This is a genomic window from Burkholderia sp. A9, assembly GCF_000801975.1.
The window spans coordinates 1-54,647 of the sequence record NZ_JSZN01000017.1 but is presented as its reverse complement, the minus strand read 5'-3'; the positions used below and the strand labels follow the sequence as shown (position 1 = coordinate 54,647).

At 64.0% G+C, this 54,647-nt stretch carries 61 protein-coding genes and 3 pseudogenes (1 of these 64 running past the window's edge); 37 read left to right on the top strand and 27 right to left on the bottom strand.

Annotated features, from left to right (window positions below):
* The 4 genes and pseudogenes from PI86_RS09925 to PI86_RS09920 all read left to right on the top strand — a co-directional run.
* A protein-coding gene (locus PI86_RS09925; RefSeq protein WP_039321508.1) for a helix-turn-helix transcriptional regulator crosses the window boundary here: on the top strand, positions 1–488 show its end. The gene continues 631 nt to the left of window position 1, outside the view; the window shows 488 of its 1,119 coding nt (coding positions 632–1,119); the start codon falls outside the window, past its left edge; the stop codon is at positions 486–488.
* Positions 489–502: 14 nt separating this feature from the next.
* Positions 503–699, top strand: a pseudogene (locus tag PI86_RS16375) (H-NS family nucleoid-associated regulatory protein); the annotation flags it as partial.
* 421 nt (positions 700–1,120) lie between these two features.
* On the top strand, positions 1,121–1,276 hold the full coding sequence (locus PI86_RS17460; RefSeq protein ID WP_162835536.1) for a hypothetical protein: 156 nt from the start codon (positions 1,121–1,123) through the stop codon (positions 1,274–1,276).
* Positions 1,277–1,404: 128 nt separating this feature from the next.
* Entirely contained in the window at positions 1,405–1,653 is a 249-nt protein-coding gene (locus PI86_RS09920; protein WP_235362729.1) for a hypothetical protein, read from the top strand.
* A gap of 257 nt (positions 1,654–1,910) precedes the next feature.
* On the opposite strand, the gene PI86_RS09915 is transcribed toward PI86_RS09920, so the two are convergent.
* The 3 genes from PI86_RS09915 to PI86_RS09910 form a co-directional block, all read right to left on the bottom strand.
* Positions 1,911–2,195: a hypothetical protein gene (locus tag PI86_RS09915; RefSeq protein ID WP_014900654.1), complete on the bottom strand. Its 285-nt coding sequence runs from the start codon at positions 2,193–2,195 to the stop codon at positions 1,911–1,913.
* 73 nt (positions 2,196–2,268) lie between these two features.
* Entirely contained in the window at positions 2,269–2,538 is a 270-nt protein-coding gene (infA, locus tag PI86_RS16370; protein ID WP_442854571.1) for a translation initiation factor IF-1, read from the bottom strand.
* Between the two features lie 37 nt (positions 2,539–2,575).
* Complete coding sequence (locus PI86_RS09910) at positions 2,576–2,779, bottom strand: cold-shock protein (RefSeq protein ID WP_014900655.1); 204 nt, start codon at positions 2,777–2,779, stop codon at positions 2,576–2,578.
* Between the two features lie 596 nt (positions 2,780–3,375).
* Between PI86_RS09910 and PI86_RS17875 the strand changes: the two genes are divergently transcribed.
* A complete protein-coding gene (locus tag PI86_RS17875) occupies positions 3,376–3,501 on the top strand; it encodes a hypothetical protein (protein ID WP_268745904.1) in 126 nt (41 codons plus the stop codon).
* Between the two features lie 376 nt (positions 3,502–3,877).
* Here the strand turns inward: PI86_RS17875 and PI86_RS09900 are convergent, their stop codons facing one another.
* Both PI86_RS09900 and PI86_RS09895 read right to left on the bottom strand, forming a co-directional pair.
* Complete coding sequence (locus PI86_RS09900) at positions 3,878–4,138, bottom strand: hypothetical protein (protein ID WP_039321504.1); 261 nt, start codon at positions 4,136–4,138, stop codon at positions 3,878–3,880.
* 164 nt (positions 4,139–4,302) lie between these two features.
* A complete protein-coding gene (locus PI86_RS09895) occupies positions 4,303–4,620 on the bottom strand; it encodes a hypothetical protein (RefSeq protein ID WP_039321502.1) in 318 nt (105 codons plus the stop codon).
* 586 nt (positions 4,621–5,206) lie between these two features.
* On the opposite strand from PI86_RS09895, the gene PI86_RS09885 reads away from it, so the two are divergent.
* Both PI86_RS09885 and PI86_RS09880 read left to right on the top strand, forming a co-directional pair.
* Complete coding sequence (locus tag PI86_RS09885; protein ID WP_014900660.1) at positions 5,207–5,824, top strand: LysE family translocator; 618 nt, start codon at positions 5,207–5,209, stop codon at positions 5,822–5,824.
* Between the two features lie 107 nt (positions 5,825–5,931).
* Positions 5,932–6,180, top strand: coding sequence for a hypothetical protein (locus PI86_RS09880; protein WP_039321501.1), 249 nt, complete (start codon positions 5,932–5,934; stop codon positions 6,178–6,180).
* A 156-nt stretch (positions 6,181–6,336) separates the two neighbouring features.
* On the opposite strand, the gene PI86_RS09875 is transcribed toward PI86_RS09880, so the two are convergent.
* From PI86_RS09875 to pobA, 7 genes are all read right to left on the bottom strand, one after another.
* A complete protein-coding gene (locus tag PI86_RS09875; protein ID WP_014900662.1) occupies positions 6,337–7,695 on the bottom strand; it encodes an MFS transporter in 1,359 nt (452 codons plus the stop codon).
* Positions 7,696–7,904: 209 nt separating this feature from the next.
* Positions 7,905–8,291 (bottom strand): 4-carboxymuconolactone decarboxylase, encoded by a 387-nt coding sequence (gene pcaC / locus PI86_RS09870; RefSeq protein WP_006749282.1) that lies wholly within the window; start codon positions 8,289–8,291, stop codon positions 7,905–7,907.
* Between the two features lie 10 nt (positions 8,292–8,301).
* On the bottom strand, positions 8,302–9,087 hold the full coding sequence (gene pcaD / locus PI86_RS09865; RefSeq protein ID WP_014900663.1) for a 3-oxoadipate enol-lactonase: 786 nt from the start codon (positions 9,085–9,087) through the stop codon (positions 8,302–8,304).
* The gene (locus PI86_RS09860) at positions 9,087–10,460 is read right to left on the bottom strand and encodes a 3-carboxy-cis,cis-muconate cycloisomerase (protein ID WP_039321493.1); all 1,374 of its coding nucleotides are present in this window, start codon (positions 10,458–10,460) and stop codon (positions 9,087–9,089) included. The genes pcaD and PI86_RS09860 overlap by 1 nt, the downstream gene beginning before the upstream one ends.
* Positions 10,461–10,548: 88 nt before the next feature.
* Positions 10,549–11,205: a CoA transferase subunit B gene (locus PI86_RS09855; RefSeq protein WP_014900665.1), complete on the bottom strand. Its 657-nt coding sequence runs from the start codon at positions 11,203–11,205 to the stop codon at positions 10,549–10,551.
* Between the two features lie 10 nt (positions 11,206–11,215).
* Positions 11,216–11,929, bottom strand: coding sequence for a 3-oxoacid CoA-transferase subunit A (locus tag PI86_RS09850; protein WP_039321491.1), 714 nt, complete (start codon positions 11,927–11,929; stop codon positions 11,216–11,218).
* A 144-nt stretch (positions 11,930–12,073) separates the two neighbouring features.
* Entirely contained in the window at positions 12,074–13,306 is a 1,233-nt protein-coding gene (pobA, locus tag PI86_RS09845; RefSeq protein ID WP_039321489.1) for a 4-hydroxybenzoate 3-monooxygenase, read from the bottom strand.
* 116 nt (positions 13,307–13,422) lie between these two features.
* Here pobA and PI86_RS09840 point away from each other — a divergent pair, with 116 nt between their 5' ends.
* The 3 genes from PI86_RS09840 to PI86_RS09830 all read left to right on the top strand — a co-directional run bounded on the left by PI86_RS09840 (position 13,423) and on the right by PI86_RS09830 (position 15,873).
* Positions 13,423–14,349, top strand: coding sequence for a LysR family transcriptional regulator (locus tag PI86_RS09840; RefSeq protein ID WP_014900668.1), 927 nt, complete (start codon positions 13,423–13,425; stop codon positions 14,347–14,349).
* Positions 14,350–14,440: 91 nt separating this feature from the next.
* Positions 14,441–15,070 carry a GTP cyclohydrolase I FolE gene (gene folE / locus PI86_RS09835; RefSeq protein WP_039321487.1) on the top strand — a complete coding sequence of 210 codons (630 nt, stop codon included), beginning with the start codon at positions 14,441–14,443 and terminating at the stop codon, positions 15,068–15,070.
* A complete protein-coding gene (locus tag PI86_RS09830) occupies positions 15,070–15,873 on the top strand; it encodes an SDR family oxidoreductase (protein ID WP_039321485.1) in 804 nt (267 codons plus the stop codon). Before folE ends, PI86_RS09830 begins: the two co-directional genes overlap by 1 nt.
* Before the next feature lie 200 nt (positions 15,874–16,073).
* On the opposite strand, the gene epsC is transcribed toward PI86_RS09830, so the two are convergent.
* Positions 16,074–16,994, bottom strand: coding sequence for a serine O-acetyltransferase EpsC (gene epsC, locus PI86_RS09825; protein ID WP_014900671.1), 921 nt, complete (start codon positions 16,992–16,994; stop codon positions 16,074–16,076).
* 137 nt (positions 16,995–17,131) lie between these two features.
* Positions 17,132–17,365, bottom strand: coding sequence for a hypothetical protein (locus tag PI86_RS09820; protein ID WP_039321483.1), 234 nt, complete (start codon positions 17,363–17,365; stop codon positions 17,132–17,134).
* Positions 17,366–17,644: 279 nt separating this feature from the next.
* Between PI86_RS09820 and PI86_RS09815 the strand changes: the two genes are divergently transcribed.
* The 3 genes from PI86_RS09815 (at position 17,645) to fnr (ending at position 20,090) form a co-directional block, all read left to right on the top strand.
* The gene (locus tag PI86_RS09815) at positions 17,645–18,055 is read left to right on the top strand and encodes a DUF3005 domain-containing protein (RefSeq protein WP_039321482.1); all 411 of its coding nucleotides are present in this window, start codon (positions 17,645–17,647) and stop codon (positions 18,053–18,055) included.
* Positions 18,056–18,741: 686 nt separating this feature from the next.
* Positions 18,742–19,209, top strand: a complete 468-nt coding sequence (locus PI86_RS09810; protein ID WP_039321480.1) for a universal stress protein — start codon at positions 18,742–18,744, stop codon at positions 19,207–19,209.
* A 134-nt stretch (positions 19,210–19,343) separates the two neighbouring features.
* Positions 19,344–20,090 (top strand): fumarate/nitrate reduction transcriptional regulator Fnr, encoded by a 747-nt coding sequence (gene fnr, locus PI86_RS09805; RefSeq protein WP_039321478.1) that lies wholly within the window; start codon positions 19,344–19,346, stop codon positions 20,088–20,090.
* Positions 20,091–20,138: 48 nt separating this feature from the next.
* On the opposite strand, the gene PI86_RS09800 is transcribed toward fnr, so the two are convergent.
* Positions 20,139–21,032, bottom strand: a complete 894-nt coding sequence (locus PI86_RS09800) for a LysR family transcriptional regulator ArgP (protein WP_039321476.1) — start codon at positions 21,030–21,032, stop codon at positions 20,139–20,141.
* A gap of 104 nt (positions 21,033–21,136) precedes the next feature.
* On the opposite strand from PI86_RS09800, the gene PI86_RS09795 reads away from it, so the two are divergent.
* Together PI86_RS09795 and PI86_RS09790 are read left to right on the top strand one after the other, a co-directional pair.
* Positions 21,137–21,757: a LysE/ArgO family amino acid transporter gene (locus PI86_RS09795; RefSeq protein ID WP_014900677.1), complete on the top strand. Its 621-nt coding sequence runs from the start codon at positions 21,137–21,139 to the stop codon at positions 21,755–21,757.
* Positions 21,758–22,130: 373 nt separating this feature from the next.
* A complete protein-coding gene (locus PI86_RS09790) occupies positions 22,131–23,078 on the top strand; it encodes an aldo/keto reductase (protein WP_039321473.1) in 948 nt (315 codons plus the stop codon).
* An 84-nt stretch (positions 23,079–23,162) separates the two neighbouring features.
* Here PI86_RS09790 and PI86_RS09785 read toward each other — a convergent pair whose 3' ends face one another.
* Positions 23,163–24,650, bottom strand: coding sequence for an NAD-dependent phenylacetaldehyde dehydrogenase (locus tag PI86_RS09785; RefSeq protein ID WP_014900679.1), 1,488 nt, complete (start codon positions 24,648–24,650; stop codon positions 23,163–23,165).
* Positions 24,651–24,914: 264 nt separating this feature from the next.
* Between PI86_RS09785 and PI86_RS09780 the strand changes: the two genes are divergently transcribed.
* A complete protein-coding gene (locus PI86_RS09780; protein ID WP_039321471.1) occupies positions 24,915–25,868 on the top strand; it encodes a helix-turn-helix domain-containing protein in 954 nt (317 codons plus the stop codon).
* Between the two features lie 617 nt (positions 25,869–26,485).
* Here the strand turns inward: PI86_RS09780 and PI86_RS09775 are convergent.
* Positions 26,486–27,406 carry a LysR family transcriptional regulator gene (locus PI86_RS09775; RefSeq protein ID WP_039321581.1) on the bottom strand — a complete coding sequence of 307 codons (921 nt, stop codon included), beginning with the start codon at positions 27,404–27,406 and terminating at the stop codon, positions 26,486–26,488.
* 132 nt (positions 27,407–27,538) lie between these two features.
* Here PI86_RS09775 and PI86_RS09770 point away from each other — a divergent pair, with 132 nt between their 5' ends.
* The 8 genes from PI86_RS09770 to PI86_RS09735 all read left to right on the top strand — a co-directional run bounded on the left by PI86_RS09770 (position 27,539) and on the right by PI86_RS09735 (position 34,829).
* Positions 27,539–28,489: a ketopantoate reductase family protein gene (locus PI86_RS09770; protein ID WP_039321468.1), complete on the top strand. Its 951-nt coding sequence runs from the start codon at positions 27,539–27,541 to the stop codon at positions 28,487–28,489.
* Positions 28,486–28,878, top strand: coding sequence for a VOC family protein (locus tag PI86_RS09765; RefSeq protein ID WP_039321466.1), 393 nt, complete (start codon positions 28,486–28,488; stop codon positions 28,876–28,878). Before PI86_RS09770 ends, PI86_RS09765 begins: the two co-directional genes overlap by 4 nt.
* A 2-nt stretch (positions 28,879–28,880) precedes the next feature.
* Positions 28,881–29,339, top strand: a complete 459-nt coding sequence (locus PI86_RS09760; protein ID WP_039321464.1) for a MaoC family dehydratase — start codon at positions 28,881–28,883, stop codon at positions 29,337–29,339.
* A complete protein-coding gene (locus PI86_RS09755; RefSeq protein ID WP_039321462.1) occupies positions 29,339–30,559 on the top strand; it encodes a CaiB/BaiF CoA transferase family protein in 1,221 nt (406 codons plus the stop codon). The genes PI86_RS09760 and PI86_RS09755 overlap by 1 nt, the downstream gene beginning before the upstream one ends.
* Positions 30,559–31,392 (top strand): shikimate dehydrogenase, encoded by an 834-nt coding sequence (gene aroE / locus PI86_RS09750; RefSeq protein ID WP_039321459.1) that lies wholly within the window; start codon positions 30,559–30,561, stop codon positions 31,390–31,392. Before PI86_RS09755 ends, aroE begins: the two co-directional genes overlap by 1 nt.
* Positions 31,393–31,411: 19 nt before the next feature.
* The gene (gene aroQ / locus PI86_RS09745; RefSeq protein ID WP_039321579.1) at positions 31,412–31,855 is read left to right on the top strand and encodes a type II 3-dehydroquinate dehydratase; all 444 of its coding nucleotides are present in this window, start codon (positions 31,412–31,414) and stop codon (positions 31,853–31,855) included.
* Between the two features lie 207 nt (positions 31,856–32,062).
* Complete coding sequence (locus PI86_RS09740; protein WP_039321457.1) at positions 32,063–33,490, top strand: MFS transporter; 1,428 nt, start codon at positions 32,063–32,065, stop codon at positions 33,488–33,490.
* Between the two features lie 136 nt (positions 33,491–33,626).
* The gene (locus PI86_RS09735; protein ID WP_039321577.1) at positions 33,627–34,829 is read left to right on the top strand and encodes an MFS transporter; all 1,203 of its coding nucleotides are present in this window, start codon (positions 33,627–33,629) and stop codon (positions 34,827–34,829) included.
* A 447-nt stretch (positions 34,830–35,276) separates the two neighbouring features.
* Here PI86_RS09735 and PI86_RS09730 read toward each other — a convergent pair whose 3' ends face one another.
* From PI86_RS09730 to PI86_RS09720, 3 genes are all read right to left on the bottom strand, one after another.
* A complete protein-coding gene (locus PI86_RS09730; RefSeq protein WP_052319420.1) occupies positions 35,277–35,720 on the bottom strand; it encodes a nuclear transport factor 2 family protein in 444 nt (147 codons plus the stop codon).
* Positions 35,721–36,052: 332 nt separating this feature from the next.
* Positions 36,053–37,045, bottom strand: a complete 993-nt coding sequence (locus PI86_RS09725) for a LysR family transcriptional regulator (protein ID WP_052319418.1) — start codon at positions 37,043–37,045, stop codon at positions 36,053–36,055.
* Between the two features lie 370 nt (positions 37,046–37,415).
* Positions 37,416–38,300 (bottom strand): NmrA family NAD(P)-binding protein, encoded by an 885-nt coding sequence (locus tag PI86_RS09720; RefSeq protein ID WP_039321453.1) that lies wholly within the window; start codon positions 38,298–38,300, stop codon positions 37,416–37,418.
* Between the two features lie 87 nt (positions 38,301–38,387).
* Between PI86_RS09720 and PI86_RS09715 the strand changes: the two genes are divergently transcribed.
* Positions 38,388–38,993, top strand: coding sequence for a TetR/AcrR family transcriptional regulator (locus tag PI86_RS09715; RefSeq protein WP_039321451.1), 606 nt, complete (start codon positions 38,388–38,390; stop codon positions 38,991–38,993).
* 53 nt (positions 38,994–39,046) lie between these two features.
* Here PI86_RS09715 and PI86_RS09710 read toward each other — a convergent pair whose 3' ends face one another.
* Complete coding sequence (locus PI86_RS09710) at positions 39,047–39,427, bottom strand: winged helix-turn-helix transcriptional regulator (RefSeq protein ID WP_052319417.1); 381 nt, start codon at positions 39,425–39,427, stop codon at positions 39,047–39,049.
* Positions 39,428–39,527: 100 nt separating this feature from the next.
* Between PI86_RS09710 and PI86_RS09705 the strand changes: the two genes are divergently transcribed.
* From PI86_RS09705 to PI86_RS09685, 5 genes are all read left to right on the top strand, one after another.
* A complete protein-coding gene (locus PI86_RS09705) occupies positions 39,528–40,643 on the top strand; it encodes an NADH:flavin oxidoreductase (protein WP_039321447.1) in 1,116 nt (371 codons plus the stop codon).
* On the top strand, positions 40,636–41,136 hold the full coding sequence (locus PI86_RS09700) for a nuclear transport factor 2 family protein (RefSeq protein ID WP_200885195.1): 501 nt from the start codon (positions 40,636–40,638) through the stop codon (positions 41,134–41,136). The genes PI86_RS09705 and PI86_RS09700 overlap by 8 nt, the downstream gene beginning before the upstream one ends.
* 14 nt (positions 41,137–41,150) lie before the next feature.
* The gene (locus PI86_RS09695; RefSeq protein ID WP_039321445.1) at positions 41,151–42,008 is read left to right on the top strand and encodes an alpha/beta fold hydrolase; all 858 of its coding nucleotides are present in this window, start codon (positions 41,151–41,153) and stop codon (positions 42,006–42,008) included.
* Between the two features lie 463 nt (positions 42,009–42,471).
* Entirely contained in the window at positions 42,472–43,584 is a 1,113-nt protein-coding gene (locus tag PI86_RS09690) for an alkene reductase (RefSeq protein ID WP_039321443.1), read from the top strand.
* An 84-nt stretch (positions 43,585–43,668) separates the two neighbouring features.
* Complete coding sequence (locus PI86_RS09685) at positions 43,669–44,319, top strand: NAD(P)-dependent oxidoreductase (RefSeq protein ID WP_039321441.1); 651 nt, start codon at positions 43,669–43,671, stop codon at positions 44,317–44,319.
* Between the two features lie 19 nt (positions 44,320–44,338).
* Here PI86_RS09685 and PI86_RS09680 read toward each other — a convergent pair.
* Both PI86_RS09680 and PI86_RS17065 read right to left on the bottom strand, forming a co-directional pair.
* A pseudogene (locus tag PI86_RS09680) lies at positions 44,339–44,817 on the bottom strand (helix-hairpin-helix domain-containing protein); the annotation flags it as partial.
* Between the two features lie 490 nt (positions 44,818–45,307).
* Positions 45,308–45,469: pseudogene (locus PI86_RS17065) on the bottom strand (IS3 family transposase); the annotation flags it as partial.
* Between the two features lie 460 nt (positions 45,470–45,929).
* Here PI86_RS17065 and PI86_RS09670 point away from each other — a divergent pair.
* Together PI86_RS09670 and dctA are read left to right on the top strand one after the other, a co-directional pair.
* Positions 45,930–46,853 (top strand): LysR family transcriptional regulator, encoded by a 924-nt coding sequence (locus tag PI86_RS09670; RefSeq protein ID WP_039321435.1) that lies wholly within the window; start codon positions 45,930–45,932, stop codon positions 46,851–46,853.
* 33 nt (positions 46,854–46,886) lie between these two features.
* Complete coding sequence (gene dctA, locus PI86_RS09665) at positions 46,887–48,212, top strand: C4-dicarboxylate transporter DctA (RefSeq protein WP_039321434.1); 1,326 nt, start codon at positions 46,887–46,889, stop codon at positions 48,210–48,212.
* Between the two features lie 24 nt (positions 48,213–48,236).
* Here the strand turns inward: dctA and PI86_RS09660 are convergent, their stop codons facing one another.
* The 3 genes from PI86_RS09660 to PI86_RS17870 all read right to left on the bottom strand — a co-directional run bounded on the left by PI86_RS09660 (position 48,237) and on the right by PI86_RS17870 (position 50,573).
* Positions 48,237–49,019: a substrate-binding domain-containing protein gene (locus PI86_RS09660; protein ID WP_039321572.1), complete on the bottom strand. Its 783-nt coding sequence runs from the start codon at positions 49,017–49,019 to the stop codon at positions 48,237–48,239.
* Between the two features lie 55 nt (positions 49,020–49,074).
* Positions 49,075–50,370, bottom strand: coding sequence for an MFS transporter (locus PI86_RS09655; RefSeq protein ID WP_039321431.1), 1,296 nt, complete (start codon positions 50,368–50,370; stop codon positions 49,075–49,077).
* An 80-nt stretch (positions 50,371–50,450) separates the two neighbouring features.
* Entirely contained in the window at positions 50,451–50,573 is a 123-nt protein-coding gene (locus PI86_RS17870; protein WP_268745902.1) for a hypothetical protein, read from the bottom strand.
* An 81-nt stretch (positions 50,574–50,654) separates the two neighbouring features.
* Between PI86_RS17870 and PI86_RS09650 the strand changes: the two genes are divergently transcribed.
* The 3 genes from PI86_RS09650 (at position 50,655) to PI86_RS09640 (ending at position 52,567) form a co-directional block, all read left to right on the top strand.
* On the top strand, positions 50,655–51,365 hold the full coding sequence (locus PI86_RS09650; protein ID WP_039321430.1) for a PadR family transcriptional regulator: 711 nt from the start codon (positions 50,655–50,657) through the stop codon (positions 51,363–51,365).
* A gap of 36 nt (positions 51,366–51,401) precedes the next feature.
* Positions 51,402–52,223 (top strand): siderophore-interacting protein, encoded by an 822-nt coding sequence (locus PI86_RS09645; protein WP_039321427.1) that lies wholly within the window; start codon positions 51,402–51,404, stop codon positions 52,221–52,223.
* Between the two features lie 119 nt (positions 52,224–52,342).
* A complete protein-coding gene (locus tag PI86_RS09640; protein ID WP_039321426.1) occupies positions 52,343–52,567 on the top strand; it encodes a hypothetical protein in 225 nt (74 codons plus the stop codon).
* Between the two features lie 39 nt (positions 52,568–52,606).
* Here PI86_RS09640 and PI86_RS09635 read toward each other — a convergent pair whose 3' ends face one another.
* Positions 52,607–53,188, bottom strand: a complete 582-nt coding sequence (locus tag PI86_RS09635) for an undecaprenyl-diphosphatase (RefSeq protein ID WP_039321424.1) — start codon at positions 53,186–53,188, stop codon at positions 52,607–52,609.
* 451 nt (positions 53,189–53,639) lie between these two features.
* On the opposite strand from PI86_RS09635, the gene PI86_RS09630 reads away from it, so the two are divergent.
* A complete protein-coding gene (locus PI86_RS09630; RefSeq protein WP_014900686.1) occupies positions 53,640–54,380 on the top strand; it encodes an acetoacetate decarboxylase in 741 nt (246 codons plus the stop codon).
* A gap of 52 nt (positions 54,381–54,432) precedes the next feature.
* A partial coding sequence (locus tag PI86_RS09625; RefSeq protein WP_039321422.1) for an SDR family NAD(P)-dependent oxidoreductase occupies positions 54,433–54,647 on the top strand: 215 nt, incomplete at its 3' end.

The following is a 54,647-nucleotide window of genomic DNA, read 5'->3' as shown; positions in this document are numbered from 1 at the left end:
GCAGCACCACCTGCCTCAAGCTCGAGAACGGGCACCTGAGCGCGACGAGCGGGCCACAAAACGATGCGCTCAAGGCGGCGTTGACGCGCGTCGCGAAGACCCGAAAGAGCGAGAGCCTTGCCCTTTCCGGCACGTTGGTCGCAGCGCACGAAATTTTTCTCAGCATCTCGGCACTATCCGGGCAAGCGCTCCGTGCCATTTTCGGCGATGCGACGATGCTGATCACGGTCAGGCGACGCAGCGCCGCCCCGCTCGTCGTCGCACAACAGCTGCGGCAGTCGTTCGGCTTGTCGAGCGCCGAAGCCGCGGTCGCCGAAGCGTTGATCAGCGGCAAGACGCCTGACGAATGTGCAGCCAGCGCTGGCGTGTCGCTTGCGACGGTCCGCACCCAGTTGCGTGCAATCTATGAAAAGACACACTCCCGGAATCAGGCCGAAGCGGTCGGACGAATGCTCTGGGTCATCCCGCAACACAAGCGCAACGATTGACACTTCGAAGCGGCGAGAATGAGTTGCAGTGTGCCGCTGGTTTCCGGAAGTCGCGCAGGACCCGAGCGCCAGCGAAATACCATGGCCCGTCGTCGGGTAAGACGTGGTCCGGCCACGATCCGCGCCCGAAATGGCTCGTTGGCAAGTCGCTCGACTACTCTATCTGGTCGAGCGAGCAGCGAAGCCGTGGTGCCTCGAAAAGGACACCTGACGCATAGCGACAGATATCTCGAATTCGATCGAGCATGCGCCCCTGTCGCCCAAGCCGCCCGAGAACAGCGATCCGCCTGGGGATCGGTGGCGTCGAAGCGATCGGATGGCGCCTGTTGGCCCCGCGGCTGATCAACCGCAGTCTGTCGGAAGACACATGAGAGCGCATTTGCCGACATCCTGATGCCGAGACAGCAGAGGTTCGCTTTCCGACTCGACTCGCCAGTCCATGACCTGCTTGATCGCTGGCGAACCGGGTCCGTGGCTATGGAGCGCTACCGATCAGAACGAGGTCGAGCATACCTTCCCCTGGATCGTGTATGTGGAGGCGGTTCGTCCTCGCGGCGTCGCGCAGAACTTGGGAATCCTTCCCCCAAGACGCCTAGAATTCAGTCATGGCTGCATTCCACAAGGAGGCTGTCATGACTCAGTCGATGATTGGTTGGGTGGTTGGTCTTGCGGTGGTCGCGGTGGTTGCCGTCGCGTTGGCGCGCCGTTACCAGAGCGAACATCCACGTATGCAAGTCGTTCAGTGGTTGGATTCCCATCACTTGGGGTGGATGCATCGCAAACATTGACGTTTCCACGCTGGCGGCGATAACCCCGCCTTGCTGACGTTTACCGGGGGACGAACGCACAGATGCAGGCGGGCGGGTGAAGTCGACTATGTCGTTGTCTCACCGGGGGTCTTGGCAAGGAAGGCATGATGGATGATGAAGTGTGTACAACCCATACGCACGTGGCACGCCTTCGCGTGATGAAGACCGTGTCTGGGCGCTATCGCGGAATCGTCCACGTGCACCGCATTGGAGAGGATCCTGACTCCTCTGAGCAACACGATACCGAAGGGGATTTTGCAACGGACGTAGAGGCGCGTGACGCCGCTCGAACGCTCGCGCGCAGTTTGCTCGACAAGCAAATCGAGGCGCACGAAAAAGCGCAAGGAATCGATTGAATCTGCGTCGGCGGATTGGTCGCTACGCAACGTCGCTCGGCAACCCGACGTCCATCAGCGCGTAGCGCGCCAGTCGCGCAATGCGGCCGCTCGTCCGTTGATCTGTTTTGAGAGCACGGAAAAAAAGAAATGTCGGTGTTACGGCGCAAGTTTCCTGTTGACCGGCAGCATGGCATCGGCCCGCTCAATATCAGATCGGGACGCGAGTCTCCGATTGACGCGCGCTCCCATGCATTGCTGTTCAGCAAAGAACGGTATCAAAGAACTGCGTCGAGCATCCAATGTTCGCCTCGGTGCTGGTCGATGATGTCTTCTGCGTAACGTTGCGAGGCCCGGCGTGCGTCACCGGCACTGGCAAATGGCGAACCGTCGACCAGCTTGAAGGTCTGGCTCCGGGTCAGCGTGGTGTCAGTGCCGCGCAGGCAAACCTTGACCGCCGCGTCGAAACCAGCTTCGTAGTTGTGAGTACCGCCGGCGCCTGTGTGAAAGTGAGGGTAAATCAGCGGATATATTTCGAATCCGCGATAGGTACACATACTCATGATGAACTCCTGGTGATTGATGGCTACGAATTGCGTAGACGAGCGCAATCAATCCTGTATCGGCGCTACATGGTCAGCGTCGAACAAATCGGTTTCGACGCGCACTGGGCGAAGCCCGTTCGTCTTTGTGCCGGAAATTGATACGCCCTTTGGTCAGGTCATAGACCGACAATTCCAGCCTGACCTGATCGCCAACGAGAATGCGAATGCGGTGCTTGCGCATGCGGCCCGATGCGTACGCTGCAACGACCGCGCCGTTTTCCAGGGTGACGCGAAACGGTAGTCGCACGAGGACCGGGGGGCGCCTGCGGCGAATGCGAAAGATCCCGACCGATGACTGCATGACCGATCCCGCACGCAGGATCGGCGAATGATATGGATTACTGAGGAATGATGTTCGATGCCTGCAGCCCCTTGGGCCCGCGCTTCGTCTCATAGCTGACCTTTTGACCTTCGGTCAGCGTCTTGAAGCCATCGCCGCGAATCTCCGAGAAGTGCGCGAACAGATCATCGCCGCCGCTGTCAGGCGTGATGAAGCCAAAACCCTTGCTGTCGTTGAACCACTTGACGGTACCGGTATCCATGGAAATTCTCCTGATATTGGACAATATGTATGCGCCCCGATAGGGGTGCACGACAAAGGGATCAAGGAGGGAGAGGACAACGAATACCGCGTTCCGCGGTCAGTGATGAGCAGCAATCGCGCTTCTTGAAGGCTTCAGATACCCACCCTACGCGGGGCCAAACACCCTGTCAAGCTGTTTCGGCCGGAGCATTTCGGGTAGTCGCGCAAGAAGACGCCGCGATCGGCGAGGCTCGCCCCGGTTGCACATCCTTGTCTCCATGGCTTCGAGTTGTTTCGAAATTCTAAGTGAAATTTCGACGATACCGTCAGCGCACAATCTCCCCGCGTACCGGCGATTTTTCACACGTGGCTGAACCGATGCGTCCCCGCGCCCAATCCGGGCCGCAAGCCATGCGGCGGTTCGCGCAGAACTTTCGCTGTACACGTTCGCCAGTGGGCGTAGGATGGATTCGTTGACTGACTCGCTACCGATTCCCGCGCCACTCAAGGCGCGCCCCCTCCGAACGTGATCGCGCCTCTCATCGAAACCGCGCAATGCGGACGAGCGCGACGCGTATCGGCTGCCTATACGAAGCGTCTGGCAGTGAGTGTGACGTGCAACTGAGCGGAGATCTGGCTGGCTTCGATGTGCGCGAGGATGCGATTGTCTTTGCGAAAAGCTGGGCCCTCGCATGGCTCGAGGCGCATTGGGTCGACGATCTCCCGGCGTCGATGATTTGAACTTCGGGTGGCACGCCAGCCGCCCGAGCAATCAGGGAGTCGCCGGGATCGAGGCGGACGGCAATACAGGCTGCAGCCAAGGCAGCAAGCATGCCCTTCAACAGGCTCATCACCGCGAGTAGTGCGGTGATCGATGCTGCAGCGGTCTGTGTCTGTCTCGGCGCCTTCCTCAAGCCACGCCTAGCGCTTCCGTCAACTCCTTTACGAACTGGCTACCCTCCCGCATGGCCCGGTCGACATCTGAAAGGAAGCGCGCCACTGCGCCGCTCATCTTTCCCGCGCTGACGCCATCGGGCCGCACGAGTCCCACGTCCACGAAGTCCGCGACTCTCGCACACCGGACTTCCTCCCAGGTGCGGCACGTCGCGTCGGGATATCATTCCAGTCTATCGAAGGCACCCGCTTCGAGATCTTTCCTGAAATGCTGTAGCCAGTCGCTTTCGTCGCCGATCACGTATTCCTTCGTAATCTGCGTCGAGAACCTGGTTATGGTGACATAGCCCTGTAGACCGAGGTTCTCGTCACCCTTCGGGTCGGTCGTATCCGTTTCCTGCAGATCGAAATCGCCCTCTGCCAAACCACGGCGCTCCAGGGTCGCTAGAAAGTCTCGGTGTTCATCCGGTTCGATCAGCCGCATATTCAGCCCCCTTTGTGTTCAGCGGAGATGTCGCGGAGCTCGATGTCAAGGGGGCCGACGGCACCCGTTCGAGCGTTGAAATCATGTGCACTGAACCCATGCGGTGTACATCACGATCCCCGAGATACGGCGCAACCAGGAAGCAAGCATCATTGCCTACGGTTTTATCGTCTCGGTCCTTTCATGCTTTCCGACTCCATCGCCGCATTCCGCTCTTCACTCGCCTCGATGGGGTCCATCGCTTCGTCAACCGACGCCGTTGCGCGCTCAGCAGCCGCTTTGGTTTCGTCTTCCGGAGAGTCGGCATCGCTGTAGCTGTCATCCGGGGGTAGCAGCATGTCCTTGAGCATCGCGCTCAACTCCGGCGTGTCCCACGGCAGGCCACGGCTGGTTCGGACCTTTATGTAGTGTCTCACTTCCGCGTCCTGCTCCGCAGTTAGCGGCAGCCCCTGGAAGGTGTTTTTGGGGTCAGCGTCTCTCATCACTGCCTCCTCCTGCTATAGCGTCTTCAGTGTAGTCCCATTGCGACCATGAGAGCCGTGACCGCAGCGCTCATTCGTTGATTCGAATGCCATGCGTCGCTGTGGCAGGCAACAGGCGGCCATCAGTTGTCGTTGGCTGCCTACGTCACGATGACATTCGAGCCGCCGAGTCCCTTAGTCAAGAGGCATTCCGTCCACAATTCCGTCCGCGAGTACATCACCTGGTACCGCAGGCAGTGTCTCCAGTCGCGCGTTGACTACGCACACGATATCCATGCGCGGGTCGTCGAGGCGGATGGCTTGATGACACATTGCGCCAGATACCCGTGTGAGCAAATATTCTCCGATCATTTCCTGTAAGCCGAGGCAGGTCGCACCCTTCAAGTACGTGCCGCAGTCAATTATTCAAAGACAACATATTGAGACTGCGGACATCTTTTCTGCGAGACAACAATTGTCGACCGAACCATCGAATTCCCCCGCCTCCCCCGTACCGGCAATCGTCAAACAAACTGTACCGGTACTGTACAGAAAACCGCCGCTACACTGACTCCATCCCTGTCTCGAACCGAATGGAGCATCCGCGATGGAATTCCTCACCTTGAGTGCACTGCCCGCCGGCATGCTGTTCGCGCTCGTCACGTCGATCACGCCCGGCCCGAACAACACGATGCTGCTCGCGTCCGGCGTGAATTTCGGGTTCCGCCGCACGATGCCGCACCTGTTCGGCATCAGCATCGGCGTCGCGATCCTGATGCTGTGCGTCGGCTTCGGTCTCGGCGAAGCGTTTCGGCGCGTGCCGCTCCTGTACACGATCCTCGAGATCGCGAGCGTCGCCTACCTGCTGTACCTCGCATGGCGCATCGGCACGTCCGGCGAAGTGAAGGCGCAAGGCGCCAAACCGCGGCCGATGACGTTCATCGAAGCCGCCGCGTTCCAGTGGGTCAATCCGAAGGCGTGGATGATGGTGCTGACCGCCGCGACGACGATCCGCCTGTCCGCCGACTACGGGATGAACGCCGCGTGGATGGCCGTCGTGTTCATCCTGATCGGCTTTCCGTGCATCAGCCTGTGGGCCGCGTTCGGTCTCGGCCTGCGCCGCTTCCTGTCGAACCGCCGCGCGTTGCGCATCTTCAACGTGACGATGGCCGTGCTGCTGATCCTGTCGCTATATCCGCTCGTCGCGCACCTGCTGCCGCAGTGAGCGCTCACCGCGCGCCCGTTGAGCTTCGCGCGATGCAGGCGTACCCTTTTGGTACGGGTGTGTGCAGCCGCTTCGCCGGTTGCACCACTGCTGCACGGAGATTGCCGATGAAGCCACTGCTGAGAACCGGCGAGCACATCGAGGGCATGCACTGGATCGCCGAGTACCACCCGCTCACGCACGACATCCGCGTGCTGCGCGAAAACATCGAAGTGGGTACGTACTGCGCGCCGCCCACGCTGTTCGGCGACGAGAAAGAGCTGGGTGCCGCGAACCATGACGATCATCGCAGCCAGGAGGCCGCGCTGCGCGCGTATCTGCGCAACTTCGTGAAGGAACACGACGCGGAGGAGTAGCGGCACGACGGCCGCGATGTCGACGGGCCGCCGAAGCGGCTGGGTGTGCCGTTGCGCGTCATCCGGCCGGCCGGCCGCACCGTGGCCGGCGTGCGACCGACCTGAATCGATCGCAGCACCCGCCGGGCCGGAGCAGCACCCCGGCCCCGCTACCGCTCAATGCCCGAGCGACTCGATCTTGCCGCCCGGCTGCGCGACGCCATGCGGCCGCGCCGCCTGCTTGATCAGCAGCGCAACGCATGCCAGCAAACCCGCAACCGCGATCGTCGCGAACACGCCCGCGAACGAGAAGTGCCGGCGCGTCAGTTCGGCGACGAGGAACGATCCGGCGATCCCGCCGAAGCGGCCGACCCCCAGCATCCACGCCACGCCCGTGCCGCGCCCCTCGGTCGGATAGAACGCGGCGGCGAGCGCCGGCATCGACGATTGCGCGGTGTTCATCAGCACGCCGGCCACGAACACGACCAGCACGAGCAGCCCGACATTCCCGGCCGCCTGCCCGATCGCATACACGCTGATCGCGGTCAGCGCGTAGCACACGGCGATCACGCGGTTCGCGTTGAAGCGGTCCATCAGCACGCCGCACAGCACCGCGCCGACGCCGCCGAGCGGGAACAGCGCGGAGATCAGCGTCGCGCTCTTCGGCGTGAGACCGGCGTCCTTCAGCAGGATCGGCATCCAGTTGATCGACGCGTAGAAGATCACGAGGCCCATGAAGTACGCGATCCACAGCATCACCGAGCCGACGATGTACGAGCGCGACAGCACGACGCCGAGCCCCCGGCTGCCGGTCTGCGGCGCGGCTTCGGTCATTGCGAACGAGCCGGCGTTCAGCGCCTCGCGCGAGATCCGTGCGAGCGTCGTACGGATCCGGTCGACGCTCTGGCCACGCGCGACCATGAAGCGCACCGATTCAGGCATCTTCAGCAGCAGCAGCACGCCGAGCAGCAACGGCGTCACGCCACCCAGCATCAGCACGCTGCGCCAGCCGAAATGCGGAATCATCCACGCGGCGAGAAAACCGCCGAACGCGGCACCGAGCGGGAAGCCGCAGAACATCAGGTTGATCACGGTCGCGCGGCGCTTGTCCGGGCAGAACTCGCCCATCATCGTGACGGCGTTCGGCATCGCCGCGCCGAGGCCGACGCCGGTGACGAACCGCAGGACCGTCAGGTGTCCGATGGTCGTCGAAAACGCGGACGCGAAACACGCGACGCCGAACAGGAACACCGAGCCGAGCAGCAGCGAACGGCGCCCGAGCCGGTCCGACAGCGGGCCCGACACGAGCGCGCCACATGCCAGGCCGAACAGCGCGGCGCTCAGCACCGGCGCGAGATCGGGCTTGGTCAGGTTCCATTCGCCCAGCAGCGACGGCGCGATGAAGCCGATCGCGGCCGTATCGAAGCCGTCGAGCAACACGATCACGAAACACATCAGGAACACGAGCCACTGGAAGCCGCCGAACGGCTGCTCGTTAATGAAGGTCTGGACATCGACCACGGGTGTGCGATTCATCGCTAGTCTCCTTGTCGGCCGAAGGTGGCGCTGCAGCGCTGGCTCCGGTCGCATCCAACATTGATATATGCAAGAAGCGCGGCCTCATGGCCGCGCCTTTCCTTTGTTCGCACGCCGATTCGCTGCCGGCGCGTTTGTTCATCGGCTACGGCTCGCCGACATCAGCAGGCCGCCCGATGGGATCACTGCCGGCGCTTAGCCCGCACCACCTAGGCGGCCCCATCTTGTTCCTTGAAGATCTTGTCCGCGAGATGGAACGCGGAATTCGCGGCCGGCACGCCGCAGTAGATCGCGGTCTGCAGCAGCACTTCCTTGATCTCGTCGCGCGTCACGCCGTTGTTGCGCGCGGCGCGCAGGTGCAGCGCGAGCTCCTCGCCGCGGTTCAGCGCGACCATCATCGCGATGGTCAGCAGGCTACGCGTATGACGCGGCAGGCCGTCGCGCGTCCAGATCTCGCCCCATGCATAGCGCGTGATCAGGTTCTGGAATTCGTCGGTCACCTCGGTGCGGTTCTCGATCGAACGGTCGACGTGCGCGTCGCCGAGCACCGCGCGACGCACCTTCATCCCTGCTTCGTAACGTTGCTGGTCGTCCATCGTCGGTGCCTCACGCGGTCAGGAAATCGAGCAGCGCGCGGTTGAAACCGTCGGTGCACTCGATGTTCGAAATGTGCGCGGCGTCGAATTCGACGTGACGCGCGCCGGGAATCGCAGCGGCCAGCGCACGGCCCTGGTCGGGCGGCGTCGACATGTCCTTCGCACCGGTCACGACGAGCACCGGCAGCGCGATGCCCTTCACTTCCTCGCGCAGGTCGGCCGCGTTCAGCGCATCGCAGTTCGCCGCATAACCGTCCTGGTCGGTATGCACGAAGGTGTCGCGGATCGCGTCGAACAGGCGCGGCTCGCGCTCGACGAACGCGTCGGTGAACCAGCGCGGCAGCACCGCGTCGGCCAGCGCGGCCATGCCTTCGGCACGCGCCTTCTGCGCACGCGGCGCCCAGACTTCCGGCGAACCGATCTTCGCGGCGGTGTTCGCCAGCACGGCGCGTACGATGCGCGACGGGAAGCGCGCGGCGAGCGCAGCGCCGGTCAGGCCGCCCATCGAGATCCCGCAGAAATGCGCGCGATCGATGCCGACGTGGTCGAGCAGGCCGATCACGTCGCCCGCGAGCTGGTCGACCGTGTACGAACCGGCCGGCGCTTCCGAATGCCCGTGGCCGCGCGTGTCGTAACGCAGGATGTTGAAGTGCTGCGTGAGCGGGCGAATCTGCGGCGCCCACATCTGCAGGTCGGCGCCGAGCGAGTTCGAGAAGACGAGCCACGGCGCGTCGTCGCGCGCGGCACGGTCGATCCGGTAATGCAGTTTCACGCCGTTGACAGTGGCGAAGGGCATCAATGTTCTCCTGGTTGTTTCGCGCTCGCGTGCAGCGCGAGCACGGCGTCGACATAGGCCTGCGCCTCACCGACGTAATGTGCGGGATCGAGCAGCCGCGCGAGCGCGTCGCGCGACAGGTGGGCGGATACGGTCGCATCGGCGGCGAGCACGTCGAACAGCGTCGCGCCAGTGCGCACCGCCTCCTTCGACGCATGCTCGACGACATGATGCGCATCGAGCCGGCCGATCCGGTCGCCGAGCGCGAGCATCACGGCTTCGCCGAGGATCAGCCCGTGCGTCAGGTCGAGGTTCTCGGCCAGGCGTTCGGTATTCACGTCGAGGCCCGCGACGATCTGTGCGATCTGTGCGAGCGCGCCGCCGGTCAGGCGCGCGAGGTCGGGTAGCGCGTCCCATTCGGCCTGCCAGCCGCCGAGCGCGCGCTCGTGCTCCTGCACCATCCCCGCGAACACGGTCGCGACGAGGTTCGGCGCGCGTACAGCGGCGGTCAGCACGGCCGCGCAACCGACCGGGTTGCGCTTGTGCGGCATCGTCGACGAGCCGCCCTTGCCGGCGGCAGCCGGTTCGCCGAGTTCGCCGACTTCGGTCTGCATCTGCAGCGACACGTCGCGTGCGATTTTGCCGAGCGTGCCGGTCAGCATGCCGAAGCACGACGCGGCTTCCGCGATGCGGTCGCGCTGCGTATGCCACGGCACGGCCGGCAGCGCGAGGTTCAGGTCGGCCGCGAGCGCAGCGCTCACGCCGGCCGCGTGCTCGCGCAGGCTCGCCAGCGTGCCGGCGGCGCCGCCGAACTGCAGCACCAGCGCCCGCTTGCGCAATTCGGCGAAGCGCGCGCGATGACGCAGCAGCGCATCGAGCCATTGGGCGAATTTCAGGCCGAGCGTGATCGGCAGCGCCTGCTGCAACCACGTGCGACCGATCATCGGCGTCGCGCGATGCGTGCGCGCCAGCGTCGCGAGCGATGCGCACGCTTCGTCGAGCAGCGGCTCGAGCACGTCGAGCGTGTCGCGCAACTGCAGCATGGTCGCGGTATCGATGATGTCCTGGCTCGTCGCGCCCCAGTGCACGAACTTCGCGGCCTCGGGGTCGTCGGCCTTCACCTCGGCGGTGAGCAGCTTGACGAGCGGAATCGCGAGATTGCCGCCGAGCGCCGCGCCACGCGCGAGCGCATCGGCGTCGAGCCGGCCGGCATCGCACGCGCGTTCGATCGGCGCGACCGCCGTGGCGGGAATCACCTGCTGCGCGGCGAGCGCACGCGTGAGCGCGGCTTCGACGTCGAGCATCCGCTGGATCGTCGCGCGGGGCGACCAGATCCGGTTGAGCGGCTCGGTGCCGCAGATGAGGGAGGTCAGGCGGGCACTGTCTTCGAGCATGGCATCAGAGTGGGGAAACGGCGTGCGCCTATTGTCTACCCAAGCGCGCCGGCGTGCGCTCGCTCGCGCGCGCCGGCACGCTTGCGGTTCAGGCCGCGGCCTTGCGCGTCGCGTCGATCAGCGGCACGCCGGTCAGTTTCTGCAGTTCGTCGAACGACAGGTCGGTGAAGATCTCGCTCACCGCGAGGCCGTCGGACGTCACGTCGAGCACGGCGAGATCGGTATAGATGCGGCTCACGCACTGCACGCCGGTCACCGGATACGAGCACGCCGCGACGATCTTGCTCTCGCCCTGCTTCGTCAGGTGTTCCATCATCACGAACACCTGCTTCGCGCCGATCGCGAGGTCCATCGCGCCGCCGACGGCCGGAATCGCATCGGGCGCGCCCGTATGCCAGTTCGCGAGGTCGCCGTTCGCCGACACCTGGAACGCGCCGAGCACGCAGTAGTCGAGGTGGCCGCCGCGCATCATCGCGAACGAATCCGAGTGGTGGAAATACGCGCCGCCGGTGAGCAGCGTCACGTGCTGCTTGCCGGCGTTGATCAGCTCGTCGTCTTCCTCGCCGGGCGCGGGCGCCGGGCCCATGCCGAGCAGGCCGTTCTCGCTGTGCAGGAAGATTTCCTTGCTCGGGTCGAGGTGGTTTGCCACCAGCGTCGGCACGCCGATGCCGAGGTTCACGTAAGCGCCTTCGGGGATATCCAGGGCGACGCGCTTGGCCATTTCATCGCGGGTCAGTCGTTTCATCTCGGTCTCCTTAGGCGGCTTGCGATGCACGTTCGGCGGCCAGCTCGGCCGCATGCGCGGCCTGCGGCACTTCGACGACGCGCTGCACGAAAATGCCCGGCGTCACGATGTGTTCCGGGTTCAGTCCGCCGAGCGGCACCACTTCCGACACCTGCGCGATCGCGACCTTCGCGGCGCTGGCCATGATCGGCCCGAAGTTGCGCGCGGTCTTGCGATACACCAGGTTGCCCCAGCGATCGCCCTTGTACGCCTTCACCAGCGCGAAATCGGCGTGGATCGGCGTCTCGAACACATACGACTTGCCGTCGATCACGCGCGTTTCCTTGCCTTCCGCGAGCTTCGTGCCGAAGCCCGTCGGCGTGAAGAAGCCGCCGATGCCGGCGCCCGCCGCGCGGATCCGCTCCGCGAGGTTGCCCTGCGGCACGAGCTCCAGCTCGATCTCGCCCGCGCGGTACAGCGCGTCGAACACCTGCGAGTCGCTCTGGCGCGGGAACGAGCAGATGATCTTGCTCACCCGCTTCGCCTTGAGCAGCGCCGCGAGACCCGTCTCGCCGTTACCCGCGTTGTTGTTGACGATCGTCAGGCCGCGCGCGCCCTGCTCGATCAGCGCGTCGATCAGCTCGGACGGCATGCCTGCCGTGCCGAAGCCGCCGATCATGATGGTCGCGCCGTCGTGGACGTCCGCGACCGCCGACTGAAGCGATTCGAAAATCTTGTTGACCATGTCTCTTCCTGATACGTACCCGCGGCACGATGCGCGGCCTGTCGAGGGGACACGCGCGTGTCGCGTGCCGCGCCGGAGGCCGTCTTCGACCCTCGGCATTTGTTCGCTATTCGAACCTAGATTCGATTAGCGAACGATGGCCGATCATAGAGTCGCGCACAGCGCGTTGTCAAGGCGGGATCCCTCGGGGGGTGCCTGGTCGTCGAACGGCAGGCCGACGTAGTTTTCGGCCAGCGATTGCGCGGCGGCCCGCGAGCGCGTCACATACTTCAGTTCGGCAAACTTCAGGCGATTGACGAACGGCGAGTCCTCCGGCGACGCATGCAGCATGTTCGTCATGAAGTACGAGAAGTGCTCGGCGCGCCATACACGTTCGAGACAGGTCGCCGAATAGCGCTCGAGCGGCGTCGCGTCGCCGTTCCGGTAACGCGCGCCCAGCGCGCGGGACAGCGCGCGGACGTCGGCCACCGCGAGGTTCATCCCCTTTGCGCCGGTCGGCGGCACGATGTGCGCGGCGTCGCCGGCCAGGAACAGGCGCCCGTGCTGCATCGTCTCCGACACGAAGCTGCGCATCGGCGTCACGCTCTTCTGCGTGATCCGGCCCTCGGCCGGCGTCCAACCGGTGTCGTTCGAGAAGCGCGTATGCAATTCGTCCCAGACGCGCGCGTCGGACCATTCGGCGAGGTTTTCGTCGGGCTTGCACTGCAGGTAGAGACGCGTAACCGTCGGCGAGCGCATCGAGAACAGCGCGAAGCCGTTGTCGTGATGCGCGTAGACGAGTTCGTCGAGCGACGGCGCCGCGTCGGCCAGGATGCCGAGCCACGCGAACGGGTAGACGCGCTCGAACGTGTTCAGCCGCTCGGTGGGAATCGTCTGGCGCGCGATGCCGTGGAAGCCGTCGCAGCCGGCGATGTAGTCGCAGTCGATGCGGTCCGCGCGGCCGTCGGCGTGCTTGAACGTGACGAACGGGTGCTCGCTTTCGACGTCGTGCAGCGCGACGTCGCTGACTTCGAAATGCATCTGGTGGCCGTGCGCGTCGCCGGCCGCGATCAGGTCGCGCACGACTTCGTGCTGGCTGTAGACGGTGATCGCGCGGCCGCCCGTCAGCGCGCTCAGGTCGATGCGGTGGCGCTGGCCGGAAAACAGCAGCTCGATGCCGTGATGTTCGAGCCCTTCGCGGCGCATCCGCTCGCCCAGGCCGGCTTCGTTCAGTGTGTCGACGGTGCCCTGCTCCAGCACGCCGGCGCGGATGCGGTTCTCGCAGTATTCGCGCGAACGCGCCTCGACGAGGATGGCATCGACGCCTTGCAGGCGCAGCAGATGGGAAAGCAAAAGGCCGGACGGACCGGCGCCGATGATGGCGACCTGGGTGCGCATTGTTCGTCTCCTGAACATTGGTTCGAGTAATGGAAACCATTTGAGCGCTTTCCCGACTATGCGGCAACGCGATTTAGGAGATAAGTTGTATACGTTTCCCGGATACTGGCCTTACGATGGACGCGCTCGATCTGAACCTGATTCCCTACCTCGTGGCGCTCGACGACACGCGCAACGTCAGCCGCGCCGGCGACCTGCTCGGCGTGAGCCAGCCGCGCGTGAGCACGGCGCTCGGCCGCCTGCGCGAGTACTTCGGCGATCCGCTGTTCGTGCGCACGTCGCGCGGGATGGAGCCGACGCCGCGCGCGCTCGCGCTGCTGCCGGCCGCGCGCGACGCGCTCGCGCAGATCGAGCGCGGGCTCGTCGCGCCGCACGACTTCGATCCGGCGGCGAGCACCCATACGTTCTCGATCGCGCTGTCGGATGTCGGCGAGATCGTGTTCCTGCCGAAGCTGCTGCAGGCGTTCGCGACGCGCGCGCCGCACGCGAACCTGCGCTCGGTCTCGCTCGCGCACGACGAAGTCGGACGCGGCCTCGAAGCCGGCTCGATCGATCTCGCGGTCGGCTACTTCCCCGACCTGGACGGCAACAACTTCTTCCAGCAGCGTCTGTTCACGCACCGGTTCGTGTGCCTGATGCGGCGCGGCCATCCGCTCGAACAGGCGCGTCCGTTCACGGCCGAGCAGTTCCTCGCATGCGGGCACGCGGTGGTGCGTGCCGAAGGGCGCAGCCAGGAGGTACTCGAGAAATACCTCGCGAAGCAGCGCATGCAGCGGCGCGCGGTGCTCGAAACGCCGCACTTCATGAGCCTGCCGTTCATCCTGAGCCGCACCGACCTGATCGCGACGGTGCCGCACGCGATCGGCTATGCGTATGCGGCCGAGCATGCGTTCATCGTGCCGGTCGAGCCGCCGGTGCCGCTGCCGCGCTTCGACCTGAAGCAGCACTGGCATCGCAAGTTCCACAACGATCCGCGCACCGCGTGGCTGCGCGGTGTCGTCGCGTCGCTGTTCAACGACGAGCAGGACGAATGGCCGAAGTGAGCGGCGGGCCGCACGCACGCCTCTCGAAAGCATGAAACAATGGCCGGATATCCGCGCCGCCGCTGGCGGCCGCATTCGATGGAGCGACCAGATGGGTAAAAAAACCGCACGGCCCGAGCCGGCCGCATCCCGGCCGAGCCGGGCAGAAGCCGAGGATGCCGTTCGCGTGTTGCTGCGCTGGGCCGGCGACGATCCCGCCCGCGAAGGGCTGCTCGACACGCCGGCACGCGTCGTGCGCGCATACGAAGAGTTCTTCGCCGGCTATGCGCTGGAACCGCACGACATCCTTGCGCGCACGTTCAGCGAAGTCGACGGCTACGACGAGATGATCGTGCTGAAGGACATCCGCTTCGAGAGCTATTGCGAGCACCACATGGTGCCGATCATCGGCCGCGCGCACGTCGCGTATCTGCCGAACCATCGCGTCGTCGGCATCTCGAAGCTCGCGCGCCTCGTCGACGCATTCGCGAAGCGCCTGCAGATCCAGGAAAAGATGACCGTGCAGATCGCCGACACGCTGTTCGACGTGCTGCAGCCGAAGGGCGTCGGTGTGATCCTCGAAGCCGCGCACCAGTGCATCTCGACGCGCGGCATTCACAAGCCAGGTGTCGAGATGGTCACGTCGCGCATGCTCGGCACGTTCCGCACCGATCCGTCGACGCGGCGCGAATTCCTGTCGATCGTCGCGAATCCTTCTTCAGTCAACCTGACGAATACGTAATGCAGTCCACGAAGCAAGCGGCACATGCGCCTGTCGTGCTCGTGACCGGCGCCGCGCGCCGGGCCGGGCGCGCGTTCGCCGAGTATTTCGCCGCGCACGGCTATCGCACCGCGGTCCACTACGACCGCTCCGCCGATGCCGCGCAGGCGGCGGCCCGCGCGATCGCCGAACGCGGGCACGATTCGGTCGCGCTGCAGGCCGACCTGTCGGATGCCGCGCAGATCAACGCACTGATCGACCAGGTCTATGCGCGCTTCGGCCGCCTCGACGTGCTGGTCAACAACGCATCGGTGTTCTGGCAGGACCATTTCCCGAGCTTCGACCTCGCCGCGTTCGACCAGGCTTGGGCCGTCAACTGCCGCGCGCCGATCCTGCTCACGCGCGCGTTCTACGAACGGGCTCGCGCAGCCGGCACGCAGGGCGTCGTCGTCAACGTGATCGACCAGAAGATCAAGGAAAACTTCCACCGCGACCATTTCAGCTACACGGTCGCGAAGGCCGCGCTCGGCAACCTCACGCAGATGCTCGCGCTGTCGTCGTCGCCGGTGCTGCGCGTGAATGCGGTGTTCCCCGGGCTGATGCTGCCGAGCGACGACCAGACGCAGGCCGACTTCGAACACGCGAGCCGCGCGTCGACGCCGCTTGCGCGCATCGCCGGCCCCGACGATGTCGCGAGCGCGATCCTGCTGCTCACGGGCAGCGCGTACAACGGCGTGGATTTCGTCGTGGATGCCGGGCAGAACCTGATCCGCGTCGACCAGGACGTGCTGTACAAGCACCGCTCGCCGGCCGGCAAGCACTGACGTTCCGACCGGCGGCGGCAGCGGCCGTGCGCCGCCCTCGCGTGCGGGGTGTCGGGGTGTCGGGGTGTCGGCGTGTCGGGGTGCCGCGTCGATCGCGCATCGCGGCACGTACGCACGACAGGCGTCGCTGGCTGCGCGGCAGCCCCCGCACGCACGTGCCTGCATCGCGCGAACGACGCCCGCGCCGTTCGCGCGCCGCGTTACGGCTTGTCGGCGCTCCCGCCCTCGCGGACCTTGCCCTGCGCGACGCTCGTACCGGGCGGCACGCTGTGCGTGAGCCACACGTTACCGCCGATGACCGAGCCGCGCCCGATCGTCACGCGGCCGAGGATCGTCGCGCCCGCGTAGATCACCACGTCGTCCTCGACGATCGGATGCCGTGCGTTGCCCTTGACCAGCGTGCCTTCGCCATCGGCCGGGAAACTCTTCGCGCCCAGTGTGACGGCCTGGTACAGGCGCACGCGTTCGCCGATGATCGCGGTTTCGCCGATCACGACACCGGTGCCGTGGTCGATGAAGAAGCTCGGGCCGATCCGCGCGCCCGGATGGATGTCGATGCCGGTGGCCGAGTGCGCGATTTCATTGATGAATCTCGCGAGCAGCGGCACACCAAGCTGGTGCAATGCGTGTGCGAGCCGGTGGTGCATCATCGCGAGCACGCCGGGATAGCACAGCAGGATTTCGGTGATGTGCTGCGCGGCCGGATCGCCCGCGTAGGCGGCCTGGATGTCGCTGACCAGCAGCGCGCGCACCGACGGCAACTGCCGGCCGAACTCGCGCGCGATCTCGAACGCGCGTTCGTCGAGCGCCGCGAACGGCGTGTCCGCATACTCGGGCAGGAACGGCAGCGCGCGGCGAATCTGTTCGGACAGGATTCGCAGCGTGCTTTCGAGCGTATGGCCGACGTAATAATCGACGCTTTCGTCGGTCAGATCCGGCGCGCCGTAGTGCGTCGGAAACATCGACGCGCGCAGGCCGGTGACGATCTTGCAGATCGCGTCGCGCGACGGCAGCTCGCGGATGCCGCGCGGATGACGCGTGCGATGGAGTTCCTCGCGCGACTCGCGCAAGCCGGCAACGATTTCTTCGAGGCCCCACTGACGGGCGGGTGATGTGGACATATGCCAATGCGGGCAGCCGCGCTCGATCGCACGGCCGCTAATAAAGTGACGGGTTCCACAAGATTACCGCGTTTTCGTCCGGCGGCGGCACGCGCGGGGATCGGCCGGACGGCCGATGCTGCCGGCATGCGACGGCGTCAGACCGTGATGCTGCTCGCGTCGATCCAGCGCACCGCCCAGTCGCGCGCGTGCGCGATCGCGTCGCCTTCGTCGTCAAACTGGAGCTCGGTCGGAAAAAAACGGTTCGCGACGAGTTCTCCGTCGCTCGATCGGGAGATCACGACGTAGGGCTTGAACAAACCGTCACCGGCGCGCGCGGGCGCGCAGTTCAACAGATATCCACGGTGCGTGAAGGCAGTAGTCGCTTGCATGAATCCGCCACCTCTAGTCCCTTGCTTTGTTGTTCACTACCCGTCTTCAGGGTGCTACGGCGTCCCCGGCGCGGGCAGTGGCGGCAAGACCTCTTCCCCTGTCGCCGCTTCGCAGGAAAAGAATCATACTCTGTAGAAAACGGGTGTTCTAGCTCAAATAAATCATGACAAATCAGCGCGCGCCCCGCGACCGCGGCGATCGCCCGCGCGCCTTTTTCCCGTCGTGCCCGGAACGGGATTTGCTTCGATCCGGACCGCTTCGCCGCCAGGAGAGCCGCGATGGAATCGTCAGCTCAAACGCACCCCGCGCATCCGCGCAGCGTCGAACTGGACAACGACGACACGCACGACAGCACCGTCGATACCGACGGCAAGAATCGCGAGGCGGCGCGTCTCGCGAGCGGTCGCGCATTCTCGCCGGACCAGATCACGCACAGCAACGCGTCGCTCGTCAACGCGATGCCCGAAGCCGGCGACGGCTTCGCCGGCTTCGACAGCCGGCCCGGCGGCAATCACCCGGCGTTCGCGCTGCGTGATGGCTACATGGTGATCGAAAAGGGTTTCGACGCGCCGTCACACGCAGGAGACGAACCTTTCGGCCCGGTTCACCGGATGTACGGCAGCGCGTACTGGCCCGGTCATAGCCGGCGGCCGGAACGCGTGATCGAAATCACGGCGATGCCGAGGTAGCGCGCGGCGGCTGAATCGATCGTTCGTTTGCCGGGTTGAATCGGGACCGATGGCCGACGGTCGATGGAAGCGGATCGGCGCGCGCACGCTGCGCGATCGTCCGAGTCGGCATTGGTATCGATATCAACGTCGGTTTTGGTGCGAAATTCGCGGTTTCGCGACGTCGAGCATCGAATTCCGGTCGACGCCGATGCACAGGCGTTGATCGACGTCATGTTGTCGCGACGCGATTGCGCTTCAATGGATGGCATTGCGCGCGGTTGGCCGGAACGGTCGTCGGCATGCGTTCGCATGCGTCGACGAGGCGGAGCCGCGGCCAGGGCGCGTTCGCATGGCAGGCCATCGGACGATGCCGGTGCAACCGTTACCGGCGACGCTGCGCGATCCGCACGGCGTTCGCGCTGTCATTGCGCTGTCATTGCGTGGTTAGCCGTCACGCTCCATCGTCCGGACGGCGGATGCCATGCTGCGCTCCGCGCGCACATTGGACACATCCCGCAACACAGCATGCAGCGTGCGCATGGCCCGCGATCGCAGCACGTCGCCGCGACGCCGAAAACGCCGCGATCGCGACGGCCGGCACGTCGCTGCAAAGTCCCTGCCGTTGGTTTACCCTGCCTCGCAGCAACGCACGACCCGCTCGGTCGTTCGGCCGACTTCTGTTCAACCCGCCACTCGGAGACACTATGTACAAGCGCATTCTGGTTGCCATCGACGGCAGCGACACGTCCCGCCATGCGTTCGACGCCGCACTCGCGCTCGCGAAGGAGCACGGCGCGGAATTGCGGCCGTTCTACGTCGTCGAGAACGCCGCGATCTACTACAACGTGCCGGGCTACGACCCGTCCGTGCTGCGCGACCAGCTCGTCGCGCAGGGCAATGCGCTCGCGGCGGATTTCACCAAGCTGATGCAGGCGGCCGGCGTGAAGGGCGAGACACTGATGAGCGAGGCGTCGTCGCTCCACGACGTGTCGACGCTGATCCTCGACGGCGCGAAGGCGTTCGACGCCGATCTGCTCGTGCTCGGCACGCACGGCCGCCGCGGGTTCCGCCGCCTCGTGCTCGGCAGCATCGCCGAACAGTGCGTGCGCCATGCGACGCTGCCCGTGCTGCTGATCCCGGCTGCCGCACACGTCGACGAACAGGAAAGCTGAACAACGTCGGCGCATGCATCGCGCACCGAGCACGGGCCACGGCATGCGCGCGCGGTCGCGACGTTTTGTCACCCGACAGCCGCAACTTGCGGTGGGACAATGATTCCGTCGATTCAACGCCGGAGAAAACGATCATGCTGACGCCCGTCGCCACACGTCCCGCCGCCCCGTCCCATGCAGGCAGCTGGGCTCCCCGCCAGGCCCCGCACTGCTCGTCATGCGCGATGCGCCACCTGTGCATGCCGCAGGGCCTCGCACCCGAAGCGCTCAGCCGCCTCGAGACGGTCATCTGCGCGGCACGCCCGGTCAAGCGCGGCGAAGCGCTGTTCCGCGAAGGCGACACGTTCGACAACCTGTACGCGGTGCGCTCGGGTTCGCTGAAAACCGTCGCCACGCGCCACGACGGCCGCGAGCAGGTCACCGGCCTGCACCTCGCGGGCGAAGCGCTCGGCCTCGACGGCATCTGCGACGACACGCACCCGCGCACCGCGGTCGCGCTGGAAGACAGCTCCGTCTGCGTGATCCCGTACAGCGCGCTCAAGTCGCTGTGCTCGGAAGCAGGCTCGATGCAGCTGCGCATGCACAAGCTGATGAGCGAGCAGATCGTGCGCGAAACGTCGCAGACGATGCTGCTCGGTTCGCTGAACGCCGAAGAGCGCGTCGCCGCGTTCCTGCTCGACGTATCGGCGCGCTACCTGAAGCGCGGCTACTCGCCGTCGGAATTCAACCTGCGGATGACGCGCGAAGACATCGGCAGCTACCTCGGCATGACGCTCGAAACGGTCAGCCGCACGCTGTCGAAGTTCCAGAAGCGCGGCCTGATCGAAATGCAGGGCCGCCACGTGCAGATCGTCGACTTCGACGGCCTGCATCACGTCTGAACCCGCGCGGCGCACGTTACGCGCCGCCGCCCGCCTCTCCCGCTCCGATCAGTCGAGAAACAGCGCAGCGCGCGCCTTCAGCGCCGCGCTGAAATCGTCGAGCCAGCCGATCGACAGGCGCCAGCTCTGCCAGTAGAGCTCGATGTCGACGGTCCGTCCGCGCGACAGGTCGACCAGCTCGCCCGCCGCCAACTGGCGATCGACCATCCGGTCCGGGCACATCCCCCATCCCAGCCCCGTTTCGCACGCGCGCAGATAGCCGGCGACGTGCGGTATCCAGTGTTGCGGCGGATCGAGCTCCGCGCGCGTCACGCGCCGGATGAAACGCGCCTGCAAGCCGTCCTTCGGATTGAACATCACGCACGGCGCGCGGCGCAGCGCATCGCGCGTAATGCCCGCGCCGAAATAGCGCTCGTAGAACGCCGGCGAACAGACCGCGCGATAGCGGATGCGCCCCAGCCGCGTCGACCGGCATCCCTGGATCGGCTCGGCCTGCGCGGTCACCGCGCCCTGCACGCTGCCGTCGCGAATGCGCGCGGCCGTGTAGTCCTGGTCGTCGATCACGAGGTCGAGCAAGGTCTCGCGCTCCGTGCAGAACGGCCCGACCGCGTCGATGAACCAGGTCGCGACGCTGTCGTCGTTGACCGCCACGCGCAAGGTCGGCCAGGCGCTCGCGATCTGGCCCGGCAATGCGGGCATCCGGCCGCCCAGTTCGGCCTCGAGCAACTGCACGCGCTCGGTATGCCGGCACAGCAGCGCCCCCGACGTGGTCGCGACGCACGGCTGCCCGCGCCTGACCAGCACGCTGCCGACGCGCTCCTCCAGCAGCTTCACGCGCTGCGACACCGCCGACGGCGTGACATTCAACTCCTTGGCCGCCCGTTCGAACGAACCGTGCCGGATCACGGCCGCAAGGGCGTCGAGCAACGCGTAGTCGAGCATTAGATTTCCTTAATCGACATTAGGTGAATTAGCTTCTCTTATTTCCAGGCTGACCGCAGACTAGCGCCAACCGATTCACCCGTCTACTGCCTCGATTCCCCATCATGAACTGGATCGCTTTTTCCCACGGTGCCGCCCTGTGCGGGTCGCTCATCGTCACCATCGGCGCGCAGAACGCATTCGTGCTCCGGCAAGGCATCATGCGCTCGCATGTCGGCAAGATCGTGCTGCTGTGCGCGCTGTCCGACATGATCCTGATCGGCGCAGGCGTCGGCGGCGCGTCGGTGCTCGTCGAGCGCTACCCGACCTTCGTCCACGCGGTACTGTACGTCGGCCTCGCCTATCTCGCGTGGTTCGGCATCAACGCGCTGCGCCGCGCGTTCAAGCCCGGACACGAAACGCTCGACGTCCGCGGCGACGCGGTCGCGCCGCCGCCGCAGAGCGCGGTCGCGATCGTGCTGATGACGCTCGCGTTCACCTGGCTCAACCCGCATGTGTATCTCGACACGTTCCTGCTGATCGGCACGGCCGGTGCGCGCGAACCGGAAGGCACGCGGCTTGCGTTCGCGATCGGCGCGATGTCGGTCAGCGTCGTGTGGTTCCTCGGGCTCGGATACGGTGCGCGGCTGCTCGCGCCGTGGTTCCGCAAGGCCGTTGCGTGGCGCGTGCTGGATGGCGCGATCGGCAGCATGGTGCTGTTTCTGGCGGCCGTGCAGTTGCGGTAACGGGTTGGGGCGCTGATTGATCGCGGGCGGCACCTTGCCGCCCGTTGTTCGTTCCGCTCCGGCGTCGTGCTGCGATACGCCCGGTTTCCGCGTGTATCTCCTCCAGCCGCCACGCCCCCGCCGCCGCAAAATTCAGTTCCCGATCGAACGCAGCCGCACGGATCATCCACGTAACGGACGATTCGTCCGCCATCGGCTGCAATCCCTCCGTCTTCACGGCCGCGCGCCCCCTGCACGAATCCGGTCGATCGGCGAGAATGTCCAGCGTCCCGCGACAACGGCGCAAGCGCTCCACCCAACCGCCGTCCCGTCGCATTCATCCCGGCCAATCCCGTCGTTCCAACCCGTCACCCCTCAGATTCCGGAGAACAACATGGCACTACGCACCCTCGGCACGTCGGACCTCCAGGTTTCCCCGCTCGCCTTCGGCGGCAACGTCTTCGGCTGGACCGTCGACGAGAACACATCGTTTGCGCTGCTCGACGCGCTCGCCGACGCCGGCATCAATTTCATCGACACAGCCGACGTCTATTCGGCATGGGCGCCCGGCAACAGCGGCGGCGAATCGGAAACCATCATCGGCAAGTGGCTCAAGCGCTCGGGCAAGCGCGAGCAGGTCGTGATCGCGACCAAGGTCGGCCTGCTCGCGGCGCGCGCGGGGCTGACCCGGGACAACATCCTGAAGGCCGCCGACGATTCGCTGCGCCGCCTGCAAACCGACTACATCGACCTGTATTTCTCACACCGCGATCTCGCCGACACGGCTCCGCTCGAGGAAACGCTCGGCGCATACCAGACGCTGATCGACGCGGGCAAGGTGCGCATCATCGGCGCGTCGAACTACAGCGGCGCACGCCTGCGCGAAGCCGCCGACCTCAGCAAGCGCGACGGCCTGCCCGCGTACCAGGTGATCCAGCCGGAATACAACCTGATCGATCGCGCCGCGTACGAACGCGATCTCGAGCCGGTCGTGCGCGACCTGAAGCTCGGCGTCGTCAACTACTACGCGCTCGCGAGCGGCTTCCTGTCGGGCAAGTACCGCAGCGAGGCCGACCTGAAGAAGAGCGTGCGCGGCGATCGCGTCGCCGGCTATCTCGACGCGCGCGGGCTGCGCATTCTCGCGGCACTCGACGACGTGTCGGCCAGGCACGGCACGCAGCCGGCCGCGATCGCGCTCGCATGGCAGATCGCACGCCCGTCGATCACCGCGCCGATCGCGAGTGCGACGTCGCTCGCGCAGCTCGAATTGCTCGGCGAAGCAATCCGCGTGCGGCTCGACAACGAAGATATCCGCAAGATCGACGAGGCCAGCGCGGTCTGAGGTCGTCCACGGCGGGCTGGCGGCTGGCATCGCGAAGTGTTGCGGTTCCGGCCGCCGGCCCGCGTCACGCGCCACCTGCAAACGTCAGAAGCGAATGGTCACCGATTTGGGCTCGGTGTACGCGTCGATGAACGACGAGCCGTACTCGCGGCCGACACCGGAGCCCTTCGCACCGCCGAAAGGAACGGCCGGATCGACGAGCGTATGCATGTTCACCCACACGGTGCCGGCTTCGATGCGCGGCACGTAACGCAGGGCCTTCGAAAGATCGTTCGTCCACAGGCTGGCCGTCAGCCCGAACGGTGTGTCGTTCATCATCGCGATCAGTTCTTCCTCGTCGTCGAACGGCACGAACGCGCCGACCGGCCCGAAGATCTCCTTGCGGTACGACGCCGATTGCAGCGAGCGCGGCAGCACGATCGTCGGCTTCACGTAAAAGCCGTCACGCGCATACGCGCCGCCGCCCGTGACGATCGTGTCGCCTTCCGTACGCGCGAGCTCGAATGCGTCGAGGCACTTGCGAAACTGCGGTTCGTTGCAGACCGGGCCGATCATCCCGGCGTCGTCCATCGGATCGGCCGGCTGGAAGCTGTCGAGGCGTGCCTTCATCTTCTCGACCACCTCGTCGAACTTCGAACGATGCACGAAGAAGCGCTCAGCCGACGCGCACACCTGCCCGCTATGCAGGAACCCGGCCTCGACGATGCCGTCGAGGATCTTGTCGACCGGCGTATCCGGCAGGAACGCCGCCGCGTTCTTGCCGCCCAGTTCGAGCGTGAAGCGCGTGAAGTTCGCGTTGACGGCTTCCTCGCCAATGATGCGGCCGGTCGGCACCGAGCCCGTGAACGACACCTTTGCCACGCGCGGATCGCGGATCACCTGCGCGCCGACCTGGCCGGTGCCGTTGATCACGTTGAGCGTGCCGGGCGGCAGCCCGGCTTCGGTCGCCAGCTCGGCGATGCGCAGCATCGTGAGCGGCGTGAACTCCGACGACTTGATGAGCACCGTGTTGCCGGTCGCGAGCGCCGCACCGAATTTCCACACCGGGATCATCACCGGAAAATTCCACGGAATGATCCCGAACACGACCCCCAGCGGCTCGCGCAGCGTGAACGACGTGTAGCGCTCGCCGTTCATGCTCGGATACGACGGGGCAAGCGTTTCGCCCGCGATCTTGGTGGCCCAGCCCGCGTAATAGCGCAGCCAGCGAGCCGACCAGCCGACCTCGATCACGCGCGACAGCCCGATGAGCTTGCCCGACTGCGCGGTTTCGATCTGCGCGAGCGCTTCCCCGTGTGCGTCGATCAGGTCCGCGAAGCGCAGCAGGATGCGCTCGCGATCGGCCGGCGTCAGGCTCGCCCACTCGCCGCGGAACGCGCGATGGGACGACGCGATCGCGGTTTCGACGTCGTCGTCGGTCGCCTGCGCGACGGAGCCGATCACCGCGTGCGTCGCCGGATCGCGTACCTCGATCCGTTCGCCACGGCCGGCAACCGCGCGGCCGTCGATGTAATGCCCGTGTTCGCGCGCGAGAAACGCCCTGACTTCGTCCAGCATCCGAACCAGTGCCATCTGTATTCCTCCGGAAATCGAAATTGAGTGAAAGGCCCGGCTTGCCGGCCGCTCGTCGATTCTAGGGACGCGTCGCATGCGCCGATCGGCGTTGCGTGCACACTTTTGGCTTCAGCGTGCAGATCGGCATGGCGCAGCGGCTTCCTTGTAGAAACCACCATTGACGCTGCGGACCCATGCTCCCGACAATGGCGACGTCTCAATCCGCGTCCTGCCGTTTGCATCAAGCCCGACGCGTTCCCTGGCCCTCTCCCTCTTCCGGCAATGGCACACGAACTCGTCGTCGACGCCAGCAGCAGCCGCAGCGCGAATCTGCGGGACCTGATCGCGGACAGCTTCCTGCCGCTGGTCTTTCACGACACCGGCCCGCTGTTCCGGATGTCGGCGCGGGTGGCCACGGTCGGCGGCCTGCGCATGGCCGACGTCGACACCACCGCGATCCTCGTCGATCGCGATCGCTCGCTCGCGTCGCGCGCCGACAGCGACTGCTACAAGATTCTGTTCCAGATCACCGGGCAAAGCCGCGTCACGCAGCGCAACGCGACGTCGACCGTCAGTCCCGGCGAGTGGGTGATCTACGATGCGACGCAGCCGTACACGATCGAATCCGCGAACGCGTCGCGCTTCGTTGCCGCGCTGACGCCGCCGAGAAGCGGCACGATGTGGCGCTGGTTCGTGGAGCGCGCGGGCGTGCAGGTGCGCAAGACCGTCGGCAATGCGCAACTGGCTCTTCAATCGATCCGTTACCTGATGGACGGGCAGGTGCCGAACGATCCGGAAAGCCTGTTCGGCTTCGAGCAGTCGACGCTGATGCTGCTCGATTCGGTGATCCGCCGCGAGGCGAGCGAGTCGCTGACCGGCGCCGATGCGCGCAGCGCGACCTTGCGGATGAATGCGGAAATCTATCTGTCGCACCACTACAGCGATCCCGATCTATCGCCGGACAAGCTGGCAAGCGCGCTGAACGTGTCGCGGCGCACGCTGTACAGCGCGCTGGCCGCAACCGAGCGGACGCCACAGAGCCTGATCCAGGAATACCGGCTACAGGCGAGCCGGCGTGCGCTGGAGGATCCGGCGGATACCAACCGCACGTTGCTGGAGCTTGCGATCGCGTGCGGGTTTTCGGACATCACGCATTTCGGGCGGGCGTTCAAGGCGCGGTTCGGGTGTAGTCCTGGGGCGTATCGTGTCGCACACCGAAATATGTCGGGGGAGTGACGCGATTCATCGCGTGGTATCGCGTGGCATGAATCGGTCTGCGAACGAATCCGGCATCGCCTGAAGCCGAATCATGTCCCGCAGCTTCAACCGCACTGTGCAGTCGACGCACCGGTCACGACTTTCGCGCCGTGGCAACGCGCGCCACCTTCGATAACGTAGCGCCGTTCACCCGAAGCATCTCCATGCGAACCTGACCTGCGGCAGTACTTTTGTGTAGCTCTCAGAGAGCTTCATCGTCACGGAAAACACGACTTCCAATAGGCCGGAAGCTACAACGATCGACCAGGCGGCAAGCGGACTGGAGACGACAAACATATGTCCTGCCTTCAGATTGGATGTGGTCGACAGCGGGTATCAAAGTATTTTTTCCAACGGATAACACTCCGCGCATTGCATCGGATCCGCAGGTTATCGACGGCATCATCCGGCATCCAACTCCCGCTGCCCGTGCGTCGTTCGACATTCCTGGGAAACGCGCACAGGTGGCTACCCAGCGGGCCTTCGATGCCAGGGACACACAGGACTCGAGCCCCGTAAGTTCGAATCCGCGCGTGCCGTCCGCCGGGTGTCGGCGACGCTGGAAGTGCGTCTATCGCGAACGCCAAAGCCGCAAGTCAATGCGATCCACCGAACAATCGAATCACGACACCACGCAGCCATCGATTGCCGGCCTCATGGTGATAGCGCGCATGCCAATGCTGCCGTACCGCGAAACCTTCGACCGGGATCGGGCATGCATGAACCGCCAGATCGCTCGCCTGGGCCAATGTCTGGCCGATATGACGGGGTAGCGTCGTAATCAGGTCGGTCGTCTGGACGATTGCCCCCAACCCCAGAAAGCCCGGCAATTCCAGCACCACGTCTCGCTCAATGCGCGCCTGCCGCAGCGCCTGTTCGAGGAGTTGCGCCCCGGTTCCCGCCGTGATGGCGACATGTCCTTCCGAACGATACTGCTTTGCCCCGAGCCGGCCGCGAATCCTCGGGTGATGCCGATTCACCAGACAAATCCAGTCCTGGTCATACAGCTTCTGCTGGTAAATACCGCCGCCGAGCCATGGCACATAGCCGATCGCGAGATCGGCTTCGCCGGATTCGAGCGCGCGCTCCGTATTGCCGTCGATCCGTGCGGCTTCCAGCCGGACCCCGGGTGCCTGCGCCCGGACATGGGCCAGCAGCCGCGGGAGCAGCGTGATGTGGCTTGCGTCGGTCATGCAGATGCGAAACCGTCGCTGGGCCGTCGCAGGATCGAACGCGATCTCCCACGCAGTGAAACGCCGCAGAGATTCGAGAATTTCCCGGCATGGGCCGATCAGCGCGTCGGCTTGCGGTGTCGGCGCCATACCGCCGGGCGTGCGAATGAAGAGCGGATCGTGCAGATGTTCCCGCAAGTGCCCGAGCCAGATGCTGACCGTCGGCTGGCTCTGGCCCAGTTGCTCAGCTACGCGCGTGACGCTGCGCACGTCGTACAAGAGATCGAAAAGCTGAAGCAGCTTCAGGTCGGGCAGGTCGGCGGGCATCATGACGTTATTGTCCAGGGCAATGACGCCATTGTATCCATTGCATTGCCGGCATGAACGGCGACTCCTATCGTGAGGCCATACGTCAGCTTTGCATGGGACCAGAGTAAGGCGCCAAAGCGCCAACTCTGGTCGACAAAGGAGAAGCCATTGAAAATAGCGATTCTGGGGGCTGGCGCACTGGGCTGCGCGATCGGCGCCACCCTCACCCAAGGCGGCCACGAGACCTGGCTGATCGACCGCTCGCCCGCGCACGTCGATGCGATGCGCGGTGACGGCCTGCGCGTCGACGACGCCGACGGCACCCGCCACGTACGTGTCCACGCGACGACTCGGGCTGCCGATGTCGGCGTGGCCGACCTGGTGGTCGTGCTGGTCAAGTCCTTCCACACCGATGCGGCCATCCGCGGCGCCCAATCGCTGGTGGGGCCGGACACCACCGTGCTGTCGCTGCAGAACGGCCTCGGACACGAGGACATCCTGATCGACGTGGTCGGCCGCGAGCGCGTCCTCGCGGGCAAGACCTACGTCGGCGGCGTGCTGCGCGGCGCGGGTCATATCGAATCCGGCGTGATCGGCAAATACACCTATATCGGCGAGCTCGACGGCCGCATCACCCCGCGTGTCGAGGCAATCGCCGCCGCATTCAATGCCGCCGGCCTCGCCACGACGATCAGCGACAACATCGTCGGCACGATGTGGGACAAGCTGCTGGTGAATGTCGCGACGGGCGCACTGACCGGCCTTACTGGCCTCACCTATGGGCAGCTTTACGAGGAGCCGCTGTTGAAGGCGACGTCGCTCGCGGCCGTGGCCGAGGCGATCGCGGCAGCGCAGGCTGCGGGCGTGAAGCTGTCGATGACCGATCCCGAACAGGCATGGACGTTGGCCGCCGACGGGCTGCCCGCGACCTTCAAGACGTCGATGCTGCAAAGCCTGGAGAAGGGCTCGATCACCGAAATCGACTTCATCAACGGTTCGGTCGTGCGCTGGGGGCAGCGCTACGGCGTGCCGACCCCGGTCAATGCAACGCTCGTCGCCTGCATCAAGGGGCTGGAACGCGCGATGGCCGATCGCCAACGGCAGGAGGCCGCCGCATGAATGCCACGAAAGCCTATCTCGAACACGTTGCGATCTGGGTCAAGGACATCCGCTGGCACATCCGCTTCTTCGAGGACGTGCTCGGCATGACCCTGCGCGAAGTGGACGGCACGCTCGACGCGCCGCGGCAGTACTGGACGCTCGGCGGCCTGCAGTTCATCCACGCGCCGGAACACGATGGCCCGGAAGGCCGGCTCGCCCATCTCGGCGTGATGTGCGAAGACCTGGAGGCCGCGCTGGCCGCGGCACGACGATTCGGTGTGACGGAGATGCCGCAGGGGCGGAACTGGCTTCGCCTGCCCGACGGGCTCGCCGTCGAACTGATTCAGGCCAGACCGGCTTCCTGCGTCGCGCAGGCGCTGGCCATCGACCCGCGCGCGGAGGCGTGATCATGACGATCGTCGAGAAATACTGGGACGATGCGCGCGAGGGTGACGCGTGCACGAGCCCGAGTTACATCGTGACCAAGGAGCGCATTCTCGCGTACGCCAACCTCACCGGCGACCATACGCCCGTCCACGTGGACGAGGAATACGCAAACGCGAGCCATTTCGGGTGCCTCGTCGCGCACGGGCTGTTCGGCCTGTCCATTGCCGACGGCCTGAAGACGCAGAGCGACTATCGCTTTCTGCCGGGCATGTCGCTCGGCTGGAGCTGGGATTTCCTGCTGCCGATCAAGGTCGGCGACGTGCTGCACGTGACGTTCCGCGTCGGCTCGATGCGGGCCAGCAAGAGTCGCCCGGACTGGGGCATCGTCGTGCTGCCGTCGGAGCTGATCAATCAGGACGGTCAGGTCGTTCAACGCGGCGAGCATCGCCTGATGGTGCCGCGCCGGCCGGAGGCACTGTAATGCAGGCTCGCCCACTCGAAGGCATTCGCGTCGTCGACTACAGCCACTTCCTTGCCGGGCCGTATGTCGGGCGCTGTCTCGCGGCGCTCGGCGCCGAAGTCATCAAGGTCGAGCGCCCCGGCTCGGGCGACGCCGGACGGCAGCACGCGACCGTGCTCGACGACCAGCAAAGCGGCTACTTCCTGCAGCTCAACATGGGCAAGCGCGGCGTGAGCGTCAACATGAAGGACGCGCGCGGCAAGGCGTTCATGCAGCGGCTGTGCGACTCGGCCGACGTGTTCATCGAGAACTATCGGCCGGGTGCGCTGGACAAGCTCGGGCTCGGCTATGCCGAACTGTCGGCGCGCAATCCGGGCCTCGTCTACTGTTCGATTTCGGCGTACGGGCACACCGGCCCCGATGCGCATCGCGCAGGCTTCGGGCTGATCGCGGAAGCCAAGAGCGGGATCATGCAGATGGTCGGCACGCCGGGCGAGCGGCCGCCGCTGCTGCGCATCTCGCTCGGCGACATGTACACCGGCATCCATGCGGTCGCGGCCATCAACGCCGCGCTGCTGGGGCGCGTGAAGAGCGGCCGCGGGCAACACATCGACATGGCGCTGTACGACACGCTGGTATCGATGCACGAATATGCGGTGCAGTGCTACACGCTGCAGGGCGTGCTGCCCCAGCAGACCGGGCACGACATGCCGACCTCGACGCTCTACGGCGTTTTCCGCGCCTCGGACGGCGATCTCGTGATCGCCGCGCAGGTCGACGACGCGTGGAAACGCTTCGCCGAGCTGATCGCGACGCACGGCGGCCCGGCGGAGTTCGGCGCCGACACGCGGTTTCACGACAGCACCGGGCGCAACGCGCACCGCGCGGAGATTCTGTCGGTGGTCGAGCCGTGGGTGGCCGCGCGTTCCGTCGCGTCGGTACTGGAACTGCTCGACGGCATCGACGTTCCGTGCGCGAAGGTGCAGCGCATCGACGAGGTATTGAACGATCCGCAGATCCAGGCGCGAGGCATGGTCGTCGAGCAACAGCATCCGCGCTACGGGACGCTGCGCCTGCCCAACCTGCCGTTCCGGTTTTCCGATTGCGATACGACGATTCGCGACGTCGCGCCCGATCTCGGGCAGCACAACGCGGAAATCGCGCGCGCCCTCGGGTTCGATTCGGCCGAAATCGACGCGATGCAGGCCGACGGCGTCCTCTATTCAAAAGCGAGCCAATGATGACCGACCAATACGCGGTGATCGGCAATCCGATCGGGCATACGAAATCCCCATTGATTCACGGCCTCTTCGCGCAACAGACGCGGCAGGACCTCAGCTATACGGCCATTGAGGGGCCCGTCGAGCCGGCAGACGCTTTCGCTGCCGCGGTTCGTGCGTTTTTCGAGGGCGGCGGCAAGGGCATCAACGTCACTGCGCCGTTCAAGCTCGACGCGTTCGCGATGTCGGACGAACGCAGCGAGCGGGCGCAGCTCGCGGGCGCGGCCAACGCGCTCAAGTTCGACGGCGGCCGCATCCTGGCCGACAACTTCGACGGCATCGGCCTGGTTCGCGATATCGAGGCGAACCTCAAGCTGCCGATGGCCGGCAAGCGTGTCCTGATGCTCGGTGCAGGCGGCGCGGCGCGCGGTGCGCTGTTGCCGTTCCTCGACGCCGGACCGGCTGAACTGGTCATCGCGAATCGCGACGTCGACAAGGCGCGCGCATTGGTCGCGCAGGTTGCCGGACGCGGTCCGCTCGTTGCCGGCGGCTACGCAGACCTCGCACGGATGGGGCGTTTCGACCTGGTCGTCAATGCGACGTCGGCGAGCCTGACCGGCGACCTGCCGCCGGTCCCGCCGAGCGTGTTCAGTCCGGCCGGCACGGCCTACGAACTTGCATACGGCAAGCGTCTGACGCCGTTTCTCCGGCTCGCGAAAAACGCAGGCGTACATGGAATTGCGGACGGCGTCGGCATGCTGGTCGAGCAGGCGGCCGAAGCGTTTGCATGGTGGCGCAGCGTACGCCCCGAGACCAGTTCGGTGATCGATCGGCTGGCCGTGCCCTTTGATTGAACACGCGATGGAGATTCGCATGAAGAAGATCCTGATGCTGCACGGCATCAATCACAACATGTTCGGCAAGCGCGATCCGGCGCAGTACGGGACGATCACGCTCGCGCAGATCGATGCGCGGCTGCAAGGGTTGGCGACGGAACTGGGTGCACAGGTGGAATCGTTCCAGACAAACAGCGAAGGAGCGATGTGCGAGCGCATTCATCGCGCTTTCGAGGAACGCCAGGATGCAGTGCTGATCAACGCGGGCGCATGGACGCATTACAGCTACGGCATTCGCGATGCCCTTGCCATCCTCACGTGCCCGATCGTCGAACTGCACATGTCCAACATTCATGCGCGCGAGCCGTTTCGGCATCACTCCGTGCTGGCCGAGATCGTCAGCGGGCAGATTTGCGGTTTCGGTGTCCAAAGCTATCTGCTGGCGCTGAGGGCCGCAGTCTCGGCGCTCGGCAAGGATTAGGCCGATTCCCGCATCGGCTGCCGATGCGGGGCCGACGCACATGCGCAACCGTTCCCCGATGCGCGGCGTTGCGCACCGCGGTTGTTCGCCGCGCGTCGTATCGATGAGCCTCGGTCAGGTCGCACAGCGGAGTCGACACATCGGGCAGTGACGACTCCCCGCATCACCCGCGTTGCCCGGCACACATATCAATATCTGGAGACGACGATGACCACGACCTCGCGCGACGAACCCCGGGGCAGGCACCAATCGAGAAAAGCCGCCGTCAGCGGCTGGATCGGCTCGGTGCTCGAATACTACGATTTCTTCATCTACGCCACGGCATCGGCGCTGATCTTCCCGCAGATATTCTTTCCGCATGGCAGCCCCACGACAGCCATCATTGCGTCGCTGGCCACTTACGGTGTCGGCTATGTGTCCCGTCCGATCGGCGCGTTCGTGCTGGGCCATCTCGGCGACACGCGCGGACGGAAAACCGTCCTGCTTTTCTGCATGTTCCTGATGGGTATCTCGACCGTCGGAGTCGGCCTGCTGCCGACCTATCAGCAAGCCGGGCTGATCGCGCCGGCGTTGCTGGTGGCGCTTCGCCTGCTGCAGGGTTTCGCCGTGGCCGGCGAGATTACCGGCGCGAGCTCGATGATCCTGGAGCACGCGCCGTTCGGTCGGCGCGGATACTTCGTCAGCTTCACGCTACAGGGCGTGCAGGCCGGGCAAGTGCTGGCCGCCGCCGTGTTCCTGCCGCTCGCCTACTACATGCCGTCCGCGCAATTCGACAGCTGGGGCTGGCGCATTCCGTTCCTGCTGAGTGCGCTGGTCATCGTTGCGGGTTTGATCATTCGCCGCGAGGTCGACGAGTCGCCGGCCTTCGACGAAGCAGTACGCAACCGGTCGCAAGCCGGCTCGCCCGTTGCCGACGCTTTCACGCACCACTTTCCCGACATGTTGCGCGTTGCCTGCATGTCGATGATGAACGTGATTCCGGTCGTCGCCACGATCTTCGGAGCAGCCTATGCGGTCCAGCCGGCATATGGAATCGGATTCCAGAAAGATGTCTATCTCTGGATCACGGTGATGGGCAATATCGTTGCGATGATCGTGATTCCGTTCGTCGGCAACCTGTCCGACCGCGTCGGCCGCCGGCCGCCGATCATCGTCGGCTCGCTGGCCGCCGGGTTGCTCGCGTTCGCCTACCTGTATGCGATCAGCATCCGCAACGTGCCGCTCGCCTTCGCGATGTCGATGCTCATGTGGGGTGTGGTGTACCAGGGCTACAACGCGGTATTTCCCGCCTTTTACCCGGAACTCTTCCCGACCCGCACGCGCGTCTCGGCGATGGCAATCGCGCAGAACCTCGGTACCGCGGCCACGGCGATGCTGCCCGCGCTGTTCACCGCGGTCGCGCCGCCCGGAGCACATTACGTCTGGCTGATCGTCGGTGCGATCGCGTTCGGCATCACGGTGATTGCGTCGCTCGCGGCCGCGAGCGCACGCGAAACACATCGTGTCCATATGAACGACCTGGGGCGAGCGAACGCTCAACCGGTCGACAAGGCAGAATACGACCTGCTGCGCGCCGAGGCGATATCGCGCAGTCGCATCGTGCGCGAACACGTGCCCGGATCCGTCGGCAGCTAGCCAGCGCTCGACGGGGCGTCGTGTTCGGCGCCCCTTCCGCCCATCATTTCCATCTTGCTGCAGCGCCCTCACTGGCAGAGCGAACTTGCGTTGCCGCTGTCTTCACCCGATGCCCGATACCGTGCCGAAAACCGTCATGCCGGACACCACGCGCCCTGCTCGTCTGAACTTCGCACTCATGTTGCCGCTTCTGCTGGCGGCCCAGCCGGTGGCGACCGACAGTTACCTGCCGGCGCTGCCTGAAATCGCCGCAACGCTGGGCTCCGCCAGCGTCAGCCTCACGGTTTTCGCATTGATATTCGGTATCGGGCAATTGCCGATGGGCAGTCTTTCCGACCGATTCGGCCGCCGTCCCGTCTTGCTGACCGGCCTTGCGCTCTATGCGCTGACAGCGCTGGCGGCTGCGGTCGCTTCAACCGCAGCGATGCTGGTGGCCGCTCGTGCAATGCAGGGCTTGGCAATGGCCGCGATACTGGTATGCGCCCGCGCGACGGTGCGCGACCGGTATTCGGCAGGCGACGGCCCGTACGTGATGGCGCGCGGTTTCATGGGAATGGGGATGATGGCGTTCCTTGCCCCGATTCTCGGTGCATATGTCACGCAACAGGCCGGATGGCGATGGGTGCTCACGGGGATGAGCTTGTATGCGTTCGGGTTGCTCGTCATGTGCTGGTACGGCTTCGAGGAAAGCTTTGCGAGAATCGCGCCGAGCCGGGGCTCGACCCGGGAAGTGCGCGAGATACTCCGCAATGCCACGTTCGGTGTATGGACACTGCTGGCCGCGTCGACGTACACCGGCATGTTCTGCTTTCTACTGCTATCCCCGGCAATCTACATCGGGCAGCTCGGCATCTCGCCCCAGCGTTATGGCTGGATACCGGCGAGCGGTACGCTCGTCTATGTCCTGAGTACGTATGGCTGCCGTGTGTTGCTGCGCCGTCAAAGCATGCTGCGAACGGTGCGACAAGGCGCAACGTTGAGCCTCTCCGGTGCGGTGATCCAGGCATTGGGGTGCGCGCTGCTTCCCGGCAGCATCTGGCCACTGCTCGTCGGGCATGGCGTGTATTGCCTCGGCCACGGAATCCATCAGCCATGCGGGCAAGCAGGAGCGGTCAGCGGTCTGCCTCACCTTGCAGGCCGCGCAGTATCCTGGTCCGGCTTCATCATGATGTTCTTCGCTTTCAGCGTAGGACAGATAGCAGCGGGCTTCACCGATCCGCGCTATCAGCTGGGCGCGTGGCCAATGGTGGTGCCGATGCTCGTCGTCGGCATGACGCTGGTAACGATTGCGTATGCGTGGCTGCCAAAAATCATCCACGCGACTTTGGTCGCCAGGTAATCTCCTCGATTTCCACACTCCGACGATCTGCCGCAGCGCAAGGATCACACGTTCGGACGGCAATGAGAAGTTGATCTCGATATAGAACCCACTGCCGTTCTACCGATTTTTCCTATGGCCTTTTCGTCAGACGTAGCTACTTGATTGCAATCTTAGAGAGAGCGTCGCGGTGCGTACCCCAACCTTCCACGTGGTCGATAGCCACTGGCCGTGCGCTACCGGGTGTATCTACCGCGCGGCTGTTGCTGACTGAACCGCTTTCGGCGGCTTGTGCGAGACTGCGAGCTCTTGCCTGACACGCTTGCCGCGCAATACTTTGTTGTCCTCTCCGTACCGATTGCTCATCCAGATGCCGGGCGGTCGGATGTCGTCGTGGAAGCGCACCAGGCGGAGAATCCATCGGTGTAACTCCCGGCCTGAACAGATTTGAATGTTTATTCTTCTGGATCAGAACATAGTGTTCGAGTGAGGAATATTTTCAGGAATGGGCTGCAGAACGTCCCAGTGTTCTACGATCTTGCCTTCATCCAAACGGAAAATGTCCATTACGGCCTCTCCTCGCGTACCTGGCTCTCTTACTAAATGAACGTGCAAGATCACGTAATCACCGTCGGCGAATACGCGCACGATGCGACTATGCGAATGTGGGTACCTTTGCTTAAAAGCAGCCATGAATTGACGGAATCCTTCCTTACCATCCGCGATATGGGCATTGTGCTGCGTGTAGGTTGGACCCATCAAAGCGATCGCTGCTTCTGCGTCTTTGTCGTTCAGCGCCTCGTTATAGAAGGTGACGACGGTCGCCTTGTTCTTTTCGATTTGCGTGGGTTCGTCCGCATGAACAATTGCCGCAGCGAAGGTGATGCTTACACCAAGAATGAGAGCCTTCATGAGAGACATTATTTAACTCCGCGTGATGTTTGGCGGTGGCCGCCGGGTCGTTCACGGCCGTGCCGCATGACGAATTCTTCGTACACCATGCGCGCGGCACCGCGAGCGACGCAGCGAACCCATGGAAGTCGAAATGTGATGGCAGCCCATTAAAAGAATCGTCGCGGTTGCGAGCATGCCTGGTTCCAAGTAGATAGCCAGTCCTAACAACGAGAGGAAATTGGCGAGGTAAAGCATGCGCACTTCCGGAGTCATTCGGTGGTAAACGAGTGCTTTTTAACGAATGGAGTTGAGTGAGACATCTGTCAACGCAGGGTATGCGACACCGCTCCTCAAGAATCGAAGTTGCATCGTGATTGGCATCCGGATCTCGAATGGTTCATGAGCGCACATCCGTCATGCATCGTGAGTGCACGCTCGTCCGCCTCCAACATTGACGGCACCTCTTCGCGAAGGAGATCGATGAACGTCCGGATCTTGGCGTCGAGAAAGCGTCGGGACTGATACAACGCGTAGACGTTCACGGGCTGCGCCTCATATCCCCGAAGAAGCCATACCAGTGCACCCGAGCGCAAACCGGGCAGCGCAACGCCAGCGGGCAGGATCGCGATGCCAAGGTCTCCTGCTACCGCAAGTTCCAGCGCCTCCATGGCATTGACCGTCAAGCGGGATGAACCGATGTCCACTGGGAACGTGTCGGCGGCGCCTCTGAGTACCCATTTATCAAACGGAAAAACGGACGTGGTCAATTGCAGGCACTGATGTTCGCGCAAATCTTCCGGCACTGCCGGTGCGCCGTGGTTCGCCAAATACCGCGGGGACGCACACACCACGCCGCGTATTCTCCCGAGCCTCAGACTGACCAACCCGGAGCTTGGCAATTCCGGCGCGAGAACAATCGACGCGTCATAGCCTTCCTCGATCATGTCGGGAATGGCACCGGTCATCGTGACATCGACTCCGAGTTCGGAAAACCGGTGCTGATACTTCAGTATTGCGGGCACCACCAGTCGATGGCCAAAGCTCGAAAGCGCGTGAACACGCAGGCGTCCGGTGGGATGTACCGTTGCTAAGCGCGCCTCGGATTCCGCGTCATCAAGGTTCGAGAGAATCTCCAGGCATCGGCGCAGGTAACGCTCGCCCGCCTCCGTCAGGACAACACGCCTCGTCGTCCGGTTTAACAGCCGGCTACCCAGATGTGTTTCGAGTTGACTGACGGCGCGTGAAACGGAGGGCGTAGTCATGTTGAGTCGCTTGGCCGCCGAAGAAAAACCCCCGTCGTTCGCGACCTTTGCAAAGATGCGCATGCATTGAAACGTGTCCATTGATCGCTCGCCAAAATGGAGAAGCCATGTCGAATGTCCACCACGACCACCTCGCGAATGGAACGCCCGTTTTCAAAAGTCAGGATAGGGTCGGCCGTGCCCGGAACCTGGTGCGCGTGCCTGGCAAAAACTCCTACGAGATACCGTCCTTGATACGAGGTTATTCCGAACGCGGCGCAGCTCCCAATTGCACGATGATGTTAGCGACACCTTCTTACCCCGGATAACAGGTGGCCTGAACGCTATATCTACACTTGCAGGCCGAGTGTGCCGTAGCAGAAGTCAGCCTCTAGCGTCGAGTGAACCCCCGACCCTTTTGCCGTGTCCCCGTCACCAATTGACATTCAGACAGAGCACGTGTGTGGCAAATCTACTTCTTGAAAATGGAGATGTTTTCGGCGAGCCACTGGGTCAGGGGCAAAGGAGCTTCCCCCGTCACCTCCTGGACAGTCGTGGTTGTTTCACTCATTGCGGAGTCACGGAACGCCTGGTCTAGACCGACAAGCAAATCCGCGACGTATGCGGGCAATCCTTCCGCCAGTAGAACCTCTCGCTGCTGCTCGAGTGTCCGCTTCCCGTAAATGACATTGCGACCTAGCAGCTGCGAAAGTTCGTCCGCAATTTCATGCATCGTCATGGCACGCGGACCCGTGAGGTGATAAACCCGCTGGGACTCGGGTTCGACGTGCTCAAGCAAAGCAATGCGTGCCACTCTCGCAACGTCGCGCGTATCGATGAAATTGACCCGTCCATTACCGGCAGCACCCGCCCACGAATCTGAAGCGATAGCAGCGGCAGACCGTTTGAGGACGTCCATGAATGTGGATGGTCGCAGTGTTGTCGAGGCCACGGCTTGTCTGGCCAGATGCTCCTCAATTTGCATATGCCACGCCATCGGGTTCAAACGGGTCGGAGGCCCAAAGGACGAAAGCTTGACGATGTGACGAACCCCCGAAGCAACGGCGGCGTCAATCAGCGCGACTTCGTTTGCCACCTGCTGCAATGATGTGCCATGTGAGACGAACAGGCGCTCCATACCTTGAAGCGCATCGACGAGCGTACTCGGTTCACTGAAGTCCACTCTGGCTGCGTTCACCCCCGGTGGCAAATCAAGTGCATCGGGCGTGCGGGTCAAAGCGACGACGTCGACCGACTCTGAGGCAAGGAGGCTGATCAGCGACGAACCGACGCGGCCGGTGGCGCCGGCGATTGCGATACGTGGTCGTTGAGACGTGACGGGTGAACCGACGGTCATGACGAGTCCCTTGATGTATCATGGAATGAACGGTACAAGAATGCTGGAACTATCGTTCCAACTTGTCAAGCTGTTCCTGAGGATTCCATGGGCGGAAAGCCGCAATTCGACGAAGCGGCCGTAATCGATGCGGCCATGAAGGTCTTTTGGCGCCACGGCTATGCAGCGGCATCAATTAATCACCTTACCGAGGCGACGGGCCTATCCCGCTCCAGCCTCTACCAAAGATTTGGTGACAAGGACGGTCTCTTCCGGGAGGCGCTTGCAGCGTACACAAAGCGAGTGCTCAGTCGGATGAACGGCGTAGAAGCAGAGACGGCGCGGGGGCGTCTCGAAGGAATCCTACGGGCCTACTTGCCTGCGCGCCCCGACCGGAAACGTCCAGCGGGTTGCCTGATATCGCGAAGCTGCGCCGAAATGGTGGATCTCACAGCGGACGGAAAGGCAGCTGCGCGAGCAAGTGCGGGGCTTCAGTACGAGATGCTTGCAGGTCTTTTGCGCGATGGGATCACGAATGGCGAGTTGCCGAACGACACGTGCGTTGACGCACTCGCGTGGCTTTACCTTGGGGTCTTGCATTCAATTGTGAATTTGCCGCAGGCCGGCGCAAGTGCCGACGCGCTCGATCGCATGATTGACATCGCCATGTCGGCGTGGCCACCTTCCCCGCACGCTCAGCCAGCATCAACATAGACCGCAAGAAATCTGTCAATACCTTCGCAGCACGGGTTCGGGCGTGTTTGCCGTCAATCTTGCTGCTGCGACGCCATGCGTGCATCGAACACTTCGCGAGCGGTATCGAATTCGCCGAGATGTTCGAGCATCCAGTCATGGAGCGCCTTGAGGGGCCGTTGCAGCGCACGCCCCAAAGGCGTGATCTCGTATTCGACGGCCACCGGCGAAACGGGTATCACCGTGCGGGAAACAAGTCCGTTTCGCTCGAGCCGGCGCAGACATTGCGTCAGTGCTTTCTGGCTAACGCCCTCCAGATGCCGCTTGATCGCGTTGAAACGCAACGGCCCGCCATCCAGCACCGTGAGGACCATCATCGACCACTTGTCGGATATCTGGTCAAACAGAAGGCGTGTCGGACAAGCGGCCGGAAAACGTTCAGGCTCAGCGGACATGGTTACCTCGAATATCCCTGGTGGAAGAAAAGTGCGTTATTGACACTAAGTTTCCAAAGTATACCATCGAGCCTGGTTTCATCACCGGACGGCTCAACTCATGCCCCTTTCTACCGAAATCCTGTTTCGGCCCTTCTCCGTCGGTTCGCTTACGCTACCGAACCGGATCGTCATGGCTCCCATGACCCGCTCCTTCGCCCCGCAAGGTGTGCCTGGGCCAGCGAATGCCGCTTACTACCGGCGCCGTGCCGAAGGCGGCGTCGGCTTGATCATTTCCGAAGGCACCGTAGTCGACCGGCCCGCGTCCCGCAACGACCCCGATGTTCCTTCGTTCCACGGCGAAGCGGCGTTAGCCGGTTGGCAAGGCGTGATCGACTCGGTGCATGACGCTGGCGGCAAGATGGGGCCACAGTTGTGGCACACGGGCGCGGTGAAGGGTTTTCAGACCGAATGGACGCCGAACGTGCCGGTGGAAAGTCCCTCTGGCTTCGATGCGCCCGAGGTCCAGCGCGGCGTGGCAATGAGCGATGCCGACATTGCCGACACCATCACCGCTTTCGCCAACGCAGCCAGCGAGGCCAAACGGCTCGGTTTCGACACGGTCGAACTGCACGGCGCACATGGCTATCTGATCGATCAGTTTTTCTGGGCGGGCACCAACCTTCGGACAGACGCATACGGCGGACCAGGCATTGGCGAGCGGGCGCGGTTTGCGGCGGAAATTATTGCGGCTGTCCGCGCGGCAGTGGGCCCGGGTTTCCCGCTCGTTATTCGATTGAGCCAGTGGAAACAGCAGGACTACTCAGCGCGTCTGGCACGCACGCCAGAGGAAATGGCGCAGTGGCTGGAACCGCTCGTGGCCGCCGGCGCGGATGTACTGCATTGCTCGCAACGGCGCTTCTGGGAGCCGGAGTTTCCCGAAGTCGATGGGGGCGAGGGGCTTAACTTCGCCGGCTGGGCGAAGAAGTTGACCGGTGCCGCCACGATCAGCGTCGGGTCGGTTGGGCTTTCCGGCGAATTTATGAGTTCATTTTCAGGAGAAAAATCGACCAGTGTGGCGCTCGACGCGCTCGTCAAGCGGATGAATCGGGGCGAGTTCGATCTGGTCGCGGTTGGCCGGGCTTTGATTTCTGATCCGCACTGGGTTGAAAAGATTCGCTCGGGAGAAGGCGAATTGCGAGGGTACGAGGTGACGGCGTTGGGGGAGCTTGTTTAGCGAGCTTGTGATTTTCTTTGTGTCGGAGTGCTCCGGCCAGCGTAAATCGGCCGGGGTCAACCTGAGGCTCGAGTGGGCCATCAACATCAACCTAAGGAAGGTTCGTATGTCGGATACATCGCAGATTGCTCTCATCCGGAAGTTGTATGGTGCCATGGGAGACGTGAATGCTTTCAAGTCGCTCCTGGCGGATGACGCAGAGTGGGATATTGCCGAAGGATTTCCCAATGGTGGCGTCTATCGCGGTCTCGATAAGACCGTCAATGGATTCTTTCCGTTCATGGCCGACTTCGACGAGTTCTACGCGAAAGGGGACGAGTTCTTCGAGTCGGGCGATCACGTGATCGTTCTCGGACACTATTTCGCCCTTTCGAAGAAGGGCCGAAGGGCGCAATCCCGATTCGCCCATTTCTGGACAATTCGAGACGGAAAAGTCGTGCGCCTGCAGCAGACCGCCGACACACTTCTCATCGCACAAGCTCTTGGAAAATGACTGGAGCGCCGCGAATGGAACGAGTAGAACTGAACGGCGCGGACGTCGAATACGATGTCCGCGGATCCGGGGCGCCGGTGGTATTTATCCACGGTGCGATTCTGTCGGATGGATTCGTGCCTGTGATCGAGCAGGCCGGAATCGCGGAGAATTTCCGGATCGTCCATTACCGGCGCCGCGGCTACGCCGGCAGCTCACGCGCTGTTGCGGGCATGACGATGCAAGAGTGGGCTGGTGACTGCATCGCCTTATTGGATCACCTGGGCATTGCGTCGGCGCACGTGGCAGGGCATTCCTTTGGCGCAGGCATCGCATTGCAGATGGCGATCGATGCCCCGAGCAGAGTGCGGACGCTGGCATTGCTGGAGCCGCCGCTCGGGTCATTGGTACCGTCCGGGGAGCAGTTCGCGGAATGGACGACGACCGTCCGCGAGATCTACGACTCAGGAGACAAAGCTGCGGCCGCGGACATGGTCTTGGCAGGCGCGTATGGACAGGACTACCGGCGATTCACCGACGGCGCCCTGCCTGCGGGTGCGTTCGATCGCGCGGTATCCGATATCGACACGTACTTTCAGGTCGAACTCGAAGCCATGCTGCGCTGGGATATCACAACCGAAGGCCTGAAAGATATTCGACACCCGGTGCTGTCGATGCGCGGCAGCGATACATTGCCGGTGTTCTTTGAGGGCGCCGATCTAATGCAGCAGTGGATTCCAGAAATCCACACGGTGTCGATACCGTGTGCGGGCCACGACTTGCCGGGCAGGAATCCCGCCGCCGTCGCCACTGGTCTCATCGAGTTCTTCACGACCTGCGAGCCGGCACCGGTTGAGCGCGCCGGTGCCCGCCGGATGCGCCGGGCCGGATAGGATCCGGCCGCGATTCGGATCCTGGCCTGCGCCGCTCGGAACACCGGTCAGCACGGCGGCGCAGGCCAGGCAACCACACGTTCCCGGACAGGAGCCGTCGCGCAGTCCAGCAGTAAGCCAAGCTCCCTGACGTAGCGATAGGCGATGGCGTCGCCTATCGCGCTGGCGGGCCAGCAAGCTGTCCGGTCTGGCGTCGGGAACCTTGCGGGCCTTCTTCGCTTTCAGTTTCTGGGAGGTCTTCGCCGCTTCTCAAAGGGGGCGACGCCGCTACGCTTGATGCCCCCGTATGAGCAGGGTTTTTCTCATTCATCTCACGGCAGTTATATTAGCAATACTAATCATGAAAATGATCCAGCGACGGCTGACTCATCCAGTCGCACCGTGATGGCGCCACTTACTCGCCTATCAGAGATAGTCGTGTTTTCGCTATACGTTGCCGCAGCCACGTGCAAAGGACCTTCTAATGTCCCTGTTATCACTCTTCACGCCGCTTAAAGTCGGACGCTACAAGCTGGCCCACCGTGTCGTGATGCCGCCGCTCACACGCATGCGCGCTGGCGCCGGGAATGTTCCGAATCAGCTCGCCCCCGAGTACTACGGCCAACGTGCTTCCGAAGGCGGCCTCAGCATCGCCGAAGCCACGCAAGTCACGCCCAATGGACAGGGTTACCCTGCAACCCCCGGTATTCATTCCACGGAACAGGTGGCTGGCTGGCGGAAAGTGACCGATGCAGTACATGCCAAGGGAGGCATCATCTTTCTGCAGCTGTTGCATACCGGGCGGGCGTCGCATTCGAGCTTCCAACCGAACGGCGAACTTCCTATTGCACCATCGGCGATCGCGATCACTGGTCTAACCGCGCTGACCCCGGAATGGAAGTCGGTGCCTTACGAGATACCGCGTGCACTTGAGCTGGACGAAATTCCCGGGATCGTCGAAGCCTGGCGCGAAGGCGCGCGCGACGCCATGGCAGCCGGTTTCGATGGTGTGGAAATTCACGGCGCGAACGGCCTCCTGTTGCAGCAGTTTCTGGACGACAGCTCTAACAAGCGTGCCGACATTTACGGAGGTTCGGTCGAGAACCGGGCCCGGCTGCTCGTCGAGATCACGCAAGCGTTGATCGAGATCTGGGGTGCCGATCGCATCGGGGTTCGTCTGTCACCGTTCGGCAGATTCAACGACGTGGGCGATTCTGATCCGATCGCGCTTTACGGGCACGTGCTCACGCGCCTGAGCAAGCTCGGTATCGCTTACGTCAGTTTGATCGAGGCACGTAGTACGAGCGCCGGGCTGGAGATCGATACCCCCCAATCAGTCAGCGAGCTTCGCCTCTTCTGGCCAGGGACCCTGATCCTCGCCGGCGGATTCACCGCGGAGTCGGCGGACGAGGCCATCCGTTCCGGGCAAGCGGACGCGGTGGCGTTCGGCAGGCAGTTCATCTCGAATCCCGACCTGCCTGCGCGCCTCAGGCGTGGTGCGCCGCTCAGCTGCTATGACCGTGCGACTTTCTATGGCGGCGGTGCAGCAGGTTATGTCGATTACCCCGTGCTGGAAACGTCGGGCCATACGGAGTGACGTCGAGGTTCACGGCACTACCGGCGTCGTGAATCTTCGCGCCATTCAACCAACAGAAATGCCAATCCTTAAGGGACATTGAATATGAAAGTCGTCGTTCTTGCCGCCACCGGCCAGGTTGGCCGCACGGTCCTCAGCGAACTGATCAGCCGCGGTCATCAAGTCACCGCAGTCGCGCGTACTCCGGACAAGCTGCCCAACAGCATCCATACCGTGCGCGACGACCTGAGCAGCGCTGATCGAATTGCAGAGATCATCGCCGGAGCCGATGCAGTGGTCAGCGCATTCGGACCTCCGAAGGAGGACGCACGTTTCTTTAGCGACGTGAGTTACACGGATCAACTGGCCCACGTGATCGAGCGAGCGATTGCCGCTGTACGCAAGACTGGCGTCCCCCGCCTCCTCATGGCAGGCGGATGCGGCTCGCTGTGGTTTTCGCCGGGCGTGACAGTGCTGGAATCCGGTCACTGGCCCGAGAAGGCAGTTCCGATCGCGACCTCTCATGTCAAGGCTTTTGCGGCGTTGAGAGCGTCGGATATCAACTGGACTTATTTCAGCCCGCCGATGCAGATCGATCCGGGCGTGCGCACGGGCAAGTTCCGTCTTGGCGGCGATGACCTCGTCGTGGACGAGCAAGGCAAAAGCTGGGTCTCCTTCGAGGACTATGCGGTTGCGCTGGTCGACGAGCTGGAGAAACCTGCACACGAGCGAGCGCGCTTCACTATCGGCTACTAGCAAGTCCGCATTCGCATGGGCGATCGCGCAGCAGCGCCAGCGGATGCCGGCCGAGCGTGAATCCCATCGCGCGATAGTCCGTCACGATCTCTGTGCCTTCGGATGCTTGCGGTAGCGCCGGCACCGCGTCGTCGCGTTCCGTACCGCGCAGAAGATCCCGATCAGGGACCGCGGCGACGGCCAGCCAGAGCGACGCGCGTCGGTTGCCGCCCGCGAGTGAGCGAAGTTCGTTCGCGCGCGCGAGCACCTGCGGGTCGTGCCGATCGAGCCGCGCGCGGCGCGCGAGGTCCGCGACGTCGACGAATGGCCGCGCGGCGCGTGCGAGCTCGATGCGGTCGGCGACGCCATCGCGCATACCGCGCGACAACGAGAAGGCGAGGCGTACGGGCACCGGCGTCATCGGTCCATCGTTCACCGAATCCCATGCACTTACGGTGACTGCTAGCACCTCAAGGCCGAGGATGGTGTGTCCGGCAGCAGTGGCGAGGGCCCGAAAAAAACCAACCGATCTGCTGTACTGCGGACTGACCCCGGACGAGAGCACTCGGAGCCTAGCTCCAGCATTGAGACCGACCTAAGGCTGCAATTGTTTGCGTGTATATCCGAGCAGTAGGAACAACGTTCAGTTCAGTTATGAACTGCGCGGGCTGCGCACCGCGTCGCAGTACGCGAACGGTAGCTTCGCAGTGTCATGCGAAGCTCCCTCCAAGAAGGTGAAGTTCGATAAGCAGAAGAGCTCAGCACATGCCGGCATCGAAAGAGGCATTGTGGCCATGAGATGTACAACCGATGCAAAAACATTTCCATCGAACAGAGCATCCGCCAGACCTCCGAGCACACTCAGTGGTCGATGTCTTGAAAGACGATACTCTTTCGCGCTATCCCGATTGATTCCGTATATCTACCGATTCATCTAAGGTGGTGAAGGACTGAGGCAAATGGCTGACGGGCAGGCGTGCCACTCATCGGTAGAAAAATGGGTGCTATATACGTCGATGCCGAGTGCTTCGCGATTGACGTCGTCGATCACGTTGAACAGCCGGATGCCGCGCTCGTCGGGCGGTTGGTCGTGCATGAAGTCCATCGACCAGACTTGGTTGACGGCGCACGGCACCGCCAGCGGCTCCGGTACCGGCCTGACCAGTGGCTTGCACTCATCGACGCCGACTGCGGCGCGCGGACCGTGCTTTGCGGTCGCCCGCGAGCCCGTGCAGTTCACGCCCCCGCCCTGACGGACAAGCACAAGTTCAGCGTCGGCTTGAATATCCTGGCAACCGCGACGCCACGCATGCGCTCGCTGCTCGCGACATCGCCGACGATCCGGCGGCGACCTTCGTCACCGCGCTGGCGGCCCGCATGCACGTGAGCGAACGGACGTTTGCGCGCGGTTTCATTAAAGAGACCGGGCTCTCACCGGCCCGTTAGGAAGCGTGGGCGCGTTGCAGCGTGCGTTTGCAAAATACGTCGGCGCATCGCCGCGAGACTATCGTGCGCGGTTCGGGCAACAACGCCGGGCAAACCCGAAGACATCGGGTTTCAGGCAACGCAACGCGCGTGGCGGCGGCAGAATCATGCACAATGGCCCGCATCTGAGTGGCGGAGATTTGCCCGTGGGGATCAACTTCGATTTAACCGACTTGCAGGCATTTCGCGCCGTAGTGGAAACGGGAAGCTTCCGAAAGGCCGCCGACGTAGTCAACATTTCCCAGCCGGCCTTGAGTCGTCGGATCGACAAGCTCGAGGAAGCGCTCGGCGTGCGACTATTCGAGCGCACCACGCGCAGCGTCTCGCTCACCACAGTCGGTCGCGTGTTCGCGCAGAGTGCCGAACAACTGCTGGACGATCTCGATGTCGCCCTGCTCGGCATTCGCGACGTGTCATCGAGCCGCTTGGGCCATGTGACAATCGCGTGCGTGCCTTCGGTCGCCTACTACTTCCTTCCCGCCATCATCGCACGCTATCATCAGCGCTTTCCGCGCATCAGGGTGAAACTGCTCGATGCAAGCGCCAACGAGGTGCTCGGGGCCGTCATCAGCGGCGAGGCGGATTTCGGCGTGAGCTTCATTGGCAGCCAGGAGGCTGAGATCGAGTTCAAGGTGTTGCTCCAGGAACGCTTCGTTGCCGCCTGTCGCCGCGACCACCCGCTCGCACGCAAGAAGCGCGTGACCTGGAACGAACTTTACGAGCACGAATATGTGTCGGTCGACAAGACTTCCGGCAACCGCCTGCTGCTCGACCAGGCGCTGACCGCCGTCGCCCCGCACGTACCGAGCGTCTGCGAGACACGCCACGTGACGACCCTGCTCGGATTGATCGAAGCGGGGCTCGGCGTCGCCGCAGTACCCTCGATGGCGATGCCCGGGAAAGACCACCCTATTCTCACGAGCGTGCCGCTCGTCGAACCGGTCGTCAAACGACGTGTGGGAATCGTGAAGCGGCGCGGACGACCGCTCACACCAGCCGCCGAGGCATTTCATCGGATGGTCATCGAGGCGAAGCGTGGCGGTATCGCAAGCAATGGCGCATCGGTGTAACGACGACAAAGAGACACGAAGGAAGACCGGACAGTGAGGTTGGCCAGGCTGCTTGGATCGCTTTACGCGCAGGTTCTGCTCGCGATGATGCTCGGCATGGGCATCGGTCACGCATGGCCGGCGGCGGGCGCGATGCTCAAGCCCCTCAGCGATGCGTTCGTCGGCCTGGTGAAGATGACCATCGCCCCGATCGTCTTTTGCACGATCGTCTCGGGCATCACGTCGCTGGCGAACGGGAAGGCAATCGGCCGCACGATCGCGCGGGCACTGGCGCTCTTCTATCTGTTGACGGCCGCCGCGCTCGCGCTCGGGCTCGTCACCGCATACGTGCTGCAACCCGGCGCCGGCATGCACATTGATGTCCACCACCTGGATGCGAGCATCCTCGCTCCGTATGCGAAGCATGCGGAACCGCGGGGGCTTGTGGCGTTCGGGCTGAGCGTGATTCCGGACACGATGCTCGGCGCGTTCGCCAAAGGCGACGTGTTGCCGGTGCTGCTGCTGTCGCTATTGTTCGGCTTCTCGTTGAATCTGCACCCGCGGGCCGGCCGGCCCGTTCTTGCGCTGATTGACGGTGTCGCCCAGGTCGTCTTTCGCGTGCTCGCGATGATCATGCGGCTCGCGCCGCTCGGCGCATTCGGCGCGATGGCTTTCACGGTGGGCCGCTTCGGGATCGGCTCGGTGGGCTCGCTCGCGATGCTGATGGTGTCCTTCTACGTGGCCTGCGTGTTGTTCGTCGCGTTGGTGCTCGCACCGCTCGCGCGGCTGCACGGTTTCGCGCTCTGGCGGCTCTTGCGTTACATACGTGAAGAATTGCTCATCGTCCTCGCGACGTCGTCCACGGAGCCCGTTCTGCCGCGTCTGATCGTCAAGCTGGAGGCACTCGGCTGCGACAAGGGCATCGTGGGGCTCGTGCTGCCGGCGGGCTATTCCTTCAATCTGGACGGTACCGCGATCTATCTGACACTCGCGGCATTGTTCATCGCACAGGCGTGCGACGTACCCCTGTCGGCGTCGCAGATCGCGGTAATGCTCGCCATCATGCTGCTCACATCAAAGGGGGCGGCCGGTGTTTCCGGTAGCGGGCTGGTTGCGCTCGTCGCCACGCTCGCCGTCATGCCCGACCTACCCGTCGCCGGGGTGGCGATGCTGGTCGGCATCGATCGCTTCATGTCCGAAGCGCGCGCACTGACCAGCGTGATCAGCAATGCGTGCGCGGTGATTTTCGTATCGTCGTGGGAAGGTGCGTGCGATCGTACGCGTCTTGCGCAGAGGCTCGCGGTGGGTGGGCCGGCCTTGCCAAACGGGGCCGATGAAGACAGTGTCGTGGGAGACGGCGGCGACGGGAAGGCGGTCTGACACAAGCCTTCCCGTCGATCGGGCTCAATGCGCGGAAGCGGAATCCAGCCCGGTCGATTTCACGTCGGCCTGCACGTCGGGCGACGCAAGATAATCGAGCAGCGCCTTCGCTTCCTTCGGATGCTGTGCGCCGACTGGGATGCCGGCGGCGAAGCGCGTGACGGACTGCAGCGATTCCGGAATCTTGCCGACGAAGGTCGCGCCGTGGACGGGCAGCAGTTCGCTGACCTGCTGGAAGCCGACTTCGTAGTCGCCGTTCGCGACGACAGAAGCGACCGGAATCCGCGGAATCATCTTCGCCTTCGGCTTCACCTGGTCCTCGATGCCGAGCTTCTTGAACAGCTCGCGTTCGATATACACGCCGCTCGCACTGTCCGAGTAGGCGATCGACTTCGCGTGCAGCAGCGCCTGCTTGAGACCTTCAGCGGTGCTGATGTCGGGCTTTGCCGCGCCGTCGCGCACGACCATGCCGATGCGCGAGTCGGCCAGCTCGACCCGCGATTCGGGGATGACCTTGCCTTGCTTGATCAGATCGTCCAGCGCGTAGCCGACCATGATGACGGCGTCGGCGGGCTCGCCGCGCGCGAGCCGGTTCGGAATCGCTTCGGGCGACTTGCCCATCGACGGGCCCAGCGTGGTTGCGAGCATATTGCCCGTCGTGGCCGCGAACCGGGGGCCGAGCACCTTGTAGGCGGCGGTGAAGCCACCCGAGCTCATCACGTGCAGTTCGGCAGCCTGCACATTGGCCGCGAGCGCCGCGGTGGCGACGAGGGCGGTTGTGCAAAATTTCAGGAGCGGATTTCTCATCGTCATGGTCGTGCAGATTCGTGAGTGGGGGTGAACGTGACGGACAGGCCGGCTATCAATGCGCCGGCGTCAACGTCGCCGTGCGGTGGCGATAGAGCGCGAACGTCGCAAGCAGCGCGCACACCGCGGCGAAGCTCATCCAGTAGCCGGGTGCGGCCTTGTCGCCCGTCATGTGAATGAGCCCGGTCGAGATGGCCGGCGTGAAGCCACCGAACACGGCCGTCGCGAGGCTGTAGGCGAGCGAGAAGCCCGCGACACGCACCTGCACCGGCATCACTTCGGTGAGCGCGACGACCATCGCACCGTTATAGATCCCGTACATGAACGAGAGCCAGAGCAGGACGAGCAGCATGTTGGCGAACGACGGCGCGTGAGCGAGGAACGACAGCGCCGGATAGGCGGTCACGACGGTGAGCATTGTCATGCCGACCAGCAGCGGCCGACGGCCGATCCGGTCGGACAACGCACCGCCGATTGGCAGCCACACGAAGTTCGACACACCGACGCAAAGCGTCACGAGCAGGCTGTCGGCGGTGCTCAGATGCAGCACCGTCTTGCCGAAGGTCGGCGCATACACCGTGATCAGATAGAAGCTCGTGGTGGTCATCGCGACCAGCATCATGCCGGCGACCACGACGCCCCAGTTCTGAACCAGCGTACCGAACACTTCCTTCATGCCCGGACGATGCTTGCGCGCCTTGAACTCCTGGGTTTCCTCCAGGTTGCGGCGCAGCATGAAGATGAACGGCACGATCATGCAACCGACGAAGAACGGCACGCGCCATCCCCAGGCGGCGATCTGCGATGCGCTCAGCCACTGATTGAGCGCAAAGCCGAGGGCCGCCGCGATGACGATTGCGACCTGTTGGCTGGCCGACTGCCAGCTCGTGAAGAACCCCTTGCGGCCGGGCGTCGCCAGCTCGGCGAGATAGACCGATACGCCGCCCAGTTCGGCACCTGCGGAAAAGCCCTGCAGCAGCCGCCCGATCAGCACGAGCACGGGCGCCAGCAGGCCGATCGTCGCGTAGCCCGGCACGAACGCGATCAGGATGGTGCCGCTCGCCATGATGGACAGCGTGACGATCAGGCCCTTGCGACGGCCGACCTCGTCGATGTACGCGCCCAGCACGATGGCGCCCAGCGGGCGCATCAGGAAGCCGGCGCCGAACACGGCGAAGGTCATCATCAACGATGCAAACTCGCTTTGCGCGGGGAAGAAGACATTGGCGATCTGCGTGGCGTAGAAGCCGAACAGGAAAAAGTCGAACTGCTCGAGAAAATTGCCGGCCGTGACGCGAAAGATCGCAGCGGCCTTCGAACGTTCGGCCGGAAGGCTGGACGAGGGGTGCATCGGGGTGTCTCCTAAAAAACCTGAAATACGTGCGCGGGGCGGATCGATTGTCGTTTTTCGGAATGTTCGCCCGGCGTCGATCAAACGATAAGTGCAATTTTTGGAAGAATTGATGCAATGCGGTTATCAATCGACGCGGTCTCGCCTGTTTCGATCAGCTCCTGCACACCTAGTGATGCCGGTGTGACCAGCACCCCACTCATCCACCCCCACATAACTTCCCTTGACACCCTATCTTTCGATATATATCTTTAGATATGTTTTACGACATATAGGACACGATCATGCGACACCCCCCTTCCCGCGGCCATGTCCGATGCGACGGTCATGGTGCGCATGCCGGCCCTGAATGGTTCGCCGGCCTCTGGCAGGCGATCGGCCGCCATCGCCGCGGCCACGATCCGTTTGGCGGCGGCCCGTTCGGCGGCCGTGGCGGACGCGGCGGCTTTGGTGATTTCGGCGACGACGGCATGCCGCGCGGACGCCAGTTCAGCTCCGACGATCTCCAGCTGCTGCTGCTCGCGCTCGTCGCCGAGCAGCCGAGCCACGGCTACGAACTGATCAAGGCGCTCGACACGCGCTCGAACGGCTTCTACAGCCCGAGCCCCGGCATGGTGTATCCGGCGCTCACGTATCTCGAGGAAGTCGGCTTCGTCGCGTCGCAGGCGGAAGGCAACCGCAAGCGCTATGCGCTGACCGACGCCGGCCGCGCGCATCTCGATGCGCAGCGCGAGCGCGTCGACACCTTGTTCGCGCGCCTCACGCACCTCGCGCGCAAGATGGAATTCATGCGCCGCGCATTCGCCGGCGAATCGGCGGGCGGCGAAGCTCAGGACGAAGCACAGCCCGGCTGGCTGCCGGAGTTCGTCGAGGCGCGCCTCGCACTGAAGCGGGCACTGCTCCACAAGAGCGCCGCCGATGCCGACGAACAACGGCGTATCGCGGCGATCATGCGCCGCGCGACTGCCGAAATCGAAGGCGGCACCGGCGCGTAATCCGCGCCGCCCCCAAATATCAAGGAGAACGGATCGATGCAGAACCCATCCGAACGCGCCGTCACCCGCGTGCGCCATACCCTCAAGTTCCGCCTGTTGCAGGTCCTGCGCGTGCACGCGGTGACGCCGCACTTGCTGCGCGTCACGCTCGGCGGCCCCGACCTCGCGGATTTCGAATCGTCGTCGTTCGACGATCACGTGAAGGTGTTTTTCCCCCCGCCCGGCGCGGAGCGCCCCGCGATGCCGACGCTCGGTGCGAACGGCCCCGAGTTTCCCGAAGGCGAGCCGAAGCCGGTCGCGCGCGACTTCACGCCGCGCCGCTTCGACCGCGCCGCCTGCGAACTGGATCTGGAATTCGTGCTGAACCATTCGGGCCCCGCATCGCAGTGGGCCGCGCAGGCACGCGTCGGCCAATGGCTCGGCATCGGCGGCCCGCGCGGTTCGTTCGTGGTCCCGACCGATTTCGACTGGCACCTGCTGATCGGCGACGATACGGCACTGCCCGCAGTCGCGCGGCGTCTCGAGCAATTGCCGGCCGGCGCGCGCGCGGCGGTGGTGCTGGAAGTCGCGGATCGCACCGCGCAGATCTCGTTCGATACGCGCGCCGACGTGCATGAGATCTGGCACTTTCGCGCCGAAGCCGACGCAGCGGACGGCGACGTGCTGCTGGATGCCGTGCGCGAGCTGCCGCTGCCGTCGTCCGGCGACGGTTACGTGTGGGCGGCGGGTGAAGCGCAGTCGATGCGCGCGGTCCGTCTGCACCTGACCGGTGAGCGCGGGGTCGACAAGTCGCGCATCCGCGCGGCGGCATACTGGAAGCGCGGCTCGGCGGCCGTGCATGAAACACTGGAAGACTGACTGGAACGGCCGCCCGTGCATCGGCGGGCTTGGCATCGGCCGCGCGGCTGGTATATATCTATGCCTGCGACGCCGCTGTCGGGCGACAGCCGCCGCATCCTGCCCAGGAGCGCCCGGTCATGACAAAAGAAAGTCCCGCTTCGCCTTTCCTTCGCAACCTGAAGATCATCGGCTACGGCGGTCTCGCCGCCGTCGTGCTCGCGCTGTTCATCGCGATGTGCGCAATCCTGAAGGAAAGCGCGCTCGAACGCGACACCGCACCGCATCCGGGCGAGACGCCCGAACTGCACGAAGCCGGCGGCGGCCCGTCCACTTCCGCCGAAGCAGCCAGGACGCCCGGTTGACGGCGTCCGGCTCGCACTGCTCCGGCGTCGTTTTCCCGCTTAGTGCGTGCGTTCGCGCCCCATCATCACCGCGTGCACGACGTCGCCGATCCGCTCGAGCAATTCGACCACACGTTGCCCATACAGGTGCGCGGCCAGCGCGCCAGCCGTGCCGACCAGCACGCCACCGGCCATGTCGAACGGCCAGTGCACGCCCGCATACACGCGCCCCCATGCAATCGCCACGGCCATCGCTGCCATCACGAACCCGGTGAGCCGCGTGGTGCCGGCGAGCAGCATGCCGACCGCGAGACTCCATGCGAACGTCATGTGATCGCTCGGAAACGAGCTGTCCGGCGCATGCGGAATCAGTTGCGTGCCGACGCCGGCCATGAACGGTCGCGGCGAAAACCAGAAACGTCCGATCACCTGCGCGAGCACCAGCGCCACGCAGGTACCGACGCCGGCCTCGATCGCCTGGCGTCGCGTCGGGCGCTCGCCGAAGATCCAGGTCAGCAGCAGCATCACGGGCAGTGCATAGACGAGCCAGTCGGCGGCAAAGATCGCGAGGCGGGCAACGCCTGGGTGCGGCGCCGCACCGGCATTGATGGCGGAAAACAAGGTGAGATTGAGGTTCTGCATGAATCCGGTTGCGTGGGGCATGATGATTGGACCGGGCGGGCCGGTCGGATGCGAACGATGCTAGTGCTCACTCGCTTAAGCGTTGCTTAACGCGCAGGGTGACCGGTGATCAGGGTCCGTGCGCCGCGCGCGAACGCACTTAGAGGCTGCACTGCAACACAAGTTCACACAATTGTCACATTCCTGCGCGACCGTCTCCCGCAAAAGCTCACCAACGATCCCGTAAAGGCTCACGTTTTTCACATCGTGGCGTCATCGATGCGTGTGACTATCGGGCCACCACGTGCGATCGATGCCGTTTGCACCATTCGCCTCAACATTTACATCGTAACTAATTCGAAATCGGCAACAATTAATTCCGAATGCGGCATCGCACAACCGCAACGCACAGGCATAGGATTACGGGCTTACGAGCACTCATCCACGAAGCGATCTACAACAAGGAGTCCGCATGAAACCCAGCGATGTCCGATCGAAAGCGTTTGCGATGCCGTTGACCAGCCCGGCATTCCCGATGGGCCCGTACCGTTTCGTCGATCGTGAGTTTCTGATCATCACGTATCGCACCGATCCCGACCGCCTGCGCGAGATCGTCCCCGAGCCGCTGAAGATCACCGAGCCGCTCGTGCATTACGAATTCATTCGCATGGCCGATTCGACCGGCTTCGGCGACTACACCGAAAGCGGCCAGGTGATCCCTGTCGAGTACAACGGCCAGGCCGGTGGCTACACGCTCGCGATGTATCTCGACGATCACCCGCCGATCGCCGGCGGCCGCGAGCTGTGGGGTTTCCCGAAGAAGCTCGCATCGCCCACGCTGAACGTGAACACCGATCACATCCTGGGCACGCTCGACTACGGCAAGGTGCGCGTCGCGACCGGCACGATGGGCTACAAGCACAAGGAACTCGACATCGACGAGCAGACGAAGCGCCTCGCCGGTCCGAACTTCCTGCTGAAGATCATCCCGCATGTCGACGGCACCGCACGCGTGTGCGAACTGGTGCGCTACTACATGCAGGACATCAAGATGAAAGGCGCATGGACGGGCCCCGCGTCGCTCGAACTGGCGCCGCACGCGCTGGCGCCGGTGGCCGACCTGCCGGTGCTCGAGATCGTCGAAGCCCGCCACATCGTCGCAGATTTGACACTTGGCCTCGGCGAAGTCGTCTACGATTACCTGGCTCAGTAACACGTCCGCAGTCCTTACTCCCTGTCAATCCTTTCACCACGGGAAATTCGAAATGAGCAACCTGAATGGCAAGACCGCAGTCGTCACGGGCGCCGCAAGCGGCATCGGCAAGGAAATCGCACTCGAGCTCGCCAAGGCGGGCGCGGCCGTCGCGATCGCCGACCTGAACCAGGACGGCGCGAATGCGGTTGCCGACGAGATCAACAAGGCAGGCGGCAAGGCGATCGGCGTCGCGATGGACGTGACGAACGAGGAAGCCGTGAACAG

Coding starts and splice junctions, on each gene's coding strand:
- PI86_RS17460 (WP_162835536.1), top strand. CDS start 1,121: ATGACTCAGTCGATGATTGGTTGGGTGGTTGGTCTTGCGGTGGTCGCG.
- PI86_RS09920 (WP_235362729.1), top strand. CDS start 1,405: ATGGATGATGAAGTGTGTACAACCCATACGCACGTGGCACGCCTTCGC.
- PI86_RS09915 (WP_014900654.1), bottom strand. CDS start 2,195: ATGAGTATGTGTACCTATCGCGGATTCGAAATATATCCGCTGATTTAC.
- infA (WP_442854571.1), bottom strand. CDS start 2,538: ATGCAGTCATCGGTCGGGATCTTTCGCATTCGCCGCAGGCGCCCCCCG.
- PI86_RS09910 (WP_014900655.1), bottom strand. CDS start 2,779: ATGGATACCGGTACCGTCAAGTGGTTCAACGACAGCAAGGGTTTTGGC.
- PI86_RS09900 (WP_039321504.1), bottom strand. CDS start 4,138: ATGCGGCTGATCGAACCGGATGAACACCGAGACTTTCTAGCGACCCTG.
- PI86_RS09895 (WP_039321502.1), bottom strand. CDS start 4,620: ATGAGAGACGCTGACCCCAAAAACACCTTCCAGGGGCTGCCGCTAACT.
- PI86_RS09885 (WP_014900660.1), top strand. CDS start 5,207: ATGGAATTCCTCACCTTGAGTGCACTGCCCGCCGGCATGCTGTTCGCG.
- PI86_RS09880 (WP_039321501.1), top strand. CDS start 5,932: ATGAAGCCACTGCTGAGAACCGGCGAGCACATCGAGGGCATGCACTGG.
- PI86_RS09875 (WP_014900662.1), bottom strand. CDS start 7,695: ATGAATCGCACACCCGTGGTCGATGTCCAGACCTTCATTAACGAGCAG.
- pcaC (WP_006749282.1), bottom strand. CDS start 8,291: ATGGACGACCAGCAACGTTACGAAGCAGGGATGAAGGTGCGTCGCGCG.
- pcaD (WP_014900663.1), bottom strand. CDS start 9,087: ATGCCCTTCGCCACTGTCAACGGCGTGAAACTGCATTACCGGATCGAC.
- PI86_RS09860 (WP_039321493.1), bottom strand. CDS start 10,460: ATGCTCGAAGACAGTGCCCGCCTGACCTCCCTCATCTGCGGCACCGAG.
- PI86_RS09855 (WP_014900665.1), bottom strand. CDS start 11,205: ATGAAACGACTGACCCGCGATGAAATGGCCAAGCGCGTCGCCCTGGAT.
- PI86_RS09850 (WP_039321491.1), bottom strand. CDS start 11,929: ATGGTCAACAAGATTTTCGAATCGCTTCAGTCGGCGGTCGCGGACGTC.
- pobA (WP_039321489.1), bottom strand. CDS start 13,306: ATGCGCACCCAGGTCGCCATCATCGGCGCCGGTCCGTCCGGCCTTTTG.
- PI86_RS09840 (WP_014900668.1), top strand. CDS start 13,423: ATGGACGCGCTCGATCTGAACCTGATTCCCTACCTCGTGGCGCTCGAC.
- folE (WP_039321487.1), top strand. CDS start 14,441: ATGGGTAAAAAAACCGCACGGCCCGAGCCGGCCGCATCCCGGCCGAGC.
- PI86_RS09830 (WP_039321485.1), top strand. CDS start 15,070: ATGCAGTCCACGAAGCAAGCGGCACATGCGCCTGTCGTGCTCGTGACC.
- epsC (WP_014900671.1), bottom strand. CDS start 16,994: ATGTCCACATCACCCGCCCGTCAGTGGGGCCTCGAAGAAATCGTTGCC.
- PI86_RS09820 (WP_039321483.1), bottom strand. CDS start 17,365: ATGCAAGCGACTACTGCCTTCACGCACCGTGGATATCTGTTGAACTGC.
- PI86_RS09815 (WP_039321482.1), top strand. CDS start 17,645: ATGGAATCGTCAGCTCAAACGCACCCCGCGCATCCGCGCAGCGTCGAA.
- PI86_RS09810 (WP_039321480.1), top strand. CDS start 18,742: ATGTACAAGCGCATTCTGGTTGCCATCGACGGCAGCGACACGTCCCGC.
- fnr (WP_039321478.1), top strand. CDS start 19,344: ATGCTGACGCCCGTCGCCACACGTCCCGCCGCCCCGTCCCATGCAGGC.
- PI86_RS09800 (WP_039321476.1), bottom strand. CDS start 21,032: ATGCTCGACTACGCGTTGCTCGACGCCCTTGCGGCCGTGATCCGGCAC.
- PI86_RS09795 (WP_014900677.1), top strand. CDS start 21,137: ATGAACTGGATCGCTTTTTCCCACGGTGCCGCCCTGTGCGGGTCGCTC.
- PI86_RS09790 (WP_039321473.1), top strand. CDS start 22,131: ATGGCACTACGCACCCTCGGCACGTCGGACCTCCAGGTTTCCCCGCTC.
- PI86_RS09785 (WP_014900679.1), bottom strand. CDS start 24,650: ATGGCACTGGTTCGGATGCTGGACGAAGTCAGGGCGTTTCTCGCGCGC.
- PI86_RS09780 (WP_039321471.1), top strand. CDS start 24,915: ATGGCACACGAACTCGTCGTCGACGCCAGCAGCAGCCGCAGCGCGAAT.
- PI86_RS09765 (WP_039321466.1), top strand. CDS start 28,486: ATGAATGCCACGAAAGCCTATCTCGAACACGTTGCGATCTGGGTCAAG.
- PI86_RS09760 (WP_039321464.1), top strand. CDS start 28,881: ATGACGATCGTCGAGAAATACTGGGACGATGCGCGCGAGGGTGACGCG.
- PI86_RS09755 (WP_039321462.1), top strand. CDS start 29,339: ATGCAGGCTCGCCCACTCGAAGGCATTCGCGTCGTCGACTACAGCCAC.
- aroE (WP_039321459.1), top strand. CDS start 30,559: ATGACCGACCAATACGCGGTGATCGGCAATCCGATCGGGCATACGAAA.
- aroQ (WP_039321579.1), top strand. CDS start 31,412: ATGAAGAAGATCCTGATGCTGCACGGCATCAATCACAACATGTTCGGC.
- PI86_RS09740 (WP_039321457.1), top strand. CDS start 32,063: ATGACCACGACCTCGCGCGACGAACCCCGGGGCAGGCACCAATCGAGA.
- PI86_RS09735 (WP_039321577.1), top strand. CDS start 33,627: ATGCCGGACACCACGCGCCCTGCTCGTCTGAACTTCGCACTCATGTTG.
- PI86_RS09730 (WP_052319420.1), bottom strand. CDS start 35,720: ATGAAGGCTCTCATTCTTGGTGTAAGCATCACCTTCGCTGCGGCAATT.
- PI86_RS09725 (WP_052319418.1), bottom strand. CDS start 37,045: ATGGACACGTTTCAATGCATGCGCATCTTTGCAAAGGTCGCGAACGAC.
- PI86_RS09720 (WP_039321453.1), bottom strand. CDS start 38,300: ATGACCGTCGGTTCACCCGTCACGTCTCAACGACCACGTATCGCAATC.
- PI86_RS09715 (WP_039321451.1), top strand. CDS start 38,388: ATGGGCGGAAAGCCGCAATTCGACGAAGCGGCCGTAATCGATGCGGCC.
- PI86_RS09710 (WP_052319417.1), bottom strand. CDS start 39,427: ATGTCCGCTGAGCCTGAACGTTTTCCGGCCGCTTGTCCGACACGCCTT.
- PI86_RS09705 (WP_039321447.1), top strand. CDS start 39,528: ATGCCCCTTTCTACCGAAATCCTGTTTCGGCCCTTCTCCGTCGGTTCG.
- PI86_RS09695 (WP_039321445.1), top strand. CDS start 41,151: ATGGAACGAGTAGAACTGAACGGCGCGGACGTCGAATACGATGTCCGC.
- PI86_RS09690 (WP_039321443.1), top strand. CDS start 42,472: ATGTCCCTGTTATCACTCTTCACGCCGCTTAAAGTCGGACGCTACAAG.
- PI86_RS09685 (WP_039321441.1), top strand. CDS start 43,669: ATGAAAGTCGTCGTTCTTGCCGCCACCGGCCAGGTTGGCCGCACGGTC.
- PI86_RS09660 (WP_039321572.1), bottom strand. CDS start 49,019: ATGAGAAATCCGCTCCTGAAATTTTGCACAACCGCCCTCGTCGCCACC.
- PI86_RS09655 (WP_039321431.1), bottom strand. CDS start 50,370: ATGCACCCCTCGTCCAGCCTTCCGGCCGAACGTTCGAAGGCCGCTGCG.
- PI86_RS17870 (WP_268745902.1), bottom strand. CDS start 50,573: ATGAGTGGGGTGCTGGTCACACCGGCATCACTAGGTGTGCAGGAGCTG.
- PI86_RS09650 (WP_039321430.1), top strand. CDS start 50,655: ATGCGACACCCCCCTTCCCGCGGCCATGTCCGATGCGACGGTCATGGT.
- PI86_RS09645 (WP_039321427.1), top strand. CDS start 51,402: ATGCAGAACCCATCCGAACGCGCCGTCACCCGCGTGCGCCATACCCTC.
- PI86_RS09640 (WP_039321426.1), top strand. CDS start 52,343: ATGACAAAAGAAAGTCCCGCTTCGCCTTTCCTTCGCAACCTGAAGATC.
- PI86_RS09635 (WP_039321424.1), bottom strand. CDS start 53,188: ATGCAGAACCTCAATCTCACCTTGTTTTCCGCCATCAATGCCGGTGCG.
- PI86_RS09630 (WP_014900686.1), top strand. CDS start 53,640: ATGAAACCCAGCGATGTCCGATCGAAAGCGTTTGCGATGCCGTTGACC.